The organism is Alteromonas sp. ABH4_456 (assembly GCF_056160645.1).
On sequence record NZ_JBSWXO010000007.1, the window covers coordinates 173014 to 230684 of the forward strand.

Here is a 57671-nt window from a genome sequence, read left to right on the forward strand (position 1 = left end):
TGATTATCTGCAATCTTATTGCCGTCTGCGCCATAAAAACCGGTATTAAACAGAGATACATCCGTACCGGTCACATTGATAATGTTGTAGCTGTCTGTATCAACGTTCAGATAAATGCTTTTGTTTGCTGCAGACAGGGTCGAGGCATCAATAGAGAACACGTTAAAATCGCTGTTGCCATCAAAGCTGATACTCCACACGTCTGTGCCGTTACCGGTTACCGTTGTGGTAGCATTGTCTGACAAAGCGCCCCACAACGAAGACGTGGTCAGCAGATCCTGATTGATACTGGTGAAATCAAAGGAGCTGTCATTATAAAAACTGTGTGTATTATTCGTTGCATTAACGCCATACAGGCCAACAGAACTGTCGATATCAATGGTGCCACCGGCAACAGCGTCACCATTGTAAATACGGGCATCCCGCATGGTGACGTTGCCGCCCACTGTAAGGGTGTTTTGTTGACCATTTTCCGGCAGTTCGAGACCAATACCATAGTGCTGCAGGTTTAAGTCGCCACCCACGGCCAGCGTACCCTCTACATCAGACTGAGTGCCTGTCATGTTTTCCATGATGTACGCGTTGAAATCAAAAGCTTCATTCAGATACACAGGCGCGGCACTGGCCAGCTGGCTGCCGAATAACAATCCGATGAAAAGATGTTTTAAACGTAAATGACGCATAAACGCTCCGCTAAGCTTGCCCGAATGCTTCCCTTTTGTGATTTCAGGCATGAATAAAGATAACGTAAAGATTGTATGTTAATTGGCCGGTCAACACCAGCAAAGGAAGGTATGTTGAACAATACTGATGCAAAAAACGCGGCATAAGCCGCGTTTTTAATTTGATAGAAAAGAAATACTGATGGTCAGGATTCTTTCACCAGAACAGATACCTTTTCAATACCTGCAATTTTAACCTGGTTCATTACTTCAACAACGATACCGTGTTCGGTATTTTCTTCTGCCTGAATTGCTGCAGAGTCAGTGTTGTTTTCTGCAAGGAACGTTTGCGCGTTCGCAACAACACGACGGATATCAACTTCACGACCACCCATTGTAATCACGCCATTCGCGTCAATACGGATAGACAGTGATTTGGAAGGCTTGTTGTTGTTTGCCTGGCTGTCATCAGGACGGTTTACGTCCAGACCTTTCTCTTTCACGAAAGAGGTGGTAACAATGAAGAAGATCAACATGATGAACACGATGTCCAACATGGGGGTCATGTCAATCTGAGCCTCGTCATCGGCACTGGTATGCTTTTTTCTTTTCATCTCGTAGTCATTCTTCTCTTTAAGTTCGAGCACCCTAGTATACTGTTTGTTATCAAAACTGGTAGCATTTTGTAATAAACAGACACCATTCTTAACACTTGTTGCTGGCTTTTTAGCCAAAATCACCGGTGAGTTATATTATTACGATGATTTTTTAGTCAGGGCCTTACCCAACTGGTAAAAATACAACATTAATGCATCATTAAGCTGTTTACGCAAATTACCATGAGGATAAATACCAAGTCTAGCCTCAGCAGACTTTTTTGTTCCCTGCACAAGAAACGCATTCTTCACGGGATGATCCTGGATACAAGCTTCGAATGCCCGCGCCGCCATCTCTTGTGGCATAGCATAGTAATACATTTTTAACGCGCGATCAGCCTCTATTGATCGCAAAAGATAATCATTCGGTGCTTTTTGATCGTTCAGGAACATAACCTGAAAACACTCGCAGAGCTTATCATTCAGGGGGTGAGCACGCATTGGCGCACTGTCCAGCCAGGCTTTGGAAGCAAATGATCCCGGCGGCAGATCGCTAAAAACGCGGGATGCAATGTAGTGATCGAAGGCATCAACCATTCGTGCGCAAGTGCGCCGCCACCGGCGTTCTTTGCCAGAGCCAGTTGCCGCTTAGCACTGTTATAGTGGGCGCTGGCGTGTTTCTGGCCGCCACTGCCAAACGCCAGCGATAATGTGCCGTTCAGCGAGATCACCTGTTCGTTTATTTGTAATATTTCGATCAGATCGTACAGGGCATCGAAGAACAAATTGGCAGCAAGCTGCTGTTCTTCAGCCGTGACCCATTTGCCAATGGTAATTGCAGAGAAATTAAATAACTTGCGGATGTCATTAAAGCTGACGTCCGCACCGTCGCGGTGGGATGGACCGTTGCGGTAGAACTCGCGGTGGAGTCTGCCTGAAGAGGCGTTAGCCGGCGAGTTCATCTAACAGCTGAAGGCACCAGGTGTTGATGCGCTCATCGGTTTGATCAAATTGATTTTCATCGTCGAGGCTAAGGCCGACGAATTGAGACTTATCTTCCGTCAGTCCCTTTGATTCGGCAAACTCATAGCCCTGATTGGGCCAGAAACCGATAAAGCGGCAACCTGACGGCTCAAGGGCTTCGTGCAGCATGCCCAGCGCATCCTGGAACCAGTCGGCATAGCCGAACTGATCACCCAATCCGAACAGGGCAACAGTTTTACCGGTAAGGTTCAGCTTGTGCACGTCTTCCCAACTGGATTCCCAGTCTTCCTGCAGCTCACCAAAGTCCCAGGTGGAGATGCCGAATATAAGAATGTCGAAAGCTTCTGCCTGTTGCAGCGCAGTATCTTTGATATTAAAAACGCTGACGACCTGCGCATCAAAAATACTGTTCAGCTGAGCCTGAATTTTTTCGGCTGCCATCTCGGTATAACAGGTGGTGGAACCATAAAACAAACCGATGGACAGGGCTTCATCGCTCATTCTTTTACCTCTATTCTTCTTTCCGGGGCGGGAATTCTACCGTATCCCCGTTACTGCACAACGCTTTGCAAATTACAGTGGTGTCATTCTTGTTTAAAACAAGCTGGCCGATTGCAGAGCGGTTCAACAAGGTTTTACCGTCGATGCCATCGGGAGAGCGCGATCTCACCGACATATTCCGGCGCCGTGTAAAAACGTTCAGCGGCGATTTATGACCATAAAACCAACGGTTTAATCTTTCCAGCCAGCGCAATAGTCCTTCAGGAAACGCATTTTTAATACCGCTGCAGGTAAACTGAGTGATATGGGGGCTGTTCCGGCGGAACCGCAGGCGCACATCATACACGAAAGAGTAGTGCACATCGCCGGACAAAATAATAAATTCCGGCGGCGTTTTATAATGGCGGAAAATATTCAGAATGACGTTTGCCGTGCCACGGTGGGCCATCCAGTTTTCTGCATCTACGGTGAGTGCTTTGCCAAAAAACGTAAATACTTTCTGGATGGCTTCAATCATCTTTACGCCGTAAATGGGGGCGGCAGACACCACTATCACCGCCTCCTTTCCAATTAATGCCTGCTGGAATTCGCAAAGTGCTTCCCAGTCCATCAACCCGGAAGGTTTATTCAGACTGGATTCAGAGCGCCACCGGCGGGTACGGGTATCCATCACATACACCGGCGGTGACGTCTCCAGAGTGTAGTGCCATTCTTCAAAATCCAGCAGCGTATCAATGAAAGCATCATGTTCATTCAGGCCGTCGGGAGTGAAAACGCCGGCAGCAGTTTCCAGAATGTCTGTAAACTTATCCGGCTGGTTACCCCAGCCCTGGCAAAGCCAGTAACCTATCAGTGCGTTGCCCACCATACGTTTTGACAGGGGGTGACCATACACTTCCTGCTCCCATCCTCGGGTCAGATTCCAGTCATCGGTCACGTCGTGATCATCGAATATCATGTAGACCGGCAGGTGTGCCAGAGAACTGCGCACTTCCGGCAAGGTGGCTGCGAAAGCCTGAATAACTGTCAGTTCCTGATTAAATTGAGCTTTGTAGGGTTCAGGGATGTGACTGTCTGAAAATTTGATGTCGCGCCACATCGCCGGCGACCACACCAGGATATACATGGCCATGATTTCTGAAAATGAAATCAAATGGTTTTTTGCATTTACTGAAGTAAACACCGGTTTTTTCTTGGCGCCGAAAAAGAGCTTCGACAGTGCCGTGTTCATGGCTATTTTGGGGAGGATTTCGTCCCGCTGATAGTAATTCAATGAGTGAGAGGTCAGTGCATCACTGTGGTCCACCACTGCGCCTTCAAGGGGCTCACCGAAAAGCCCCAGCGCAGTAATGACTTGCTGTATCGCCTGAAGCATTGGACCGGCGACATCGTCACTGTATACCTGATCGCCGGTCAACAGCAGCATGTCCGGCCGGCAGACACCACCTTTGAATTCCTCTTCAATTAATCCGTGAACACGGGTAAGCGCATCTTTTTCATCATGATGAGGTTTCCGGCAGGAGCCGTGTAACACGTTTGTCAGTGCCGGTTGCCAGTAAAAAGAAAGGGCTGATTGCCCTTCAAACAACACGGTCTGCTTTTCATTATCCCACTGACTTTGCTGTGATTGCGACGCAAAACGCAGTTCGTATTCGTTTAAACTGCCTGCGGTCAGTGGTGAAGCCAGGTGGGCTTCCAGCAAAGTAACGAAGGCCCGTTCACCGGCCTGTACGGTATGCTGAGCGCATTCTGTCTGCTGCTGATTACATATCAGTTGTGCATCAACCCGTTCACTGGTAACAAGCCAAAGTGTGAAGCCCTGTGAGTGGGTGTGCCTGAGAACCGGCCCCGCCACTACCAGTGGTAAAGATGACATGACGATGTAAAGCTCCTGTGTTTTGATGAGATTCGCAGGTGAGTTTCTTACAGTGATATACTCTTAAACGTTTTAAATTATTTCGCAATTCTTCAACGGGTTAAAGGAAAAGAATGAAACAAATTATTGGCCTGGCCGGTGTGGCGGTATTTGCACTGGGTGCATGCAGCGAAGCGCCGGAGCAAGTTGAAGTAGCCACGGCTTCCAAAGTCACGTCGCTGGAGGCTAAGGGCACGTGGATAAAAGATGAAAGCGGGAATGTAATGGCCGATCCGCAAACATCTGCCCTTACCGTGTGGGAAGGGAAACTGGTGTCCTTGTCTGATGCCAGTGCCGGCGCGGACATGCAGCGCCGGTTGCATTTTATTGACCCTCAAACTGCAACGGTAACCAGTGATGAAGAAAAAATGCGTATTGGCACCACTGTCAGACGCAGTTGTTTTTCAGGTTATCTGGCAGATGCGCCTGATCTTGAGGCGCTGGTCGCTGATCCCGCTCAGCCCGGCGTTTTCTATACCGTAACCGAAGATGCCACCCGTACCGGCGCATTGTCGGTAAGATGCCAGCAGCGTTATCAGAATACCGGTTCGACAGATTATCCGTCATTGCTGATACGGCTTGAGCGCCATGAGTTCGGCACCACAATGACAGGTGTCAGGCCACTGCAATTCCCGCTGTCTCTGAATGTGGGGGACTACCCCAACGACGGCATTGAGGGACTGGCAATAAGCGCAGATAACACCCTGTATCTCGGACTGGAAAAAGACGCAGCGGGACAGCCCCGTATCTTTTCATTAACCCTGGATGACGACTTCTGGGATACCACGGATTTTGTTCCGGTTGAGGATCCCGGACTTGCTGTGCCTGTTTTTGACAGCGGAAATCATCCTCTGAATGGTCTGGCATGGTATGACGGGGAAGGCGAACAGGGTTACTTGCTGGCTTCTGCGCGTAATGATAATGAATTGTGGGTGATCAGTACTGATCCTGAAAAAGAAACGAAACGCATCCCGTTACATTTCACCGCTCCGGCATCAGGTGATAACTGCAGTACGGAAGAGCGGATGGATAATGCATCCATAGAAGGTTTAACGGTTCTGGGAAACACACTTTATCTGGTAAACGATCCCTGGAAGGAAAACTATTTGAAAAATATAATTTGTGATTCAAATTCGGTAGCCTATCAAGCTATGGCTCCGCTACTTTTTTCTGTTCCCCTCGATCCAGCATGGTTCTAATAAGTTGATTGATTGCGCCCGGTTTTTCAGCTTGCGGTGTGTGGCCACAAGCTGAAAAGACATGAAGGGTTGCTGAAGGTGTATTTGACGATTGAAGCCTGCTGTGCAATTCGGGTATCACCATGTCTTCCCTGCCATGTACAAACCAGGTAACAGGCGGTGGACTGTTTAAAATCGATTGCGTGGTGCGGATCAGATGATTGCGTTGACCAAACACCGAGTTTATGACAGATACGAAGTGACGCAAGCCTTGCTGGGCTGGTTTGTGGTAGCTGTTTCGCCGAACAGCTTCGAGTATCAGCTTGTCAACCTTTTCTGCTTGATAGAAAATAGCTTTGCACTGATTTGTAAAAGCGACTCTGCCGGGTTGCGATAATAGTGCGCCGATTCCCGGCAATCCCATCAGGCGAAAAGGAAATGGTGTCGCATGTCCTAGTGTCGCACTATTCAGTAAGCCCAGTGAAAGCACTTTTTCCGGCATCATTTCGTATATCCTTGTAGCGACAGCCGCACCCAGAGAGTTACCCGCTAAGTGCACTGGCCCATCAGCAATTTGTTTCAGTAGCTGGCAGCCGAGTATAGCCAATACGTTTAAGTCTTCGTGACCATTGACTGGAGAAGAAAGGCCGTGTCCAGGATAGTCCCAGGCTATAATTCTGTAGTCTTGCGAGAGACTACAGAATTGGTTAGCCCAAATCTCAACGCTACTTCCTACACCACCACAGAGCAGGAGCAGAGGTTTGTTTTGAGTTTGTGTGTCCCAGTATCGGATGACGTATTGATCAAGCCGGATTGAGTGCTCTGGTGCAGAGAAATTAAATTCTGTCAGTGTCATTTACCGGCCCCGTTCCATAATATGACAGGCTTAATAGCAGCGCCGTTCTCTATATCTGCAATGGCCTTATTAATGTTTGTGTAGGAGTAAAAGGTAATGAGTTTGTCAAAGGGAAACGTGCCGTTTTCGTAGAGTTCGATTAGAGCTGGTATGAATGTTTCAGGCTGTGATTCCCCTTCCACGATGCCAATCAGATGACGGCCACCACTCATAAAGTGGGTTTCGTTCAACACAATTTCAGCATCCGGACCGGATGCCCCCAATATGCCGCAGGTGCCACGAGGGGCCAAACATTCTACGGCGGTTCGGATAACAGCGGGTATTCCAGTTGTATCCAGCGAAAAATCGGCACCGTGCCCGGTTATCGCTATCAACGAGTTAACGGTGTCGCCTTCAGACAATAATGTGTGTGTAGCCCCTAACTCTTTTGCTATGGCAAGCCTGGACGGGTTTTTATCGACCGCAATAATTGGATAAGCGCCTTGTATCTTTGCCGCCATTATTGCGGCAAGGCCTACTGAGCCGGTGCCAAAGACTATAAAGGATTTACCTTGAGCTACCTTCAACGCATTTATAACGGCACCGGCACCTGTCTGAAGTCCGCAAGCCAGCGGGCCCAGCATTTTCAGATCCGCAGTTTTACTGACTTTCACTACGTTGGTTTGCCTGCAAATGGCAGTGGAGGCAAACGAAGACTGACCAAAGAAATGACTGTGCACAGGGCCGTTTGCGTCTTTAAGAGCGGTGGTGCCGTCTTTCCGTGTAGCAAAGAAATTTTTCGGAAAAAATTCATGACAGTAACTTGGCATCTGTTCCTTGCAACTGGGACATGTTTCGCAGTGATCAAACGTCATTACCACGTGATCACCTACTTTTACTTTCGTTACTTTTTCCCCCACCTGCCTGACAATTCCAGCCCCTTCGTGGCCTAAGACAACTGGAAGGGGGGTAGGGAGCATTCCTGCACGTACTACCAGATCTGTATGGCATATTCCGGTTGCTACTAAGTCGACCATTACCTCGTCTGCGGCAGGCTGGGATAACGTTAAGGTTTCAAGCGTCAGAGGCTTGTTGTGTTCTCTGGCTACGGCTGCGGTTATTTTCATTATTTGAATCTCACTTTACTTAGAAAGGTTTTAGTTGAGCTTTGGGAGAGATGGTCTGCCACTGCCAGTGAGTATATAAATCCCAGTCTGCCGGGCCACAAACTGCAGAACCGTTTCCTGATGATTTGAATCCGCCAAAAGGGTTGCAACAATTGTCGTTTACAGTTTGATCATTGATATGGAGCAGACCAACTTCGAGTTGAGCGCCGATTTGCATAGCTCTTGTGAGGTCGTTGGAGATAACGGCGCCAGCAAGTCCGTAGTCACCACTGTTAGCCAGTTCAATAGCTTCCTCGTCAGTATCGTATGTGACGATATTTACAACCGGCCCGAAGATTTCTTCCTCAAAGCAGCGCATACCGGGCGAGACATCAGTGAGAACTGTCGGGGCGTAGAATAGACCTTCGTGATACCCCCCGCATTGCACAATCGCGCCGGCTTCGACAGAATCTTCGACAATTTTGCTGACTTTCTCTAATTGTTGCGCGCTAATCAGAGAGCCGATGGGGCATTGGCTGTCCAGGTCGCCGTAAGACAGTGTTTTCGCCCGTCCTACAATCTTAGCGATGACTTCTTTAGCAATTGAACGGTGAACTAATATTCGTCCTGAGGCCATACAAATTTGACCCTGATGTAAAAATGCCCCCCATGCGATGTTACTGGCAGCAATATCAATATCTGCGTCATCTAAAATAATAAGCGCGCTTTTTCCACCTAATTCCAATGACACTTTTTTCAGGTGTCTTCCACAAGTTTCTCCTACTAACCTGCCGGCATGCGTTGATCCGGTAAAGGCGATCATACCTACTTCATCTGATGTACAAAGTGCATTTCCAGCGTCTCCGTAACCTGGCAATACTTGATATGTTCCGGCTGGTAATCCAGCGTGCTCAAGTGCCAAAGCAAGTAAAAAACCACCTGAGAGCGGCGTGCGGGGATCTGGTTTCGATATTACGGCGTTTCCGGTGGCTAAAGCGGGAGCCACACTTCTTGTACTAAGTACCATCGGGAAATTAAATGGTGATATTACCCCTACAACGCCAATTGGTTTCCTCTTTGCGAAAGACAGCTTTCCTTCATCGTCAGGCAAGGTGATCCCGTGAGGTTGTAGAGCCATTCCTGCAGCAAGTTTTAAAAGTGTGATGCACTCCCGTACCTCGTGTTCGCCTTTGAATCTGGCACCACCTGTTTCTCTGGCCACAATCTCGCTAAATGATGTGAAATGTGTTTGCAGAAAATTTGCGGCTTTCAAAAAAACATCTGCTTTTTCTCTGGCAGCTATCATTGCCCACGCCATGCCTGCGCGGGATGCGTCTTTTGCTGCTCTACGGATATCCTCTTCGCCGGCGCTACCGACTTCTGTTAGCCACATCTGTTTGGCCGGTTCATCGACAGCGATAGTTTCTCGTCCATTTTTTGTCCATTTGCCAGTATATATACAGCTTTTCCAGGGTTGTTCTTTTAGCCATTGATTGACCACGGTTTCTTCCTCAATTTTCATAAATATCGCCATGGGTATTTCAAGTCATGTGCCAAAATACACATGTGGATAACATTTTATTTACGTTGGCGGTGATGGTAAGGGCTCGGTGGATAGTCTGGTCGGCTGGAAGACACGAATATATGACGGTTACTATCTGATAAGTGCTCTAATGATCAATTTTGTCCTAAGTGATTGCTCATTTGATCAATCAGGACGACTCATGCCCACGATACATGAGCTGAATGTAAGGTGATAGTGTAGAAAAGTACTATTTTTTTTAACATTTAAGTTCGATGAGTTACTCATTTTTGATGATGATAAAATCATACTTAATTATCTTTTTCTTTTAAAATAGCATTAAATATCAATGATATGTTTTTATCTTTCTTGGTTGGCTTTGTTTTTGCTTTGTTAGTTTTTTGAGTGCTAAATGTAAATTAAATGAAGACCCTGAGGAAAATAAAATGAAATTAAAAACCACCCCGCTCGTGCCGTTAAGATTAACTGCGCTCGCATCTACTTTGTGTATTGCAGTGACTAATCAAGCGAGTGCACAGGAGGATAATAAAGGCACTTTGGAAGTCATCAGTGTCACAGCCCAGAAAAGGGTAGAAAATGCACAAGAAGTTCCTATAGCAATTAGTGCTATTTCTGCAAATGGTATCCGCGATAATGATATTGGTAATGTAACTGAAGTGTCTGCTTTTATCCCCAACGTAGAGATGGACGCGACTTCGCCTTTTGCTGGTTCGTCGTCTGTTCTGAGTGCTTTTATTCGCGGGATCGGACAAAACGATTTTGCCTTTAATCTCGAACCGGGAGTGGGTCTCTATGTTGATGGTGTGTACTACGCCCGTACTCTTGGTGCCGTAGTTGATACTTTGAATCTTGAGCGAATTGAAGTATTGAAAGGCCCTCAGGGGACTTTATTTGGCAGGAACACTATTGGTGGTGCGCTTAACATAATATCAAGTCGTCCATCAGACGAATTTGCATTTAAATCGGAAGTGACTGTAGGCAGTTTTAACCGGCAAGATCTACGTGTGGCTGCCGATATTCCGCTTTCTGATGATTTACTGACTCAGGTCTCGTTTTCATCAAAACGAAGGGACGGTTACCAAAAGCGATTGAGATTTCCGGGCAGTGAAGCATTTGTAAACGACATCGGGCATTTCAACACTACTAAAAATCAGTTGACGTACGGAGATGCGGCGGGAGCTGAAAATGCAGTTAATGGTCGTATAAAAGCGGAATACATTGTATCAGACGATCTGACTTTAACATTTTCAGCTGATTATACCGATACCGATGAAAGCGCTGCCCCTTCGACACTGATTTCAGTCGACAATACAGCCAGCCTTGCTTCATTATATAATACATGTATAAGTCTGGATACAGCTACACTTGATGGTATTGGCTTAGGCGCAGTATGTGGAACACGGGCAACTATCGGAACGGCACTGGCAGGAGTAAATGCAGATGACGACCCGTCAAATAATCGTCTGCCCATCGATGATCGATATATCACGGGTGATCCGGATATTACCTATGCCGCGGGCAGTAATTTCTCAGAGCTTGAAGCTTGGGGAACTGCTCTTACCGCAGAATGGGATCTCAACGGTGATCTGGGATTGAAATCGATTACTGCGTACCGTTCATTGGCGTCCAGCTTCGGCGTTGACAATTCAGGTGGGCCGTTCACGATGGTCGACACATCATTTTACATGGAGCAGAGCCAGTTTTCCGAAGAACTGCAACTGACCGGTACCGCATTTAACGACAAAATGAAATGGGTGACAGGTCTATATTATTTTACAGAAGAAGGCACACTCGTTGACACGCCTGTATTTGCTGCTGGTTTGGTTCAGGTTTACGGACCGAATGACTTGCAGAACGAAGCAGTAGCCGGGTTTGCGCACATTAATTATGAAATTAATGACAGATGGGGAGCGACCTTCGGGATCCGTTACACCCGTGAAGATAAAGAATTTGAAGGAAAGCAACTCGAGCTTAACCAGTTTGGCATAAAGGTGGGTTTTCCGGCTAGCCTCTATCCTGATCAAGATGACCTGACGAGAGTTTATCCATTAGGGAAAAATACGTTGTCGTTTGATGATACCTCTATACATCTCGGTTTTGAATATCATATTACTAAAGACATAATGAGCTACGCGTCATATTCTCAAGGCTTTAAATCCGGCGGGTGGACAACACGACTAACAGTACCCGAGCCCGGGAATGTGCCACCTACCTTTGAACCTGAAGAAGCCGACAGCTATGAATTGGGCATCAAGTCACGATTTTGGGACGGAGCGGCACAGGTCAATGCTGCTGCGTTTTACACTGATTATGACAATATTCAAATCACAGTTAATCGCGGACTATCTCCTTTCTTTGAGAACGCAGCGAAAGGCGAAATCGGCGGTCTTGAAGTGGAAGGTCAGTTTATCGTCACGGAAAATTTGTATGTGAATGCATCACTAGGCTATATAGATGCAAAATACACCGAATTGGAAGAGGGAGCTGTAATAGACGGAGATGCCAAATTCGTGAATACACCAGAATTCTCCAGCAGCCTGGGAGTTCGCTACCATTATATGCTTGAATCAGGTGCTGAATGGGTATGGATGGCGGACTGGGCATTCAGAACGGAGACAGCGAATGTCACTGAGAACTCGCCGGGGACGAATCAGCCTGCATATCATCTTGCAAATGCATCTGTGAAGTATATTTCCGCCGAAGGAAACTGGGATGTGTCACTCCGTGGCGAAAATATTACGGATAATCGCGTTATCGTCACAGGTTTCAGAAACAACGATGTGGGCACTACGCAAGTTGTGTACAACGCGCCGCGTATGTGGTCTTTGAATTTCAGTTTCCGTTACTGAAATAAGCATCCAGCGGACCGTAAGTGATATGCGGTCCGCTTTTAGTGTAAATCCCCACTAATCCCGCTACTCTTAGTTTATCCAGTTGTATAAGAATTTCCGGTCATGAAAAGGTACGAAAAACAAATTCACAACAAAGTCTCTCTTGCGGGACTCGTTTCGAAGGATGGATCTGGGGCACTGCACGGTTCATCATCAAAACTGGATGAATCTACCAGCCCGACTATTGATGAGCTGACCGAATGTTTATTTTTTTCACCCGGAGACGGGCGAATTTGGATGAATGACCAGCGCATGATATTGCTCCACGGAAAGTCTTTCGGAGCTTTAAGACAACAAATAATTGATACGCTTGGTCTGGATGAAGCAAGGAAGCTGTTTATGCGGGTAGGGTATTTGTCAGGTGCGAGGGATGGTGAACTGGTTAAATCTCAGTGGCCTGAAGCCGATCCTGCTTCAATATTTGCCGCAGGTACTAACTTGCACTCGCTTGAAGGCGCCGTGAAAGTGGAGACAGTACATTTTGAATTTGACAAATCGGAAGGTCTTTATGATGGCGAGTTTGTTTGGCACAACAGCCTTGAGGCAGAGCAGCATCTCACTTCCTATGGAGTTAGTAGCCAGCCTGTTTGCTGGATGGAAATCGGCTATGCTATCGGCTATGTCAGTTGTCTTCTTGGTACATTGGTTATTTTCCGCGAGTCCGGATGCCTCGGTATGGGGCATACCCATTGCAAGTTAGTAGGGAAGAATGCCAATAAATGGCCAGAGGGGCAGCAAGATGTAGATTTTCTTGTGAAACACCGAAAGAAAAAGAAAGGTGAACCATATTCCGAAAAAAACAGTTTTCCAGTTGCTCATGATGAGAGTGAGGAGCAGGAGAGTATGGTCGGTGTTTCCCCTGCCTTTCTGACAGTCAGTCATGCGCTTAGCAAAGTGGCGCGAACAAACGCTACGGTTTTGTTAACTGGTGAATCTGGAGTGGGTAAAGAGCTCTTTGCGCAACAATTGCATTATTCCAGTAAACGGCACCGGTCCCCGTTTGTTGCTTTTAACTGTGCAGCTATTCCGGATAATCTTCTCGAAGCTGAATTGTTCGGTGTCGAAAAAGGTGCTTTTACAGGAGCAACACACAGCCGTGAAGGCCGGTTTGAACGGGCTGAAGGTGGGACTTTATTTCTCGATGAGCTGGGCACATTAAGCCTGTCCGGACAGAGCAAGTTACTCCGTGCTTTACAGGAGAAGGAGATCGAAAGAGTGGGCGGTACTAAACCTGTTTCTGTCGATGTCAGAGTTGTAGCTGCGACAAATTTGAATTTGTTAGATGCCGTTGAAAAGGGAGAATTCCGCGAAGATTTATATTACCGGTTAAATGTGTTTCCCATTGCTCTACCTCCTCTCAGGGAGAGGCGCGATGATATCCCACTGCTGGTCAATCATTTTTTCAAAAAATACTGCATCCTTCATGAAAAAAAACTATCCGGAATAACTCTCAGGGCCTCTCAAGCCTTACTAAACTATGATTTTCCGGGCAATATCAGAGAGCTGCAAAACATTGTTGAGCGCGGTGTCATATGGGCGGAAGACCACGATAGTGTCGATATACATCATATGTTTCACAAAGAGCCTTTACCTGAAAAATTTTTACTCTCAGTGAATGCACAGGGGCAGTTGGGTCAGCAATCAAATTATTCGTCAGAAAACATTTTAGAAAAAGTAGAAACTTTGCAATCCGGTGGCTTTTCCCTCGACTCTCTGGAGCGAACTTTGCTAAAAGAAGCGGTTTTACTGAACGATAATAATTTGTCCGCTGCGGCCCGAAAATTAGGTATCAGTCGTGCTCAGCTGGCCTACCGTATGAAAAAATACAATTTGGGTTAACGGAAAATTGCGCTCCTGAACGGAGCGCAAATTTAAGTCAGACAGATCTCTGTTTAGTTTTTCAATTCGCCACTGGCAGATTCGATGTGCGCTCTTACGAACCACTGGAACTGTTCCAGATCAGCCAGCTGACCGGTGATCATATCTTCTGATACAGGGTCCAGCTCTTCCAGTTCTTCAATAGCGTTACGGTGGTCGCCATTCACACCGTTGTACACGGCATCCAGCGCTACCAGGTGATCAGTGACCAGTGCCTTGCCAATCTTGTAGTCTTCCCATGAACGACCTTCAACAATCGCTTTAGGCGTACCGTGAGGTACTCCGCCAAGGGTAGCAATTCGTTCTGCAATGGTATCTGTCATACCGCGCACGGCATCGACCTGCGGGTCCAGCATTTCATGCACACCGATAAAATTCGGGCCAACCACGTTCCAGTGAATATGCTTCAGCGTAAGCTGTAAATCCAGCAGTGCCACCAGACGTTGTTCAAGCACAGCAACAGCTTTTTTCGCAGCGTCTTTTTTCATACCCGGTGCAGTAAATGCAGCAACATTACTCTTACTCATGATTTCTCCTGCTTTAGTCGTTTACGGCTGCAGACTCTCTGAGCGGGCAGCCTCTAAGTTAGTGAATTAGTAGCTGCAAACCACGTACCGGCTGTAACATTTTTCTCTTTTCGCCTTTTAGAAAGCGGGCTGCAGAGGATTTTTAACGGATTGCGACAGAGGCAAAATGGCTGGCGGGTAAGAAAAACATGCAGACATCTGTAAATTGTGCAAAAAAAGCAGCCCTGAAGGCTGCCTGATAAATGAATGAGCCGGGATGCAGAGTTAACGCAATCTGGCAGCAAACGTCTTTTTAAACTTAGCCAGCTTAGGTGCTACTACCATGGCGCAGTATTGATTCTGCGGATTATTTTTGAAGTAATTCTGGTGGTAGTCTTCTGCCGGATAGTAATTATTAACTTCTGTTACCTCAGTAACGACGGGGTCAGGCCAAATCTGATCGTCATTAATTTCCTGAATAATTTTCTGTGCCTCATCCCGCTGGCTTTCGGAATGATAAAAGATTGCGCTGCGATACTGCGGGCCAGTGTCGTTCCCCTGGCGGTCAACCTGCGTGGGATTATGCAAAGCAAAGAAAATTTCGAGGATTTCACGGTAAGAAATGCTGGCCGGATCAAATTCAACCCGCACGACTTCAGCATGCCCGGTATCTTTTTTACAGACGGCCTCATAGGAAGGATTTTCAACGTGTCCGCCGGCATATCCGGAAATAGCGCTTATTACGCCTTCCACACTGTTGAATGCCGATTCAATACACCAGAAGCATCCTCCGCCGAGTGTCGCAGTTTCTGTCGTTGCCATTATTAAAGCTCCTGTTATCAGATATCCTGTAATGTGGTTACGTTAGTCGCTGACTTCAACCTCAAGTTACGCTTTTTTAATCTCTGAATGATGTGCAACCGCGTACTATTATACAAGTAAAGTGGTACATCGGGCCGGCGGTGGTTCAGGCCCCGGTAAACGGAGAAATCATGAAAATCTTCTATGACAGTTACTGCCCCTTATGTTGTGCTGAAATGTCTCATATCAAAAAGCGTGATCAGCATGACAGGATCCAACTGGTAGATATTCAGGATCCTGCCTTTAGTGAACATTATCCCGGGCTGGACAGAGCACAACTGGATGCCAGAATTCACGTAGAGCTGGATAGCGGTGAAATGGTTACCGGACTGGACGCTACCCACGCAGCCTGGCAGGCTGTGGGGCGGGGCTGGCTATACGCGCCTCTTCGCTGGCCGGTGATCCGCATTGTTGCCGACATGGCCTACAACCTTTTTGCCAGAAACCGTTATACCATTTCCTATCTGCTTACCGGCCGCCGCCGGACCTGTAATGATGGCCAGTGCGGTTACAGGACGGACAAATAATATGGCGCATACTCACCTCATTATTGGCGCCGGCGGTGCTATCGGGCGGGCAGTGACAGAAGCACTGGCCGCCAGAGAGCCTCAAAGCCGTGTCTTTGCCGTCGCAAGGCAACACCAGCAGAGTTTTGAAGCCGGCAACGTGACAGCAATCACGCTGGAATCTGCAAATGAAGAAGCAGTAAACCAATGGACGGCTGAACAGAAAGCACGTGGCATCGTATTTTCGACAGTCATTTGTACCGCCGGGGTCCTGCATGGCGACGCAGGCGGCACGGAGGTGAGTCCTGAAAAGAAAATCGAAGACATCAGTGCGGATAAACTGCTGGCATACTTTTCGGTGAATGCTGTGGTACCGGCAATCTGGCTGAAAGCACTTGTGAATGTGCTGGATAAAGAGAGAAGTACCATTGCATGCTTAAGCGCCCGGGTGGGCAGTATCAGTGATAACAGGCTGGGCGGCTGGTATGGCTACCGGGCCTCAAAGGCGGCACTGAATATGATGCTGAAAACCGCCGCCGCAGAATTTTCCCGCCGGAGTAAGAATACGGTACTTATCAGCTATCATCCGGGCACAGTGGACAGTGCGTTGTCAGAACCATTTCAGGGCAACGTACCTGAGGGAAAACTCTTTACGCCTGCCTTTACTGCTTCACAGTTACTTGATTTCATTGACAAAGCGACGCCGGAAAATAATCCGCATTTCATCGACTGGGCGCATAAACCTGTTCCCTGGTAAGAGATCACTACACTGAGCCGGGCCGGAACAGGCCATTCCAGCGCTCAAATACGGGACATTCGGCAGGGACGCTGATACTATTCGCCCTTATATCCGCGTGAAAATGACAACGATATAACTGCCCAGGCACAGCTAAAAGTGCAGGTAGTGTGGGGAAGGTGACAGCCGGAATGACTTAGGGTAATCCGGTTGTCGCACGTGTGAACGACAATAATCTTCGTTGGAAGAATATAAAATCATCACCACCCGATTATAACAATAAGTGAAGAGGAAAGATGATATGAGCGGGGCGAGAGAACAGTTCGGATCGCGCATCGGATTCATTTTAGCCGCAGCCGGGTCTGCGGTAGGTATAGGTAACCTGGTCGGGTTTCCGGTGGGCGCTGCAAAAAATGGCGGTGGCGCTTTCTTGCTGATGTACGCCATTTTCGTTGTGGCTATCTGTTTGCCGGTAATGCTGGCAGAAATGTCAGTGGGCCGTCATGCCAGAAAAGATCCCTTAGGCGCATACCGGGGTTTGAGTAATAACGCCACGCACTGGAAGCTGGCCGGCTGGTTATCGATTATTACGCCGTTTATGATTGCCGTGTTTTATCTGGTGATCACGGTGTGGATATTCGGCTATCTGTACGAAATCATCACCGGTGATTTAGATATTCTGGCTAACCCGGATACCTTCGGCACCTTTATAAACAGCGAAAAAATCTTTGTTTACATGGCCGGTGTTGTGGCTGTGGTCTATCTGATCTTGCAGGGTGGTGTCAAAGAAGGTATCGAGAAAGCGGCCAAGCTGCTGATGCCAACATTGTTTATCATGCTGCTGTTGCTGGTGGGCTTCGTACTTATGCAGGACAACGCCATGAAAGGCGTAGAGTTCTACCTGGTGCCAGATTTTTCTAAAATCAATGCATCGGTCATTAACGGGGCGCTGTCTCAGGCATTCTTCTCCCTGTCACTGGGTATGGGGATCATGATCACCTACGGCAGCTATATCGATAAGCGTGCTGATGTGCCCGGGTCTGCAAGGCTGGTGGCTCTGACTGATACGGCTGTGGCGTTTACGGCGGGCCTGATGATTTTGCCGGCGATCTTCTCATTCGACCCGAATACCAATCCGGACGAACTCAGTGAGTCCTCAATCGGTATGATTTTCACGTTTTTGCCTAAGATATTCCTCGCTTTGCAGGACTCCATTGGCTATACCGGCGCTAGCATTGTGGCAGCGATTTTCTTCCTGCAGGTGTTTTTTGCAGCTATCACCTCACTGGTTTCGATTTTCGAAGTACCTGTGGCAGCGCTGATGGACGAGAAAGACATGGGGCGGAAGCCTGCACTGTTTGTACTGGGTGTTTTGATGGTTGTGCTTGCGGTGCTGTGTGCACTGTCGTTCGGTTACAACGCGTTTCTGACTGAGTTCGTCAGCTATGCCGGTGCGAAGAAATCGTTCTTTGATGTGGTGTATGACGTGTTTTACGACACCATTCTGCCGCTGAACGGCTTCTTAATTTGTATCTTCGTTATCTATCGCTGGAAGAAACATAACTTCAACAAGGCGCTGGATGAAGGTGCAGAGAACTACAAAGGCAGCTTCTTCGAGAAGTATGTTGATGTGTCAGTAGGCACTTTCATTCCGGTCATCCTGTTGCTGGTATTTATCAATACCGTGGCTGTAAAGTATTTCGGTCACAGCTTGTTCGGCTAATGATTCAAAGCATATCAAAGGGGCTGGCGTATTCCGGCGTCAGTCCCAGTGCTTCCCAGCAGTCTTTGCTGAGGATTTTCTTCCCGTCAGCAGCATTATTATGTTCAGCACTGAATTGCGGTGCAGGTAACGTCAGAGCCTCTGCTGCCCAACGGTAGTAGTCATCCCTGCGGGGATGCTCCAGACTGCAGAGTTGCATCAATGGGGGAAACGCTGAAGTACCGTCAACTTCCTTCAGAATACAAATCAGGGCTTTGACCACATCGGACACATGCACCAGGTTTACCGCCTGCTCGCCTTTATCCAGCGTTTTACCGGCCAGGAATTTTGCCGGATGACGGGAACCTCCCACCAGTCCGGCCAGACGAACCACATGAACGCGGGGATCCTGCCCGGCCAGTAAGAACCTTTCGATGTCGCAATGCACTTTGCCTGAATCTGTAGCCGGCGCTACAGGGGCGTTGACTGTCAGCTCTCCGTCAGCATTCCCGAACACAGAAGTGGTGCTGATGAAAATAAGCTTCTTTGCCCCTGCGTTCAGGAAGTCAGTCGCCAGAGCCGTCATTGCGCGGGTAAAGTCATCACCCACCGCTTTTTTTCGTCCCGGCGGAATATTCAGTATTACTGCGTTGTCAGCACTCTGTTTTATCAGTGATGTGGCATCATCACCCAGCGCGAACAACACCGGGGTCACGCCTTTTTCGCGCAGCGCGTCTGCCTTTTCCTGTGAACGGGTTGTACCGGTAATGGTTGCTTCAGGCAATGCATCAACCAGGAACTGACCCAGCCACCCACAGCCACACAGTGTGAGGTTAAGGGAGTGAATTGAGTTTGCAGATATATCAGACATAAAAAAGCCGGAAAACAAGTTTCCGGCAGTGTAGCACGATACGTTTTTTTACATCTTTAAATCAGAGTCACTGTTGATGGTCAGCACATTCAGGTTTTCGAGGCCCGGAATATGTTTTTGCATTTTAAGCTCGGCGTAATCGGCTTTTTTCAGCACTTCACACAGGGCGTCAGCGCGTTTTTCGATAGCCGCAGATTTTGCCTCAACACGCTGTTCGAAATCTTCTTCCCAGTTTTCCATGTGTTGTTCAAAGTTATCAAAGTCTTCGTCACCGCTTAGCATGGCCTTGCCGATAGCAATCAGCAGGCGACCGGTGGAATTGGCAATGATATTTTCTACTTGGTCTTCAAATTTGTTTTCCCAGCGTTCTGAAATCCAGCCATCTTCTTCGAAATCCTCACTGTTCATACGCACTTCACCGTCAGCATCATAAAAATGGCTGTCCATTTCAGTACGCAAACTGGCAAACATTTCATTTAAATCCGTCACGATGCCGTTGTCCTCTCCCAGCAGTTCACCGAAGGCTTCATTGATGGAGTTGCCGGCAAGTTCCAGTGCGTCGTAGGTAATTTCCAGTGTCATGGGAATTGCCGTTTCAATGTTGTGGTAATAGTCATTCACCCATTGTTGCTGCTCGCTGGTCAGTGACACTGAGCGGTTGTTTACAGTCATCTGGCCTGAACCATTAATCACCACATGCTCGTCGTTGGCCGTAAAGAGCGTCAGTACGCCTTTTTGCCAGTTAACATCGCCCTGCAAGTTCATATCGCAGTGCTCAGAGTCCATGCCTGCGAAGGCGGGTGAAGCACAGAGGGCAGCGGTCATTGTCAGGGCAGCTAAAGTTTTCATGTCTCTTCCTTTTTAAAATCTGTCGGTTGCGGCAGCTTGTCCGGCGGGTGATGTTCCGGTAAACAGCCTGAATGATTCAGTAACGTTTGTGCTGATATAGCAACCCTGAGGCCAACTTTAAAAATTATTAGTTATCAATGGTTTGCTTATGTTTTAAATGGAGTGAGATCGCATTCCCACTCTGTGGATTGGTGTAAATTCCGATAAAGTGGCGCAATTGACCAGGATCAAACAGACCTTGCACAGAGTGATGATTAATTACGCATTTTCAGGATTTTGTTGCATAATACAAGCAGACTGAAAACCTGCTCTTTGTCTTCTGTATGACAGGCAGGTTTAAAAATGAAAAGAACAGTGAAGGGTAATGTGATGAGTGAGTGGATAAGTGCTGTTGGTTTTGGCGCCGGCCTGATTGCTTTTGTACTGGGTATGTCCAGTATTATCATGGGATTCATGAGTGCTAAAGCCGGGGCGGAAGGTATGCAGGAGAAAATTGAATATGGTTTCTTCGGCGTGTCAGGCCTGGTAGTTTGCGTACTGATGGCATACGCCCTTTCCTGATGTTTCCGGCAGATTTACTCTGCGCCGGAAAATCCTTTCAGAAATTCCCATCGATTAAGGCTTGCCGGTGACGGCAAGCCTTAACTGTCTCTGCTATTGCGGACGGTCTCCCGCTGAACTTTCTTCTCCGTCCGCGTTAACCTTTGATTCCCTTTTGCCTTCATACACGGCTTCCGGGGCATCGTCATAGTGACTGGCCAGCATTAAATGGCTGTCCCGCTGGTAAGCCCGTAAATCGAACATGGGCAGCATTGCCATAATATGATCGAAGATATCTGCCTGTACTTTCTCATAGGCAACCCACTCTTTCTTCGCACTGAAGCAGTAAACTTCCAGTGGTAACCCCAGCTCGTTAGGGGGCATTTGTCTTACCATCAGAGTCAGTGACTGATTAATATTGGGGTGTTTCTGTAAATAGGCTTCCAGATATGCTCGGAAGGTACCGATATTGGTGAGACGGCGGCTGTTCAGCAGGTCCGACTCATCAATGGAATAGTCTTTGTGGTACGCCTGCAGTTCTTTTACTTTCTTATCGATATACTCTGAGATGTAGCGGATCTTACTAAAGCGGGCCATCATATTGCTGTCGCAAAGTTTGATGGAATGAATATCGATGTAAACCGAGCGCTTGATCCTGCGTCCTCCCGATTCCTGCATACCCCGCCAGTTCTTGACCGCTTCTGTTGTCAGTGAATAGCTGGGCAGCGTAGAAATGGTCTTGTCCCAGTTCTGCACTTTCACATTTGTCAGACCGATTTCCAGTATTTCTCCGTCCACCTCAAATTTGGTGATTTGGATCCAGTCTCCGGTGTTAAACATCCGGTTCGCTGCAATCTGAATACCTGCCACAAAGCCTAAAATGGTGTCACGGAAAATGAGTAACAGTACCGCGGCCAGTGCAGTCAGGCCTGACATGATCAGCAGCGGGTTCTTGTCGACAATCAGTGAAACACACAGCAACAATACGATGACTGAGAAGAATAGTTTGGCGACCTGAATGAAGCCGGTTATTGATGCCCGTTTGGCCAGATAAGATGCGTTATACACATCCTGAACCGTGTTCAGCAGGGCAAATAAGCCGATAAGCGCTGTAATCATCATGTACAGCATGGAGGTTTTTATCATGAACCCGTGTAACAGGTTTTCTTCATTGATAAGTACCGGCGTCAGCAGAAAAATCACAATGGCCGGAACAAGGTGCGTTAACCGCCGGAAGAAACCGTGATTCAGTAATGCGTCATCCCAGCTGTTTTTACTGCGTTTCACCAGCATGGCGATCTGCACTTTCAGCAGTATACGACTGACAATATAAAACACCGCTGCAACCAGCAGAATGCCGGAGATCGCAAGGGTGTTGTATAAAAGGGTATCTGTGGTGAGGTCCGGAAATATGTCTTTTACAGTGTGTACAAAGGTGTCTCTGATTGAAGATGCAATCTGCACGTTCAGGGCTCCAGTAACTGATTAATCCTGCTGTCTTTATTTGTCCACAACTCATTCAGCCAGTGCTGAAACCGGCTCCGGAATGAATCGTCGGCAAAGTAATCTCCCTGCGCTTCCACCGGTACAGTCAGTACGTTGACGTCTATAATGATGCGGGTCATCTGGCCGCTCAGCATGGACATCATCGGATGGGCTTCGTTATCAGGGTACAATAACGATATATCCAGCAGATTGGTAAAAAGATCGCCCATGGTAGCAAGTGTAAAGGCAATTCCCCCGGCTTTTGGTGGCAGCAAATGGGCAAACTGGCTTTTTCTGAGCTGGTGTTTCGCGCGGGTGAAGCGTGTACCCTCGACGAAATTGATGACCGTTGTGGGCGAGGTTTTATACTTCTCACAGGAGCGGCGGGTGGTTTCAATATCCTGCCCTTTTTTGTGAGGATATTTCTCCAGATAAGACCGCGAATACCGTTTCATAAACGGCATATCCAGTGCCCATGCGCCCAGACCGACGAAAGGAAGCCAAATCAGTTCCTGTTTAAGAAAGAACTTGGGCGGCGGAATACGTTTACGGGAAAAGTCGATAAGCAGAATGATATCGAGGTAACTTAAGTGATTAGCAATCAGCAGATACCAGTTCTCCACCGATAATATGCCGTCGATGCGGTAAATCACTTTTACCGGATTAAACAATTTGATCAGTAACACACTGATGCAACCAAAACACTGCATAGCAAAATGCATAAAGCCCATCAGCAAATGACGGATGGCTTGTACCGGAAGCACCAGCTTAAGCAGTCCGCAACTGATAATAATTGACGCCCAGAACCCCAGATTGATAATTTGCAACGGCGTGTGAATAACAAATATCAGGGGCGCCAGTAACTTTCTCATAGCGGAGCCTGTGTTGAGTTTAATGCAGCCAGGTGCTGGTCTTTCTGTTGCCAGCGTTCATTCAGCCATTGCTGAAAACGAGCTTTTTGCGCGGGATCAGTGAAGTAGGTGTCGTTGAAAAATCCGCCCTGCACAATATCTTTGATCGGCATTACCGACACATTTACGCGAATTTCTTTTACTTTACCGCACACGAAATCCCAGTAACTTGGTACGCCTGCAGGGTAGTCGATAGTGACATCGATCAGCTTGTGCAGTTGTTCGCCCATGGCGCTGAGTACGAAGGCAACACCACCGGCTTTCGGCTTGAGCAGGTGGGTAAAAGGCGAGGCTTGTCTGTCATGCTTACTTTTTGTAAAACGGGTGCCTTCTACAAAATTCATGATGCTTACCGGCTTCGACTTAAACTTCTCGCAGGCTTGACGGGTGGTTTCCATATCCTTGCCTTTAAGGTGCGGGTTTTTCGCCAGAAACGATTTGCTGTAGCGGCGCATAAACGGAAAATCCAGCGCCCACCAGGCCAGACCCAGTACCGGTACCCAGATAAGTTCCTGTTTCAGAAAGAATTTGAGAAACGGAATTTTACGGTTAAAAATTCGCTGCAATACCAGAATGTCGACCCAGGACTGATGATTGGCGATCACCAGATACCAGTCGTCAGGCGCCAGGCTGCTGATCCCGTTAACAGACCAGCGCGTGCGGCTGAGCAGACGCTGGTTGAGATTGTTCACGGTTATCCATGCTGTCGCACAGGCATCCAGAGGATAAGAAACAATTCGCCGCCACCACTGCACCGGTGGCAGTTTTAACAGGGATAGTATAAAAATAGGGATAAACCAGAAAACCGTATTGAAAAAATAGCCCAGCACTGACACAGTGCCACGCAAATGATAGCCAACAGCTTTAAGCATCGTCATTCACCTCTGAATTTTGGTGCTTAGTGTAAACGATGTTGATCTAAAATCCGATACACCCTATACCGGGAAATAAGGATTTACACGTAATTTGGCAGCACAATAGAGAAAAATATGGAATTAATCAGTGAAAATCGCGCATTTGGTGGACGTCATTGCCGCTACCGCCATGCTGCAAAAACAACAAATTGTGAAATGACCTTTGCGGTTTATCTGCCGCCTTTTGCCAGCGCAGAAAATCCCGTTCCGGTTTTATACTGGCTGTCAGGATTAACCTGTACTGATGAAAACTTCATGCAGAAAGCTGGCGCAATGAAGATGGCTGCTGAGCTGGGTATGGCGATTGTGGCACCGGACACCAGCCCCAGAGGAGATGATGTGCCTGACGATGCAGACAAAGCCTATGACATGGGTAAAGGGGCCGGCTTTTATGTTAATGCAACACAGGCACCCTGGAATGAACATTATCAGATGTATGACTATGTCACGCAGGAGTTACCCGCTCTGATTGAAGCAAACCTGCCGGTGACACGTGAGAAGGCCATCAGCGGGCATTCCATGGGCGGACATGGCGCACTGGTTATCGGCTTGCGTAATCCGCAGCAGTATGTGTCTGTGTCAGCGTTCAGTCCGATTGCGAATCCGTCAGATTGCCCCTGGGGCGAAAAGGCGCTGGGCGGCTATCTGGGTGACGATAAATCAGCATGGCAAGCTTATGATGCAGCCATTCTGCTTGCTGAGAAGCAACACTACATTCCGTTACTGGTGGAGCAGGGACGTGCCGATCAGTTTCTTGAAGAACAATTAAAGCCTCAGGCTTTGATTAATGCAGCTCAGAAGAGTGATACGCAACTGACGCTGAATATGCATGAAGGCTATGACCACAGCTATTTCTTCATCGCGTCTTTTATCGAAGAACACCTGCAATTTCATGCCAGCCATTTGGGCATAGGCGGGTTATAAAGAGGTATAATCAGCTCTTCGCAGCAGGCAGATCAGCCGGCTGCGAAGCGCTTTTCAATCTCTTCTACCGGTAAGGGATGGTCGAATAAATAGCCCTGACCGGACACGCACTGTTCATCAAGCAGGAAGTGTTGTTGTTCGCCGGTTTCCACACCTTCAGCCACCACCTGCAAATTCAGATTACCGGCAAGCCCTAAAATGGCTTTGATTATCGCCCGGTCGCCTTCACTGGTCATGGCATCCTGGATAAATGAGCGGTCAATTTTCAGCTCATCCAGAGGCAACTGTTTTAAGTAAACTAGCGAACTGAATCCTGTACCAAAATCGTCAATCGATATGGTAACACCCATATTCCGCAACGTTTTCAGCACCGCTGCAACAGTATTTAAATTGTTGATGAACGAGGTTTCAGTAATCTCGATGGCCAGGTTAGATGCTGAAATACCGTGTCTTTTAATCGCTGCCTGAATGTTGCCGGTGAAATCCTGCGATATGATCTGGCGGCCGGAAATATTCATGGCAATACGCACATCAGGCACATAGCGAATCATTCGTCTGGCCGTGCTGCACACTTTATCCAGCAACCATTCACCAAAGGGGAAAATAAGCTCAGAACGTTCCGCCAGCGAAATGAATACATCCGGCGGCACATATTCATCGTTTCTCTTCCAGCGGGCGAGGGCTTCATACTTGAGCTGCTTGCCGGAAGATAAGTCGACAATAGGCTGAAGGTAAATATCCAGCGTATCTTCTGCAATCGCTCTGGCAAACGCGGCTTCCATTTCGGCCAGTTCAACCTGTTTTTGCTTGTGCATGGGGTGGAACAGTGTGACTTTATTTTTACCTGCGTATTTGGCAAATTGCAGAGCGTAGCCGGCGTTCTGCATCAAACCTTCGGGTGATTTGGCATGTTCAGGGAACGTCGCCATGCCAATGTTGGTGGATAAGGTGGTTTGAATACTGCCTAAAGACAGGTAGGTGTGTTCGAGAACACCGGTTATGCCTCTGGCGATATCGTACAACGCAGTCTCATTACCTGCGCTCACCGGTGTCATCACCGCAAATTCGTTGCCGCCAATTCTGGCCAGACGGCCCTCTTCACCAACAAAGCCGTGTAAACGCTTTGCCACACTCTTTAAAATATCGTCGCCGGAGCGGTAGCCCAGGCTTTCATTGACCTTTCTGAATTCACAGATATCAATGACAAACAGGCCAAAGTTTTCGTCCTTCTCGACCCAGGCTGTCATTTCTTTTTTCAATGCCTGACGGGAAAGGGTTTGAGTGAGTGAATCTTTGTCCAGCTGCACCGGACTGTACTGACTGGTGTGCTGGATATGTGACATGTCGGTCAGCAAAAATACCCAGTGAGAAACGTGAATATGCTGCATCACAGGGGCGATGGTAAGTTGCAGCCACCGGCCACCATCAGGAGAGTTCATCCAGAATACTTCGCCGCGCCAGGCGGTTTGTCTTTCTTCCAGCGTCGATAAAAACATCTCATCCAGCTGAACATCTTTTATCAGTTGCAACAAACGGTGAACACAGACATCTGCATTTTGTGCACGGAAAAACTGCCGTGCCACGCCATTATCCAGAAACAGTTGTTTGTTGGCGTCCAGTATCACCACGCCTGTACTGAGATGGTGAATTGTCTGGCGTATGGCCTGCTGCTGGCCCTTACATTCCCGCGCTTCTTTCAGCGCTTTCTGTAATTTTTCAGTAAGGTAATCCTGCTGGCTGATCACCGCATGGTGGGTCAGCAGTAATTCTCTGGCAGATTGCAGGGATTGCTGGCGGTAGGCAAATTCTTTATTGACGTTCTTGATGGCCAGGAATCGTCCGCCTTTTCCATCGTTGATAGCGATAGCCTCAAGGCGCAGGGATTCATGTTCTGTGGTTTCGGTCCAGAAGCCTGAAGTCAGATTTGCTGGAAGGGAAGTTGCCCAGCAATCGCCGGCGTCAATAAGAAAATCTTCGAGAAACAGACTGCGAACGGATTCAATATCCAGTGACAGTTCATTGACCTTCACAAGGTCGGTTACCCAATGCACCGTTGGTGTGAGGCAATTCAGCTCATCACGCTCATTCAGCTCAAATATTGCACAGTCCGTGATGCCAAGTGCATTGAGGTGGAAAATGTCCATATCTACACCGTAAGTTCCGCTAACTCCTGAAAGAGTCGCTCAACATTTTCGCCGGTTTTGGCGCTGGTTTTAATGGCGGCACTGAACAAATTCTCCCGTTCAGCGACTTCGTCTTCACTCCAGTACCATTCACTGGGAAGGTCTGCTTTATTGACGACAAAAAAGGCCGGCGTATCAGGAAATTCTGCCCGCGCCGACTCATAAATATCCATACCTTCAAGCAACGACTGGGAGCGGGTCTGGTCAACCACAATGACAAAGGCTGCGGCACCACGCAGGTAGCGTGGATTAAAACCACAATAGCGGTCAACGCCTTCAATATCCCAGATAAGAAGCTGGGCCGTTTTATCGCCCGCGGAGACTTCTTTTTTGTCGATTTTTACGCCGATAGTTGTGAGATATTTCTCTGAAAAAATGCCATCGACGAACTGTCTTACCAGGCTGGTTTTACCCACTCCGGTCGGGCCTAGCAGACAGATCTTTTTTTGTATCACTGACGGTTACCTTCTTCTGATCCTGTTTTCTTCCCTTTACCAGCCTCTGCAGGTGTTAACAGAGCATGAAAGAATACCATCCGGCTATTACTGCCGCGGGCTAAATCCAGTTGTCCCAAACCTTTGGTGTGCAGCACAGAGTGTTCCACGCCCGCTTCAGTCAGAGCTTGCTTCACTGACTGGGCACGTGATTCACTCAATAGCATATTTTTGACTGATGTACCCGAATTATCGCTGCCACCGAGAATAAATACACTGAGGGTTTGCCCTGAACGTTCAGCGATATTTTGCAGGTTAATGATGGTTTCGGCAATATCGCCAATAGTCGCATCATTCGCTTTTGACCACCGGGTCTGGTTCATATCAAAGAACAGCGTGTAACCTGACAGTGTAGTTGCCAGAGACCCGGCCAGAGCATTCAATGCTAACGCGTCATTAACGGGAGTATTTTCTTCCAGAACGACTTTGGTGGTATCGGGGAATACGGTTTCAATGCCCGCAATGCTGTGCAGAGCGCGGAGGAATTGTTGCCAGTCACTGCTGCTGATCGTGCCGGACAGTGCCGGCTGTTCATTGTCGGTGAACGTCAGTGCAGGAAAACGCGAGGCCAGCTGTTGTATTTTCACCGGGATAAGACGGTCATCTTTTGACTCAAACGGCGTTTCTTTAATATCGACAACGGAAGAGTCAATGTCGAGCCCTGCAAGCCATTGCGCGACCCCGGTGGCAGCCGGATCTCTTAATACTGAGAGAATAATCTGATTACCGTCTGTTTGTGTGTTCAGCATCACAATGCCGGCCGGAGGCTCACTCTTAGCGATGGTGGATGACGTGATGGCAAGGTCGATGCGTAAAAATGCCAGATAGCCGGCAACAACCAATAGTCCGGCGAGAATAAATGCACCGGCACCGGCCCGTTTTTTCTTTTCCTGCGTCGTTTTTTGCTCACTGATCAGGCATTCCTGCAGCATGGCATCGCTGGTGGCGAACGGACCGTTGTCGCCCTGGTATTTTTGCAGTGGTGACTGATAAAAGCGATGAAACTCTTCCAGAGTGTCCTGCAGTTTATGTCGCATGCGTGGCGACACATGGCCGCTGACAGCAGCGACAAGAATCACCTGGGGACCGACCTTAATAAGCAGGGTAAAATCGTCGGTTTTAATTTCTCCCAGCTCGGTTTCTTCTGCCTGATTATCCTGACTGAATGCATCAGCGACAAAATCGCTGATAGCAACCAGCATGGAAGAAATCAGGTCACCGTCTTTCGCATTTCCCGGATGACTGGTGACACTATTTAACAGGGTGCCGGTTTCACGGTGAATAGCCAGAACCTGATGCACCTGATATTGATAAATTTGCGAAGCAACATAATCAGAATAGGGGACACCTGAGCGCCACGCTTTAAAGCGCCACTTCACACTTTTAGCTGAAAAGCTGTGTTCAATAAGGGTGTTTGTACGCTCAATGAATTCGATGAGAAACGCTGATACGGCTTTTCTGATCAGCGAGCCGACAAGAGGGTAGAGTGCGCCGACAATTTTATCACTGTTAGCCTCCACTGAGCGGTGCAGTGATTTTTCGATCAGGGGGACCAGCACTTTGTTCACTGAACCATCCTGACTCTCACGCTCATTCAGTGCTTCAGATACCACATCAGACACCATGCCTTTTGCATTGCGTCTGACAATATTTTCTACGAATTTTTCATCCCCACCAATGATTAACGACCTGACGTCGTCCATTGTGTGCGCATCCTCATCCGTTGGCGGCACAAAATTGCTCATGGGCGTCAGGGTTGATCAGTGGCAAGATTCGAGGCCATGGTAGACAGCAGGCTTGCCAGGGTTTTGCGGTCGGTTTTGCTGGAAGACAATTCTTCGGTCACTTGCTGCAAACGCTCTAACAGCGCTTCGTGACGTTTGTTGAACAAGGTTTCCATGGCATCCATTTCTTTGGATAGCTTGCTTTCCAGTTTACTGGTGTCGTCCTGCGCGGCGGCTTCAGCCATCTCAAGCTCAGATTTCAGCGTATCGTGAAGGCCTTTCAGGTTTTCCTGGGCTTGCTGGTGTTGCGAATTGTCGGCTGAGAGTTGTTCAGACAGTGCAGCAAACTGTGTTTCAATGGTTTTATTCAGCGAAGCCACATGATTTTCCAGTTTTTGATTCAATGCTGAAAAACTACTTTCCAGTTTTTCATCCAGTGATGCGAGTTGCTGCTGAAAATCCCGGCTGGACTGGCCGAACAAAATTTCACGGAGCTGACCTAATTCTGATTTGTCAGCTGTTGATGCCTGAGGTGCATCATTATTCTTATCTTTTGCCATTTGTCCGCTCCTCCTGACAGTGCGGCGTCCTTACCTGGTACAAATGTACCCTGAAAGAAAAACCTGATCCAGCAGCATCGCCCACCGGTAGCAATATATTGGTCTAATGGATAAGTTTGAGACGGTCAGACGACGTCAATATTGGCGGCTGAGTGCAATCCAGGCGGCTTTGTGTTCGCTGACCGCCTTATTGATAGCGCCGGACATCGTCATAAAATGCCGCATTTTCATTTTCTTAAGCAGAACAACTGAATAGTCTGCAGGAAGTCCTGCGGCGGCAAGAAAAGCATTCAGCCAGTCGGGATGCGACGATTGTTGCGGTTCATCCATTTTATTGAGTAAAACATAAGCGCTGATCGCCAGTTGCTCACGGGCATGGCGGATTTGATAGACAGCAAATCCGTTTACCGCAACCAGCAGGGTGATTATTACCATGTTAAGAGGTGAAAAAAGCGTGCTGAGATTGGGGTAGGCGCTACGGTAAGGCACATACAAATCATCAAAATTCAGCCAGGTATAACCGAACACTACCGCCAGAGTCAGTAACGTAAATAGCTGAACCCATATCAGCCGGTACTGACAGCGGGACTTACGGCTTAATGCATTTTCCAGTTCCGAAGGTTGTTGTCTGATTGTGCTCACTCCAGCAACGGCCCGGTTGAATTGCGGACGACGAGTTCGGAAGGTGAAAGGGGTAATTCCCGTTTCGCCTGGTGACGGATGATCTGTTCAATCAGTATAGTCGCCGCATTGTAGCCAAGTTCGGCAACAGGTTGCTTAATGGTGGTAAGCGGCGGCCACAGGTTAAGGGCTGCAGGGTCGTCATCGAAACCCACCACACTCAGATCATACGGGATACGCAATTTCAGCTGGGAGGCAATCCGGTACACCACGGCCGCAGAAGCGTCGTTGGCGGTAAAAATAGCGGTGGGGCGGTTTTCTTGACACAGTAATTTCCGGCAGGCCTGTTCCAACGTGTTCTCACCGTATACAAACTGTGCAACCCAGTCCGGATTTTCTTCGATGCCGTATTTTGTCAGCGCCTGTTGATAGCCCTCGTAACGCCATTTACCGGCTGCGTGGCCTACCAGGTAGTTGAGAAAGCCGATTTTGCTGTGGCCCAGGTTAATCAGGTGTTCCACAGCCAGTTGCGCTCCTTCTACCTCATCACTGTGCAGGCAATACGAGGATGTATCGTCCAGAGAAGCGATTTTTACAATAGGCGTGCCCGTTTCTTCCAGTGCTGCGATAACAGCCTGATCTTCACACAAAGGTGGTACGACAATAAATCCGTCAACATTGGAGCGTTCAACCATGTGCCGCAAGGTAGTGGTAATTTCACCTGCGGGATTTTCTGATGCAAAAGGGCGTATCAATAAATCGTAACCCAGTTTGTCACAGGCTTTTATCGCGCCATTCAGAATAAGACTGCCGTAGAAGTTGGTAGGATAATCGATATAAAGTACACCAATCAGATAAGACTGATTGGTTCTTAACCTGCGGGCATTCAGGTTAGGAATATAATCTAATTTTTTGATCGCGGTGGTAACGGCATCACGGGTTTCTTTGCGCACTCCGGGTTCGTTATTCAACACCCGGGAGACCGTTTTCTTTGAAACACCGGCGGCTTTTGCCACATCACCAATTGTCGCTTTACTCATCTTTTGCACTTCCGCGTGTAGGGTACGGGATGCCCCGGAAACAATGCGCCCGACCACTTTTCTTATTGTTCTGAGCAATTGTAAGCGCATTCAGGGCAAAATTTAACGCTTTTCTTCATCAGACGATAGTAGGGCATGTACTCATCGTAATATGCTACCCCGTACCAGATAGCATCCTGCTTAAGGGTTTCAGGTACATCAGCCTGTGCGGCAGGAATGACCAGCAAACATGCCAGCAGTAAGATGCGGTTTAACATGAACTCTCCCTATTTCTTGCTTCCGGTATTAGCCGGGAGTTGAATGTCTATCGATGTCATAATTCTTTAAAGAAATTTACAATCGTATTTTTTAAAGAATGAATGTGAATGTAAAATACTGCATAATCTGCGATGTATAAGCGTCTTGGCGCGATATGTTGTTATTTATTGCACACAAATAATGTTTAATTCAATCGTTTTTGGTTAAAAAAATGTTATTTTCAATGTTGACATCGATGTCTGTTTTGGTGGTATTTTATTCAGGGCAACGACTCGGGAAATGCTCACTGCCTGCGGATATCGGGCGCAGTACAGCAGTGATTTCAACCGGCAAAGTGTTATGGGTAGTCAAACTGCCGGTCAGCGTTCCTGCCGTTGCTCAATCAAACAACCGTTACAGGATTGAGGGACACACAATGAAACCACAACAATTAAACAAAATAACACTTGGCTTAGTTATCGCCGGCGGCTTATTCCATTCCCAGGTGTTTGCACAGCAAGCGCCGGCAGCCGCAGAGGAAGAGCCTGAATACGAACAAATCATGGTTACAGCGAACCGTACCGCTACTGCCGCAGAAAAAACGCCGGTAGCGTTGTCGGTATTAGGCACGCAACAACTGCGTGATCAGGGGATAACCAACCCTACACAGCTCGCAGAAACGGTTCCGAACGTTTCTATTGACCGGACCAACGGACTTCAAATTACTATCCGTGGTGTTACCAGTACGGATAACACCGAGAAGGGAGATCCTTCTGCAGCATTTATGCTTGACGGCATTTACATTGCCAGACCTCAGGCGCAGGAAGTGTCGTTCTTCGATATAGATCGCGTAGAAGTACTGCGTGGTCCGCAGGGCACGCTTTACGGACGAAACACCACTGCCGGTCTCGTAAATGTTATTTCGGCCAAACCCCATGAGTTTTTTGAGGCCTCTGCAGATATGACGCTGGGTAATTACAATACCCGCCAGTTCACCGGCATTGTGAATATGCCGGTAAACGACAGCGTGTCTTTCCGTGCTGCAGTGAATATCGATCAACGCGACAACTATGTCGAATACGAAGCATTTGATGGTACTGAGGCTGTCGATATCTCCGATTTCAAAGATAACCGGTCAATCCGTCTGTCAGGGTTGTTCAACTTCACCGAAGATATGACCTTGCTGGTTCGCGGTGATTACTCGCAGATGAAAGGCAACAATATGGCATCTGTACCGGTACACAATTTTTTTGAAACACCCTTCACCGACCCGTCGACGACAGAAACCGGCGAGGGCGTATCGCCTGTCTATGTAAACCGCGGCACAGATAATCAGCAAACACTGGCTGCCGGATACTTCCCTGATGTGTATGCAGATAACTCTACCTGGGGTGTGATGGGGGATTTCACCTGGCTGTTAAACGATGCGCTGACCTTCAACTATCTTGGCAGCTACCGCGAGTTTGACCGTGACGAAATGTTACCTCTATTGCTGGGTGGCGATTCGGCAAGCAAAACCGATTACTGGGTTGACGGGCCTTTCTCAGGTACTTATGAGCAGCAGTCTCACGAATTCCGTATAGCGTATAACAGCGACAAGTGGCTGGCGCAGGCGGGTTTGTATTATTTTGAAGAACAGTCCGGGATCCGTCTCGACATTATCGGTTTGATCAACCCGACACCGGGTGAAGACGGCTATATTTTCGGCTTTCCGCAAAACCCTACCAAAGCCGATTCGCTGGGCTTTTTCAGTCAGGCGACTTACAACGTGTCTGATGACTTACGCCTGACTGCCGGTATCCGCACAACGAAGGATCAAAAGTCCCGTGCCGGTGCCACGATTTTCCACAAAAACCTTGGCGAAGCGCTGAACTTCCAGGCCAGCGACGACAATCCGCTACCTGATTCGCTTAATTACGCAGACCGTGAGTATTCAAAAACTACCTGGAAGCTTGGCGTAGATTACGACATCAGTGATGCCACCATGCTCTACGGCAGTATTGCCACAGGCTACAAAGCCGGCGGATTTAATGACGGCTGTGTGGAAGGCGCAACAGGTTGTAACAGTCCGCTGCCTGAAGCCGCAGTCTACTATGACCCGGAAACGCTGACGTCTACAGAGCTGGGTATCAAAACCCGCGTGCTGAACAACAAGATGACTATTAATGCCAACGTGTTTAGTTACGACTATCAGGATCTGCAGCTTTCGCAGTTAAGTTATGTATGTGGCGGCCCTTGTCAGGTAACCACTAATGCGGCAGAAGCCACCATCAACGGTGCCGAACTGGATACTTTCTATCGTCCGGATGTAAATCACCGTTTTAATGCAGCAGTGACATTACTTGATGCTTCTTATGATGAGTGGATTTTAGATGAGGAAGCCGGTGTGAGCTTCGCCGGCGAACGTTTGTCGCGCTCTCCTGAATGGACCGTTACTGCCGGTTATCAGTACACCATGGAAATGCAAAGCGGTGGTGAGCTGAGTTTCGCTCTGAACAGCCGCTGGAGTGCAGAGTATGAAATATTAAGCAGTGCACTGCGCGCGAATTTCCGCCAGCCCGGCTTTACCAAAACAGACCTGACCATGACATACAACAGTCCTGACAGAGACTGGTATGCACAGGCTTTTGTCAAGAATCTTGAAAACAACATTACTTTGTCAAACGTTGGCCCGAGCGGCGATTTCAACACAGGAACAGCAACCTTTGCTGATCCCCGTCTTGTTGGTGTCCGCTTCGGGTACAAGTTTCAGTAATGGCTAACCGGGGGCTGTTCCGCAGCTCCCTTTTTTAACCATGAGTGAGTGAAATGAAGATAAATCTGAAGAAAACTGTGCTGGCATGTGCAATTGCGGCTTTAGCAGGTTGTGCAAATGAGCAACCTGCAGACTCTACGTCAACAACGGCAGCATTCCGTGATTTAAATGGTAACGGTCAGAAGGACATCTATGAAAATGCCAGTCTGCCCGTTGAACAGCGTGTGGCTGATTTGATCAGCAGGCTGACGCTGGATCAGAAAATCCGGCTGGTTACCGGCACGGGCTTCAGAGTAGACAATATTGGCGGATCGGAAAAAGTGCCCGGCGCTGCCGGTTCAACGTTCGCCATCGATGAATTAGGTATTCCCGCACTGGTACTGGCTGACGGGCCTGCCGGTGTGCGTATTTCTCCCGAGCGTGAAGGGGATGAAAATAAGTACTACGCCACTGCATTTCCTATTGCAACTCTGCTGGCTTCCAGCTGGGACAAAGAGCTGCTGAACGCCGTTGGCACGGCCATGGGTGAGGAAGTTAAAGAATATGGCATTGACCTGTTTCTCGCACCGGGAATGAACATTCACTATAACCCGCTGGGTGGCCGGAACTTTGAATATTATTCTGAAGATCCGTATCTGAGCGGCAATATGGCTGCCTCGATTGTGAATGGTATTGAGTCGAATGGTGTAGGTGCAACCATCAAGCACTTTGTGGCGAACAGTGGAGAAACCAGCCGGATGTGGATGGATTCCCACGTCAATGAACGTGCATTACGCGAAATTTATCTGCGTGGATTTGAGATCGCTGTTGAGCAGGCGCAGCCATGGGCAATCATGACGTCCTACAACAAATTGAATGGCGTCTATACCTCTCAGGACGAAAAGCTGCTGACAGATATTTTGCGCGGAGAGTGGGGCTTCGAAGGCCTGGTTATGACTGACTGGTTCGCCGGTGATAACGCTGCAGCGCAAATGCAGGCGGGCAATGATTTGATTATGCCCGGCATGCCGGATCAGCGTGAAAACATTAAACAGGCGGTGGAAAGTGGCAAGCTTGAAGAAGCCGTGCTTGATCGCAACCTCAGCAAAATCTTTACTGTAATGCTGTCGTCTCCCACCTTTAATGAATATGAGTACAGCAATAAGCCTGATCTGAAAGCGCATGCTGAAGTGGCCCGCCGTGCTGCTGCAGAAGGGGTTATTCTGCTTAAAAATGAGCAGGCAACCTTACCGCTTACCGGTGCTCAGAATGTAGCCGCATTCGGTAACACGTCTTATGCCTTTATCGCCGGCGGCACGGGCAGCGGCGATGTGAACGAAGCGTATACCGTATCGCTGGTGGAAGGGCTGGCAAACAGCTCTCTGAAAGTAGATGCAGCATTACAGGCAGACTACGAAGCCTTCATGAAAGCGGAAGACGCCAAACGTCCGCCGAAGAAAAATTTCTTCGAGTTGCAACCTCCGTTACCGGAATACACGCCGTCTGATGCACAGATTGCCAGCATGGCAGAGTCAAACGACGTGGCGCTTATCACCATTGGCCGGAATTCCGGTGAGTTCCAGGACCGTATCGTTGATAACGATTTTGACCTGAATGCGACTGAACAGGATTTGATAAACCGTGTTTCCGCTGCGTTTCATGCTAAAGGCAAGAAAGTGGTTGTCGCGCTGAATATCGGAAACGTTATTGAAACGGCCAGCTGGCGTGACAAGGCCGACGCGATTGTGTTGCCCTGGCAGGGCGGTCAGGAAGCCGGTAATGCACTGGCTGATGTGCTCACCGGTAAAGTCAATCCGTCAGGTAAACTGGCAACGACCTTTCCGGTTAAATATGCCGACCTGGCATCAGCCAGCACATTTCCGGGCTCCCCCACATCTGAAGACGACGTGAAAGACCCTTACATTGGTCTGTTCGTGGGTAAAGAGTCACAACTCGACTATAACGACGGCATTTATGTCGGCTACCGCTATTACGATGCATTCAATGTGAAACCGGCTTATGCCTTCGGTTACGGCTTATCTTACACCGGTTTTGACTATGGCGATGCCGTTGTGAAGGCCGGAAAGAACGCTGGTGATTTCACCGTTTCCGTGACCATCACTAATTCAGGAAAAGTAGCAGGGAAGGAAGCGGTTCAGCTTTATATCTCTGCGCCGGGCAGTGAAAAACCGGTCAAAGAGCTCAAGGGATTTGAGAAAACAAACGAGCTTGCACCGGGACAGTCGCAAACCCTTGAGTTTGCAATAACACCTAAGCTGTTGGCTTCATTTAATGAAGCACAACGGGCATGGGTGGCCGATGCGGGTGAATACAATATCCACGTTGGCGCTGCCTCTGACAATATTCAGTCTGGTGCCAGTTATTCCCTTGACTCGCCTGTAGTGGCTGAAAAAGTGAGTGTAGCGATGAATCCTGCACCACGGTTGAGGGAGCTGTCTGTACAGTAACCTCTTGCAGGAAGTGATGCCCTTCTTCCTGCAACCTCAAAGCCACCCTGCGGGGTGGCTTTTCTTTTTTACAGCGATGTATCAGGCGTTTGGGCGAGCAAACCGGTCTGGTAGTAGATTCCCAGTACAATCCGCTTAATTTCTATTTCTGCTTTCACCGCGTTAAGACGTGCTGATATTGCCTGTGATTCACGGCTGTTTAGTAAGAACAGGTCACTGTCCCCCATCTCAAACCGTTTCTGTTCCTGACTGAACAGCTTTTCCGTTAATACCGCCTGCTGCTGTTGCAGTTCAGCCATGGTTTTGCCGTACTGCAGTGCCTGTAAACCTACTGCCATATCCCGTTCAAGTGCATCCTGTGTGGTCTGAACCACGGCTTCAATTTCACGCAACTTTAACGAAGCCTTTGCCTCATCAGCCTTCGCCTGGCGACGGCCCAGCGGCATGGAAAATTGCAGGCCGACTTTTGTTTCTGTACCGGTCAGGTTCTCCGGCCCGCTGCCGATATCCCGCGCCAGCTTTGCTTCAATATCCAGCGTGGGTAAGAGCGCGTTCTTTGCCAGTCGCAGCTTGTTTTTCGCCAACTGCATTTCTGCCTGCAAACTGGTGAGAGCAGGGTGCTGTGCAATCAAGCTCTGCAGCAACGCGGGCTTAACCGCAGCACTCATCCAGGGCCACTGAATATCCCCAGGGACAGTATTCAGGGCTGCTGTGCTGACCGGACGAAATTGCGCATCGCGGTAATAATAAGCCAGCTTCTCTCTCGCCTGTGCGGCCTTCCTTCTGGCATCTTGTAAAGCCAGATTACGCTGCATCACCGTGACCTCAAATTCTGTCTGGGTGATGCGCGCAAGATCTCCTTCTTCAACCCGGGTATTGATGGCGTTTCCACGGGTCTCGGTGGTCTTCACCAGGGCTGCGTATATCTGCTCATTCAGATGACTTTCGTACCAGTCCAGATAAGCCGATAAGCCGTTGTAAACCAGTTCATTCAGGGCCAGGGCGGCTTCTGCATCCCATTGAGACATACTTACTCTGGCATCTTCGATGGCCATCCGTTTTTTATCCGTCTCCCGGTTTTGCAGCAATGACATGGCAAAACCGATACTGGCCTCACCACCGGTCAGCGTTTCATAGTAACGCTCGTAATAGGGGAAGGTACCGTTACCGATACGGTATTCGGCTTTCACCTTAGCATTGGCGGTTCCCAGCGGATTGACAACCCGCTGAGACAGATAGTCACCGCTGTAGTAACCACTGGTGCGGAGGGCTGTATCCTGCTCGAGTTGCACATCAAATGCCGCTTCAGCGTAAGCCAGCTCCTGCCGGCGCTGACCACCTTTGGCTTCAAGCTCAAGCAGCTTAGGATGATTGTGCAGAATAGACTGCAGTACTGTCTCTGCCGTCGGTGGTGGTTGTTGCGCCTGAGCGTTCAGGCACAGCAGCAGAAAACTGGCAGTAAAAAAAGAAAAATACCTCAACATGCATACTTACCGTGGTGTTTGTTCTGTATCTGACCTGACATTTTCAGGCGGGAAGTTATTCAGCTGTCGCCAGAGTTCGTAGCCAATACTGACTTCTTCCAGCAAGATCCAGGCATTGACCCGGCTGTCCAGACGGGCAAAGGTTTCTTCCGGCCAGGGCTTTTCCTGCGGATCCTGTTCAATCCATACATTAAACAGCCCGTTGCGGTCTGCCACCGGTTCAACAATCGCCACTCTGCCACCGAATGTACCTATTGATGTGCCCGGCCAGCCGCTGAACTGGAAGATTGGCCAGCCTTCAAATTGCAAACGCACCTTCCGGCCTGTTGTGACCAGCGGTGCATTCAGTCCGTTTACTTTCACCCTTACCATGCGCTCGACACCGTCAGGAATAAAATACCCGAGTACTGCGCCCGCACTGACCAGCGTGGATAAACCACCGGAGTGCAACTGGGTCACAGTACCATCCTGAGGTGCGTACTTGGTCTGAGTAGATTGCCTTGCCAGCGACGAGTTCAGCGAGTTCCGGCTTTGCTCAGACTGAGCGGCTGTCGCCAGTCTTTCCTGTAACGTATTTTCCGCCACTTCAATGTCGCGGACCGAAACCAGACCTTCTTTGTTTAACCGTTTCTGACGATCCAGGTTTATGCGGGCATTTTCCACAGCCATCAGGTCTGCATCCAGTTTCAGCTCCGCGGCTTTTACCTGGGCCTGAAGGCGTTCAACCAGCGCTTTATCTGTGTCGACCAGGGTTACAATGGGATCGCCTTCTTTTACTTTTTGTCCTTCCCTTACGTGCCAGGTTTTTATTTGCCCGGGGACCAGTGCGGATATGGGTTGAGCGCGGTCAGCCGGATTAAGCGTGCTTACAGTTCCCGTACCGTAAGCCGTTTGTTGCCAGGGCGCAAAGTACAATATTGCGGCGGTGACTGCGATAAGAAGAAAGAGCATATACGCCACTTTTCTGTACCAGGTCGGCACAGTCTGTTGCGAAAGCGTCTTCATTTTACTCATGAATTCCTGCTGATCAGAGTAATTCATCACAATTCCTCCTTGTCAGCGAGCACATCATGGGAAAGCAACTGTGAATCACCATTTAACACAATGGTGGCATCAAAGACTTCCTGAATCGGACTGCTGGTAAAGTACATCACCGTGACCGGCTGGGTATCGAGGTATTTCAGAATTTTATATCTGTATGCTTCAGGAATGGCATCAAAGTGCTGGTTCAGCACAATTACCCCCGGTTTCGACAACAGGGCGGCAGCCAGTTTCAATAACAAAAACTCCATGGGCTGAAGGGGATGGCCCAACTGCGACAGACTGGTTTGCAAGTCGTCTTCCAGTCTCGCCAGTGTCGGCTCCAGTTGCAGTTCGCGAAAGATTTCCCGAATCGCTTTTTCGGAAGCATCCGGCGCATCCATGCGCAAATATTCAAGAATTGAACACTCAATAATGAGAGAGCGGTCAACAATGGCAATGGCCTGACGCAGCTCGCTGGTCTGGTAATCCGTTAATGCAAGGCCTCCCAGTTCTACCCAGCCAGACTCCGGCGTTTCATAACGTTTAAGTACCGTCATCAGTTTTCGTTGTTGCCATGCCTGCCCGGTGACGACGTAGTATTTTCCGTTTTCCCGCAAGGCCATATCAATTTCCACAGACTCGTTTTGCTGAACCAGCACAGTCTGACGGAAGTGGAGATCGTTACGGGTAAAGGTTTCGTTATCGGAAGACTGTACATCTTCCTGAGGAATATTCAGTGCGGCATTGAGCTTCTCTGCCGCACCATACAATTCATAATACAGGTTCAGGTATACACTGAACCGTGAAATACCAAGAAACACCGCAGACATGATCAGTTCGGCTGCAACAAGCTGACCGACAGATAATTGCTCCTGCACAACCAGTACACCACCCAGTCCCAGAAGGGCGGAGCTGGCCAGCGCATAGACAATCAGGAAGAGTACGGTCTGGGAAAAGGTAAAAGTGAAATGTCCGGCGTGACAATTCACATAACGACTGATGATGGCCTCCGTTTTCTCAGCAGCATGGTCAAGATGCCGGCTGGATTTGAAAAATACGTGAGCAGAGGAAATTTCGCTGAGCCATTTTGCGGTGGCATATTTAGAATCAGACAAGTCGATGGCTGTATTTTTCGCAGGCGTACTCAACATCCGCCAGATAAAGTACATAGAAATGATAATCACCACATTAAAGACAAACAAAAACGGGTGATAGAAAGAAACCAGTGTGATACCTACCAGCATCTGAAGCAGAAGTGCGAAACCGTCTACCATCAGTGATGGCATATTTTTCTGAAAGGTCATTACCTCAAAAAAACGATGAGTTATCGTGCTGTTTTTCCGGCCTTCAAAAAACTGATGAGGAGCCTGAATGGTTTTCAGTACAAGATCGGCAGTCAGCCGGCTATAGATCCGGCGCTCATAATATTCCATAACCCGTGTTCTCAGGGCACTGAATAATCCGTACAGCAGCAGGGTACAGAACAGGATTGTACTGATCACCAGAACCGCGCTGACTGAAGCGGTATAAACCACGGTGTTGATAAGGGTTTGTACTGCAAACGGTACGGCGAGGGTCAGTAAACCAATCATCAGGCCATATGCGATAGCCAGGTAAAAAAAGCCTGCTTCCGGCTTTAAAATATCAAACAGAAGCGTTTTGGTGCGGCGTAAGTCTTTTGTTGCTGCCATGGTGCTCTCAGAGGCTAAAAAGGAAAACGTCGGGTGTCACAGAATTTAACTAAATCTATGTTTCATATCAATGTAATAAGTCTTTATAAATAATCGGTGTGACTATCAGAAGTAACAATACGTGATTTCCCGTTAATTTGTTCTTTAAAAGCGGCTAAAAAAGACAAAAAAGCCCGGCGAGCCGGGCGTGATTAACCGTTAATCGCAGGCGTTTATTCCTGAGGTTTGCCGCTACGGTATTTGTCGAACCAGGCCAGAATGTTACCCACTTTCTGGATCAGGCGTGAAGGACGGGAAGCGATACCGTGAGACGCCCCCGGTAACCTGACCATCGCAGAGTCTACACCTTGCAGGCGCAGTGCCTGATAGAACTGCTCTGATTCACTGATTGGCGTACGGTAGTCTGATTCACCGGTAAGCAGCATCGTGGGAGTTTTCACATTGCCCACCAGAGACAACGGTGAATGTGCCCATAAATGGTCAAAGGCTTCCCAGGGTTTGCCCGGCATCCAGTACTGAGTGAAATACGGATACGCGTCAGCAGTCAGGCCGAAACTGATCCAGTTGATCACCGGCTTGGCCACCACGGCTGCAGCAAAGCGATCGGTTTTTCCTACTGACCACGCTGTGAGTACACCGCCGCCGGAGCCACCGGTGATGAAGAGGTTCTTTTCATCAATAAAACCTTTTGCAATTGCAGCATCGGTGACATCCATCAGATCGGTAAAGTCGTCAGACGGGTAGTCGTGATGAATCAGGTTGCCGAACTCTGCACCGTAAGACGAACTTCCACGGGGATTCGACCACACAACAACGTAACCCTGTGCTGCCATGAGCTGGATTTCCATTGAGAAGTGCGGGCCGTAAGCAGCGTGGGGGCCACCGTGAATTTCCAGGATCAGTGGATAAGATTTGCTTTTATCGAAATCCGGAGGCAATGCAATCCAGGCATCAATATCACGGCCATCAGCAGATGACTTCACCGGTAATGCCTCTACCTGCGCAAGCTTCAGATGTCCCAGCGCATCATCGTTCAGATTAGTCAGGGTAGTGATTTTTTTCTTCTTAAGCAGTGCCAGATCCGCCGGTTTTAGCGGGTCATCCTGAGTAAACGCCAGCTCTCCGTTGGATGAAACAGCAAATTCCCCTGACGTATAAGGTCTGCCCAGGGACTGACCGCCGGTGGTGGCATCGAAACGGGTAACATCACCTTTCAGACTGACACTGGCCAGGCGGGTTTCGCCGTGATCAAGATAAGAGAAATACAGTGACTTGCTGTTATCTGCCCATTCGACCTGCTGAACTGAGCGGTCAAGAGAGCCCGTCAGACGGCTCAGTTTTCCGCTTTCCAGATTCAAAACTACAATGTCGCTGAACTGGTAAGCTTTTTTATTATCATTAATTTGTTTGAAGGCCAGATATTTGCCGTCGGGGCTGAGCATGGGAGACTCTTCCGGTCCGGCCATATCTGTAACCGCTGTGACGTCAGCAGACTGAATATCAACGCGGTATATGTCGCTGTCAAAAGGAGACAATTCATAGTCTTCTGAACGGTTGGCAGAAAAATAGATCCCCGAGTTGTCGGGGGTGAATGCCAGACGACCGTCATTAGGATAATTGCCCGTCGTCAGCTGGCGGGGCGTACCGCCGGATACCGGCAGAATATAAATCTGATTGAATCCGTCCGGTAAATATCCCTTGCCGTCAGCACGGTATCCTGTTTTCTGAATGATGCTGGCGGCGGGCGCCCAGTCTGCACCTTTGGGTTTTTCTGGCATAGCAGTAAACAGCGGTTTGGTTTTTACCGGTGTGAACATAGTAAACGCCAGATGTTTGCTGTCATGGGACCAGGTAAGGTTTCCGGGGGCCTTTGATACTTCTGTGAGTCTGGCCTGCTGGCCGGAGTCGAGATAGCGCACATAAAGCTGATTGCTGCCATCTTCATCCGAAAGATAAGCCAGCATGGTGCCGTCAGGGGACAATGTAACCTGACGCACATTCGCGCTGCCGGCAATCACCGGACGATGCCTTTTACCGTCCGTGCTGACCTCCCACAGTGTGCTGTGTGTGCGGTCCTTCATAATATCCATAGCACGGCGTTCGTAGTAAACTGACTTACCGTCTTTACTGAAAAACGGCGATGCGGCGTATTCAAGATTGAAGGTGTCTTTATATTGCAGTGTGTCGGGCAGTTGCGCTGCATGTGCAGTAAAAGTCAACGCCGAAACCAGACCGCCTGCAAGGGCGAGTGGCCGAATGAGCATAGTGAGTTCCTTGTCGTTCTTATGATTATACCGGCAACGGTACAAGCCTTAAGCTCGTTGACTGCCGGGCTAATGAAAACATACAGCATCACGCCGGTCAGCGGATACCGTTCGTCTTGTTTCTGTTTGATTTCGTCTGGAGGTGTTAAGTCAACTGCCGGCAAGCAGGGTCGTAAAAGCGATCGGTTTTAATACCGCACACGTTAAAATTTAAAATGGTTAACTGGCAGAGTCCATATGGATAAATCCTTAATAAGTCGTTATCCGGCACTTCGTTTTCTACTTTGTGCCGCTTTTGTATTTCTGGTGTCGGGTTGTGCATCTAATAAACCGCAAATCAACATGGACGAAGCACAGAACTTTTCTGCTATCCGCACTTTTTCTGTTGAACCGCCGCTGAACACTGTGAACCCCACCATAGAGAATTATCTGCGTACCACTATTACTGATGTGATGACCGCAAAGGGACTGACACCGGCAAGCCCGGATGAAGCTGACGTCAAAGTCGCGTTTCTGCCTTCCACAGCCAGAAAGGAGGATGGTAAGTCAGTAAGTTTCGGATTGGGAACCGGTTCGTTTGGCCGTTCAGGCGGAATATCCCTGGGCAGTATTTTTACTGTGCCTGTAGGTGAACAGGTGTCTGTTTATCAGAATTTGCAGATTGATGTGATTAAAGACGGGCAATTTATTTACAGCGCCACCGGCAGCGCCGAACTGGAGAAAAGTGACAGTATTTCTATTCAGCAATCCCTGACTGAACTTGTAGGTGAACTGCTGGCCAGTTATCCCGTAAACCAGTAAGTGGTGGTGATGCTGAATGCACTTGAAATTGCGGTGACTGCCCCTTGGTAAACCGTGTCTCAGCCCCACTTTTGAATACTTCAATTACCGGTAAATTAAGGATACTGCTATGAGCCGACATTTCGAACAGGCTGACGGATTGTGTGAACGCAAAGATCCCGCAACTGACGGATTTGTATTTAATCAGACTATGTTGCGCATTGCGGATCCGGTCCGTTCGCTGGACTTTTATACCCGCGTTATGGGTATGACTTTACTCAAAAAGCTCGATTTCCCCGACATGGAGTTTAGTCTGTACTTCCTGACCCACGGAGAAGACTTCTCTGATATCAGCGAGGATGACACCAGACGCACAGCACAAACTTTCGGTCGTCCGGCCATGCTCGAACTGACACACAACTGGGGCGACACCGCCGGAGAAACCACTTATCACAATGGTAACAGCGATCCCCGCGGCTTTGGTCATATAGGCTTTCACGTACCTGATCTGGAGGCTGCCTGCGAGCGTTTTGAGTCACTGGGTGTTGCGTTTCAGAAGCGGTTGTCTGACGGAAAGATGAACAATATCGCGTTCATTAAAGATCCGGACGGATACTGGATTGAAATTTTCGACGCTGAGCGGGTCGCTAAAGGTTGATGTAAAGCACTTTGCCGCATTTCAGGCGCGCCGGGCAGTAATGCACCGGCGCGTTTTTTGTTTCTAAACCCCGGTTTTTAAAATTCAGGCAGCTTCAGATTGTTTCGCTGCAGGGGCGGACAGAATCCCCTTTTTTATAAACCAGACTTCCAGCGGCAAAGTGGCCAGCGGCGGAATAGCAGCAAGAATAGCCAGGATACTGTGCCACGTGCTCCAGCGAAGGCGGACCGCTGCAACAATGGCAACCACAAAATAAATCAGAAAGGCGATACCGTGGAGACGGCCGAATAACCAGACACCCAGGTCGGTGACTTCAAGATTGTATTTGAAGTACATACCGGTGATCAGACCGAACCAGGTAAATGCTTCAATGCGCGCTGCGATAATAAAGATTTTTTCCATGTCAGTGGCGGGACTCTGTAAATGAATAACATGCAGTTTACCTGCACCGGGCATGAAGTGAAAGGTTGAGAATAATTCTTATTTAAGAAAGTTGAAATGAAAGAGGTCGCAACCGCGACCTCTCAATTCATGATAGAGGGGGAATTATTGCGGCTCTGCCGGTGCTTCAACTTCTTTACCTTCGCCACGTTTTTTACGGTCGCCTCTGTCAAACTTGTCACCACCTCGTTTGTCACCACGGGGTCCGCGCATGCCTTTATGTGGTCTGTGCATCATATCCTGCAGCATCTGTGTTTTCTGTTCTTCTGTGAATACAGCCCAGAATTCATCACGTAATGCTTTCTGCTTTTCTTTCAGCGCTTCAAGTTTTGCTTCCTGATCAGCCGTTAACTCGACATCTTTCATCATTCTGTGCATTTGCGGCGGTACCAGCGGGGGATCCATTTTCTCCATTCGCTCAGTTTTTGCTGCTGCGTCGGTTGCTGCTAACGCGAAGCCTGTTACACCCGCACCAATGAAAAGAGCGGCAACGCCTACAATGCTTAATTTTTTAATCGAACGTTTCATAAAGTTCTCCTGAAAATCTGCTACCTCACAATGAGGACGAATACATACTATCGCGCTGAATGTCACGTAACGTTAAGAAGTGCAAATCTGGTGTGAACATATGAAAAGTCAGGCATTATTGACCCCGTATTAAGCAAGTTGACATAGCATTGACAGACGACGTATTGACATGAGCATTCTATTAATCGAAGACGATAAAGGGCTGGCAGAGTTACTCACTGAGTTTCTCGGGATGTCCGGCTACGACGTGACTCACTGTGCTGATGGCGAGTCTGGTCTTGCGGAAGCTCTGGCCCGCAGCGATATCGAGCTGGTTTTGCTGGATGTAATGCTGCCCGGCCTCAACGGGCTGGACGTACTTAAAGCCATCCGCCAGAAAAGTGAATTACCGGTGCTCATGCTGACAGCACGGGGGGACGACCTTGATAAAGTACTCGGGCTGGAACTGGGTGCTGACGATTATCTGGCGAAACCGTTTAACGACCGCGAATTACTGGCACGTATCCGGGCAATTATCCGTCGTACCGGCGATAAAGCCGCAACAGACGAACCGGCCAGTTTGTCGAAAAAGTCTGTTATCCCGATTGGCGATATCAGCATTGATGTGCAGAAAATGGTGGTGACCTGTCAGTCGCAAGTGTTGGATCTCACCGGCAGCGAATATGCATTACTGAAGCATCTGTGCTTGCAGCCCGGAGAACTCATCACTAAAGAAGAGCTCTCCGAGGCGTGTCTGGGACGACGCCTGCAGGCCTTCGACCGCAGTATCGACACCCACATCAGTAACCTGCGTAAAAAGCTCACTGCCGCAAATTCACTGGTAGACATTAAAAGTCAGCGCGGGCGCGGTTACGGGATTTTTGCCTGATGACCGGTGCTGTCCGCAATTTTAATCTGAAAGTACTGGGCTGGTTCTGGCTTACTCTGCTGGTGTGTATTCTGTCCATTGCAATACCGGCGTTTATCCTGCAGGAAATCAATGAAAACGAGCCCCTGTCCGGCAGGGACAGTCGTTTGCTGAATAATGTGGCACAGAGAATTGATGCCATTCTTCTCAGCCGCCCGGCAGATCCTCATGGTATCCCCCGGCAACTGGAACAACTGGAAACCCGCGCATCTTATCAATGGCTCATTGTTGATAAACAGCTTAACGTGGTCCAAAGCAGTATGCCTTTGCGGCGCTCCCTCACCGAAGAATTCAACAGCAAGCGCTTCTGGTATTTCATTCAAAAAGAACAGCAAAGGGAAATTAATCTGGAGTGGACCCGGCTAGTAGGTCCGGTCTCTCTGACCGCCAGGCCAGATTGGAAACTGGTGTTGTGGCGTCCGGAACGACCACGGCCTCTGGATGTTTTCAGAGCCGTACCGTGGTGGCTGATGCTGGGTATTTTTATGGTAGTGACCAGCTTGATGAGCTGGTTACTGGTACGTTCTATTGCCCGTCCGCTGAACCGGTTGGGTGACGCATTCACTGCGGTGGGGCAGGGGCAGTTGAATCACCGCATCGAATACAGTCAGTCTGTGGAAAAAGGCGGCCGTCGAAGCGGGGAATCACCTTTTACCCGCTTGTTTGCCCAGTTCAATGATATGACCGGTAAAATAGCAGCGCTCATTCAGAATCAGAAACGCCAGAGCGCCGACATTTCTCATGAGTTACGCACCCCGCTTACCCGCCTGCAAATGACACTGGCACTGGTACGCCGAAAATGCGGGGACCCCTCGTTGATCCCGCTTCTGGAACGGGCAGAAAAAGAAAATGAGCTGCTCAACCTGCATATTCAGCGTTTATCCGATCTCACCACCATGGAATCCCGGGCTATCTCGCAGGGCAAAGCAGACATTACTGTAAAAGCATTACTGGATGACTTGTGCGAAGATGCTGCATTCGAGGCGCAACAACTGGGGATCACGTGGCAACATGCTCTTGCAGACGGCACGCTCAGTATTTACGAGGAGCCCTTTCTCACTGCCATCGAGAATGTGGTGCGAAACGCATTTAAGTATGCAAACTCTTCCGTTTCCCTGGCTTGTACTGTTGCCGGTAGTCAACTGACTATCGTAATCGAAGATGACGGGCCGGGTGTGGAACCGGCAGATTTATCAAAACTGACCAATGCGTTCTACCGCACTGACAGCGCCCGTAACAGCGACACCGGCGGCTTGGGTCTTGGCCTCGCTATTGCTGCAGAAGCTGTTCGTCTGAACGACGGCGATATGTCATTCAGCTTGTCAGATAAAGGTGGTTTGCAGGTGAATATGCAGTTCCGGCTGACACAGAAACCTTAACTGTTTACTGCTAATATTTGCGGTCCGGGTAGAGGTTTTATTGCCGTCCTCTGTTAAACTTGCCGCTGTTTTTACCGGACCGTTTCTCTATGCTTCCTTTTATTCTGCTGCTCATTGCTACCATGTTGTGGGGTAGCTCTTTCATTGCGCTGAAAATCGCGTTTGCCGAATACTCACCTATGTGGGTCATTTTTCTGCGTATGGTGGTGGCGAGTATTTGTTTCCTGCTGATGTGGAAGGGCCTGAGCCGCTTTACTTATCAGAAAGGCGACTGGAAGTTACTGCTGCTGATGTCTGCTGCAGAGCCTTGCTTATATTTCGTTTTTGAAGCCATGGCACTACAGTACACCTCGGCTGCACAAGCCGGTATGGTCACAGCGGTTTTACCGCCTGTGGCGGCAGCACTGGCGTTTATCTTTTTAAAGGAACGCATGACTATCACGGCTCAGGCAGGTTTTGTTACCGCTTTTGCCGGTTTAGTCTGGCTTAGCTGGGCGGCTGAAGAAAATGTTCATGCCAGTAATCCTGTGCTGGGCAATACCCTTGAGCTGGCTGCTATGGCATGTTCTGCGGTGTACTGTGTTTGTGTGAAGAAACTGTCCACCCGCTACTCTCCGCTGGTACTGACGTCCTTACAGGCGTTCTCCGGTGCCATATTCTTTATGCCGCTGGCATTCAGTCAGGATGTGCCGCCATTACATGCCGGCCCGGCGCTTTACGCTATTGTTTTCCTTGGCGTATGCGTGACCTTAGGCGCCTATCTGCTGTATAACATTGCCATTACCAAAATGGATTTAAGCAAGGCCACCATTTTCAGTAACCTCATCCCCGTTTATACCATCGGTTTTGCTTACTGGTTGCTGGACGAAACCCTCACGCAAACCCAACTAATGGCCTGTGGCCTTATTCTCAGTGGTGTGGTGCTGGGGCAATCTAAACGCAGAAAGAAAACGGTTATGCCGGCTGATCGGGCTTTTGAATCGTAAGTTTCTCCGGATTGTCATCATATCCGGTTTGTTCACGGGGGGCGATTCTGTGTTAAAATCACAGTCATCCGGCCCATGCGAAGGTTCTCCGTGAGAACCTGAGAGTTAGCAAAGGCCTTATTGATGGTTTGGAGTGCAGGACCGCTGAAAAACCAGTTCTATATTCGTTAAAAGATTACAGGTTTTTCTATGCTATCTACCCACCGCCGGTTTTCGATTGCACCTATGTTGGACTGGACTGATCAACATTGCCGCTACTTCCTGCGTCAGATCTCAAAACACAGCTTGCTGTACACCGAGATGGTCACTACCGGCGCGTTGATTTACGGTAAAGGCGATTATCTGGCTTTTAACGAAGAAGAACATCCGGTGGCGCTGCAGCTGGGCGGGTGTGATCCCACCGATATGGCACGGTGTTCTGAAATGGCACAGGAACGTGGCTATGATGAGGTCAATATTAACGTAGGCTGTCCGTCTGACCGGGTTAAGAACGGTGCGTTCGGCGCGTGCCTGATGGCGCAACCTGAAGTGGTGGCAGATTGCGTAAAAGCCATGCAGGCGGCAGTGGACATCCCGGTTACCGTAAAATGCCGTATTGGCATAGATGACATGGACGAGTACGAAGGCTTTGCCCGTTTTGTTGACATTGTGGCTGATGCTGGATGCGACACCTTTATTGTGCACGCTCGTAAGGCCTGGCTACAGGGGTTGAGCCCCAAGGAAAACCGTGAAATTCCCCCACTGAATTACCCGCGTGTTTATCAGTTGAAAGAAACACGCCCTGATTTGAACATCAGCATTAATGGCGGTGTAAAAACACTGGACGATACCCTCGAACATTTGAATAAAGTTGATGGTGTGATGATGGGGCGGGAAGCCTATTCAAATCCCTATTTGCTTTCGTCGGTCGATAAGCTGGTTTTTGGTGATGATGCACAAGTGAAATCCCGCAGAGAGATTGTTCACATCATGCAGCAGTACATTGAACGTCAAACCGATGAGTGGTTTAAACCCTGGCACGTTGCCCGCCATATGCTGGGTTTGTATCAGGGGCAAGCTGGCGGGCGTATCTGGCGTCGTTACTTAAGCCAGAATGGCACCGGTAAAGAGCGTGACCCTAATCTTCTGATGAATTCGCTGGAGCAGGTAGAGCAGGCGCAGGCCAACGCGAAAGCCTTTAACGATTCCCGTGTTACGGAATAGTAGTACTAAATGGTTTTAAAAAACGGCGCGTAAATGGTCGCGAAGGTATCCTTCGGTCGGGGCCTGAAATGACCTTTTACAATGCCGGCCCGTTTTATCCGGTCGATGCGGAATACACGGGTGGCATCCCTTAAATGATCCCAGGCGATGATGTACCAGATTGGCCAGTTCAGCAGAACGTAGTGGATTTCAATAACCCGCCTGGTCATGTCGCTGCTTTCAGCCTGATAGTCGATTTCCAGTAAGTGACGACCAAGGAACCCTTCTGCTATTTCTTCCGACATGTCAGGCGCCGGTGCGCCATAATGCGTCGCAATATTAGCTGCTGCGTTGTTTCCCACCATAATTCTTTTGCGGATATCACTGACTACATGGCGCTGCTTTTGCGGAAACGCCTGAAACAGCTTTTGTTTGATGTGTTTTAAATTTCCTGTGAGCAATGGCGACTGAAGGTTCTCCATAATGGCCAGCGCGAGGATAAGTTCAATGACTTCACGGTGAGTCAGATTCAGCCTGTCTATGCCCCAGCGGCCAGACAGCCGTATACCGCCGCCCCGTCCGCGGTCAGATTCCACCGGGTAACCGGCATCCCTGAGTTCAGACAGTTCCCGCATAAGCGTGCGCTGACTTATCCCCAACTGTTCCCGTAAGTCTGCGGTTTTCCAGTATTCCTCAGACTGCAATAAGCCAATTAAGCGGCTCCGCCTGTCTGTCCGGTTTGTGAAGCTTTTATTCGTCATATTTTTAATATGCCATTTAACGGCACAATTATCCATACACTTTCCGGTATGGCGAGTGCGGGGCCTTCAGGCCGCGTAATGAGGCCAGAGTTTGGTAGCCGTTTAATCACATTATAGGGAAGGTAAATCATGAAACATTTTTATAATTCAAGAAGCAGAAGTGCCATAACCGACTGGATGCTTGCAGAGCTGGGCGTTAAGCACGAGCGGGTTTGTATTGATTTTGGCATACAGAATTCGCAACTGGATGAGCTGCACCGTATCAATCCGATGAAGAAACTGCCTGTACTGGTTGATGGCGATACTGTTGTTACAGAAGCCGCTGCTATTTGCGCTTACCTGGCGGATAAATATCCGCAGAAGGATATGGCGCCGGTTGCCGGGTCTGCTGAACGCGGATTGTATTATCGGATCCTGTTTATTTCAGGCAGCGCTATTGAACCGGCGTTTACGCTGGCCGCTGCAAATATTGAGTATCCCGATGCTTCAATGGCCGGCTGGGGTGACATGCCGAGGATCATCGATACAATCGAAGCATTAACGCCAGATTCTGACTGGGCAACCGGTGAGCAATTTACTGCGGCTGATGTGATCTTTGGCGGTTTGCTGGACTTTGCATCTAAAGTGGGGTGGTTTACTCCGTCTCTTAAGGTACAAGCTTATATCTCCCGTTTGCGGCAGCGCCCGGCATATTTAAAAAGCCATCCTGACATGCTTCAGAATATGGCCGGTAAGCGAATCGCTTAACTCCGGTTTCCAGCAATAAGCCCTGGTGACAGAGATATTGAATCTCTGTCAGAACGGGTAGCGGAATAGACCAACGTAGGTGGTTTATTTCGCTAACTTGTAGTGTTGTTCGTTTTTTGAGCTTTCCGGTTTTTTCGATGATCAGTTTAATTCCATATAAATCAATAGCATAAAAAATTTTTAGAGGTTGGCACGTCTCTCGCTATCTCTCAGGTAACTTGTCGTCGCAGTGAGTACGGCTTTATTTAAAACATTACCAGAGGGAAACACCATGAAAGCGAAAACACTATTAACCAGCCTTGTATTAACTGCTGCGATGTTAAGTTCACAGGCGATGGCGCAGGAAAGTGCTGTTAAATCGTTCCTCGGCCGCATGATTGATCAGGCCGTGTCTATGGCGGGCGAAGAAATCAGTAACGGCGTACGCCAGTCTGTTGCAAACGCATCGTATAATTTCAGTTTGCCGGATGAAACAAAGACAGGTTCAGTGAGTGTGACTGATCTTGCTGCAAGCGGGACACAATCAAAATCTGAACACGCTGAATCTGAAGAAGAGTAAGCTTATGGCTTGCTGTAAGATGCGAATTCAGCATCAAACATTATCAGTGCGAAGTTGCAGGCAATCTTAAACGGTTGCCTGTTTTTTTATGTGCAATTGAAAATCGAAATTTGAAGATCGTCATTTTAACCAATCTGGCTGGTCAAAATGACTAAATATTTATATACGACCGTGCCGAGCACCTCTCCAATCCTTCGCGGAATAGTAAAATCTCATTTAAAACAACATCTTAAATATCTGGCACGGGCATTGTAATAACTATTGTGTAACCGAACAAACAAGACAGTTAAAGGAGAAACACAATGGGTATGTTTTCAAGAATGTCAGATATCGTACAGGCGAACATCAATGCCATGTTAGATAAGGCGGAAGATCCTGAGAAGGTCATTCGCCTGATCATTCAGGAAATGGAAGAAACGCTGGTGGAAATGCGCTCCGTGGCAGCGAAGTATCTGGCTGAAGAAAAGTATCTCGATCGTCAGGCTGAAAAGCTTCAGAAGGATGTTGACGGCTGGATGGCAAAAGCTGAGCTGGCGATGGATAAAGGCAAGGATGATCTGGCGCGGGCAGCGCTGGTACAGAAAAACGCTTTCAGCGACAAGCTGGCAGCCATTGAATCTCAAAAAGTGCAGTTAACTGAAATGTTAAGCGGTATTCAGGAAGACACCGGTCGTCTGCACGCAAAACTGGCTGAAGCCCGTCAGAAGCAAAAGAGTCTGGTGGCAAGAAAACAGAATGCCGGCGTGCGTCTGAAAGCCCGCAGTGTTACTCACAGCGAGCAAATTGAATCGGCAATGGCGCGTTTCGACAGCTACGAACAGCGTATTGAACACCTGGAAGCGCAGGTTGATGCCTATGATGTCACCGATGGCAGCGGGCAGTCTCTGGAAGCTCAGTTTAAAGCGCTGGAGACCAGCGATGCCATAGATGCTGAACTGGCGGCCATGAAGAAAAAACGCGCAGCCTGAAAGATAACTGAAATTGATACGGCTATGCGCCGGGTGGCGCGTACCGGCCATACAGGAGAATATGATGAAATTTCCGCAAACTGATAAACGAATCTACCGCGATACCGGCACCGGCGTGATAAGTGGCGTCTGTGCAGGCCTGGCAAAATACCTTGATGTGGATGCGACCTGGGTAAGAGTTGCCGCTGTTGCCGGATTGATCCTGTTTCATGTGCCGGTATTAATAGCTTATATCGCAGCAACATTTCTGTTACCAAGGTGGGCGTAATGAAAAATGCATTTATGGCTGTCATCATTGCACTGATCCTTGTTTACGCCTTTGGCAATCTGTTTAATGACTGGTGGGGTATTCATTTGATGATGGGTGACGATATGTTGTCGCCGTTAGAAAATTTTGCCGCAGCATCGGCGGTGGGTCTGGTGTTTGTTGCAATCGGGTTCATTGTCGCACTGAGTGTGTTCGGGACGCTGGCACTGGCTGTCTTTGCCTGTGTAGCAGCAATGCTGGTGACGGGGCTGAGTGCACTATGGCCGGTGTTACTGGTGGCAGCCGTCATCTGGCTGTTCCGCCGTCCCCGTCAATCCCGAACGGTGTATCCGAATCATTAAGTGATGGAAAAGCGAAGTAAATTAAGGCGAAAATTGGCCGTCATGATGCTAAAGTGCAGGTACATGGTAATAAATGGGCGTTTACAACGCCCATTTTGTCATTAGAAAAGGATATTAACGTTGAGCATTAAACAATACTTAAACACCAAAACGATCTCAGCAACCGTGCTGATCCTGTTTTTACTCTTTTGGTTAATTGGCGTGTATTGGAGTGTCGAGCCTGACACATTTGATGTAAGACAGTCTGTCGCTGCAACGGCAGAAAACCCCACTCAAACTGAAGTGCCCGGATACACTGTAACGACCACGTTGATTCTGGTAACTGAACATATGCTGGATAAGCCGGGCGGATATCTGTCAAATGATGTTATGCCCCCCGGCCTCTTTTTAGACAACATGCCTGCCTGGGAATACGGGGCGCTGGAAATGATCCGTGATTTGTCGTTGTCCATGCGTAAGGATTTTAGCCGTTCTCAGTCCCAGTCTATTGAAAGCCCGAATCTGACAAAAGCACAGCCGGAATTTAACGTAAACAGCCGGAGCTGGGCGTTACCGTCTGCAGAGTCATCTTACCGTAGCGGTATCAAGGCATTAAAAGCCTACAGAGCAGAACTGGTAGACCCGACCCGCGGCGACGGTCAGTTCTATACCCGCGCCGATAACCTGCGGGACTGGTTGAAACAAGTTGAAAAACGTCTGGGTTCTTACTCACAGCGTCTGAGCGCCAGTGTAGGTTCGTCGCGGATGAATACAGACCTTGCCGGTGATAAAAATGCCAGACAATCTACCCCGACAGTGAATGAAAAAGTGGTGAAAACCAGCTGGTGGAAGCTGGACGATAATTTCTATGAGGCCCGCGGTGCTACCTGGGCAATGCTACACTTCTTAAAAGCGGTAGAAATTGAGTTTGCGGATGTACTGGAAGACAAAAACGCGCTGGTCAGTTTGCGTCAAATTATCCGTGAACTGGAAGCTACACAACAAACAGTGTGGAGTCCGATGATTTTAAACGGGGATGGTTTCGGTATGATGGCGAACCATTCACTGGTAATGGCGAATTATATTTCCCGTGCTAATGCAGCACTAATCGAACTGACTGAACTTCTCAATCAAGGATAATTCATGAAAAAATGCATTATGGCAGTAGCAACCGCTGCAGCTTTATCTGCATCGCCTGTAATGGCAGACACACTGGCCGGTCTTTATCTCGGTGGTCAGGGATGGCACACAAGTACGTCAGGCGGCTTCGCTGATGACGGCACATTTTCCAATGATAGTACGATGGCTGACTTCAACTTTGACAGTCAGGCAAACTCTTCCTTATATATCGCTGTTGAACATCCGGTGCCGTTTTTGCCAAACGTGAAGGTGAACTACACTACGCTGGACTCAGATGGCACCACTGCGCTGCAAACCAGTTTCACCTTTGATGGCGACTTGTACACCACCGGCAGTGATATTTATACGCAGGTAGAAATGTCCACCACCGATCTGACACTGTATTACGAGCTGTTTGACAACGACCTGGTCAGTTTTGATTTGGGTCTGACAGGCAAATACATCGACGGTACATTGTTTGTCAATGATGCTGATACACAGACCAGCGGCGAGCTGCCTTTTTCCGGTGTTATCCCCATGGCTTATTCACGGGTTGCTGTAGGCCTGCCGTTTACCGGTCTGGGCGCTTATGCCGAAGGGAATTATCTGTCGGTTGGCGATCATACCTTCAGTGATTATCAGATTGCGCTGACGTATTCCTTTATTGAAAGCCTGGCAGTAGACATGACGATTCAGGCTGGTTACCGGAATGTGGAAGTGGATCTGGATGATCTTGACGGTGCCTATGCTGATATGAGCTGGGATGGTCCGTTTGCGGGTATTGAAATCCACTTCTAATCCCGCTGACCGGCTGGTCAGATAAAACCGCCGGACTAATCTGCGATTGTAAAACTGCCGTAAGCATTGCTTGCGGCAGTTGTCTTTTAGAGGGTGATCACATTTCAAGAGTGCTTTTTAAAAACTTTAGAGCATAAAAAAGTGTGATTTATTCTTTTCTCTTCTCAAAAAAAGTCGATACCTTTACGCTATCTCAATAAGGCTTATGAGTTATGTCAGCGAATTCGAATCAAAATCAGGCACCCGGTGCGGTGCTCAATGAGCAACAATGGAATGCGATTACGCAGGCCATTGCAGGCTTAAACCGTGATCAGCTTACCTGGGTAAGTGGTTACGCAGCAGGAATGGCAGCCGCGCAGGGTGGTGCTGTTGCACCTCAGTTAGCAGCGCCGGCAGCGGGCAATGCCCCGGTGCTCACCATTCTCTATGGCTCGCAAACGGGTAATGCAAAAGGTGTTGCCCAGCAGTTTCAGGCGCAGGCCGAAGCGGCAGGGTATACCAGTAAACTGATTAGCATGGCTGATTACAAGCCCCGTCAGATCAAAGCTGAAACCCACGTGGCTGTTTTTGTCAGCACACATGGTGAAGGTGATGCCCCTGATGATGCAGTGGAATTCCACGAATTTCTGGGTGGCAAAAAGGCACCTAAGCTGGATGGTCTGAAATATGCGGTATTGGGTCTGGGTGACAGCAGCTACGAGTTCTTCTGTCAGACAGGCAAAGACTTTGATGAGCGATTAGGCAAGCTTGGCGGTTCGGCTGTTGTTGCACGTCAGGACTGTGATGTTGATTACGAAGAGTCAGCAAAGAGCTGGGGTGAGCAATTAATTGCTGCGTTGAAAGACGACTTCGCCGGTGCACCGGCAGGCGCTGCGGTTGCTGTTCAGTCAGGTTCGGCAGTAGCTGGTAGTGCGGAGCAGACCTATACCAAGAAGGCACCGTTTGCGGCTACGCTTATCGAGTCGCAAAAAATTACCGGCCGCGATTCTGTTAAAGATATCCGTCATGTTGAAATCAGCCTGGAAGATTCCGGTATTCAGTACCGTGCTGGTGACGCGCTGGGCGTGTGGTTTAAAAACGCTCCGGCACTGGTTGAAGAGATGTTATCGCTCACCGGCTTAAGCGGCAGTGAAGAAGTGAAAGTGGCAGATGCTACAACGACTATCGCAGATGCCCTCGCCGGGAAGCTGGAACTGACGCTGAGTTATCCGACTTTCGTCAAGGCGTATCAGCAGGCTACCGGCTCTGATGCTCTGGCTGCGCTGATTGAAGATCCTGCTCAGTTACGGACCTATCTGGCTGAGCGTCAGATCATCGATATCGTACGGGAACACCCCGCAAAAATTGATGCGCAGGCACTGGCTGATGCATTACGTCCGCTGACGCCCCGTTTATATTCCATTGCTTCCAGTCAGGATGAAGTGGAAGACGAAGTGCATCTGACCATCGCTCATGTTGATTATGAAGCCTTTGGCAAACGCCATCAGGGCGGCGCATCCGGCTTCCTGTGTGAACGTCTGGAAGAAGGCGCAGAAGTGGAAGTGTACATTGAGAAAAATGACAACTTCCGTTTGCCAGAAAACCCGGATACGCCAGTTATTATGGTTGGGCCGGGCACCGGTATTGCGCCGTTCCGTGCCTTTATGCAAGAGCGTGACGCACAAGGTGCAGACGGTAAGAACTGGTTGTTCTTCGGTAATCCTAATTTTACTCAGGATTTCCTCTATCAGGTTGAGTGGCAGGGCTACGTGAAATCGGGTCTGGTTGACAAGATCACACTGGCATTCTCCCGCGACCAGAAAGAAAAGATTTATGTGCAACACCGTCTGATCGAAAACGGTAAAGACGTATTC

The 57671-nt window shown here is 48.7% G+C and carries 52 protein-coding genes and 1 pseudogene (2 of these 53 only partly in view); 24 read left to right on the plus strand and 29 right to left on the minus strand.

The genetic code is table 11. The features are described from left to right. The 5 genes and pseudogenes from ACXAG2_RS12700 to ACXAG2_RS12720 form a co-directional block, all read right to left on the minus strand. Positions 1-683, minus strand: partial view of a choice-of-anchor A family protein gene (locus tag ACXAG2_RS12700; RefSeq protein ID WP_474867503.1) — the 5' portion only. Its footprint begins 322 nt before the window's first position; only the first 683 of its 1005 coding nucleotides appear in the window; its start codon is at positions 681-683; its stop codon lies off the left edge, out of view. A 185-nt stretch (positions 684-868) separates the two neighbouring features. Beyond that, on the minus strand, positions 869-1276 hold the full coding sequence (locus ACXAG2_RS12705) for an ExbD/TolR family protein (protein WP_119503483.1): 408 nt from the start codon (positions 1274-1276) through the stop codon (positions 869-871). Positions 1277-1417: 141 nt separating this feature from the next. Next, positions 1418-2220 (minus strand): annotated as a pseudogene (locus ACXAG2_RS12710) (CLCA_X family protein). Beyond that, the gene (gene fldB, locus ACXAG2_RS12715) at positions 2204-2743 is read right to left on the minus strand and encodes a flavodoxin FldB (protein WP_474867506.1); all 540 of its coding nucleotides are present in this window, start codon (positions 2741-2743) and stop codon (positions 2204-2206) included. The pseudogene ACXAG2_RS12710 and the gene fldB overlap by 17 nt, the downstream one beginning before the upstream one ends. Positions 2744-2753: 10 nt before the next feature. Beyond that, on the minus strand, positions 2754-4619 hold the full coding sequence (locus tag ACXAG2_RS12720; RefSeq protein WP_474867509.1) for a metallophosphoesterase family protein: 1866 nt from the start codon (positions 4617-4619) through the stop codon (positions 2754-2756). A 113-nt stretch (positions 4620-4732) separates the two neighbouring features. On the opposite strand from ACXAG2_RS12720, the gene ACXAG2_RS12725 reads away from it, so the two are divergent. Continuing rightward, complete coding sequence (locus tag ACXAG2_RS12725) at positions 4733-5857, plus strand: hypothetical protein (RefSeq protein WP_474846106.1); 1125 nt, start codon at positions 4733-4735, stop codon at positions 5855-5857. Here the strand turns inward: ACXAG2_RS12725 and ACXAG2_RS12730 are convergent. Genes ACXAG2_RS12730 through ACXAG2_RS12740 form a run of 3 tightly spaced genes read right to left on the minus strand, consistent with a single transcriptional unit; the run spans position 5808 to position 9299 of the window. Then, positions 5808-6692 carry an alpha/beta fold hydrolase gene (locus tag ACXAG2_RS12730; protein ID WP_474846104.1) on the minus strand — a complete coding sequence of 295 codons (885 nt, stop codon included), beginning with the start codon at positions 6690-6692 and terminating at the stop codon, positions 5808-5810. The two genes, ACXAG2_RS12725 and ACXAG2_RS12730, sit on opposite strands and share 50 nt — an antisense overlap. After that, positions 6689-7798: an NAD(P)-dependent alcohol dehydrogenase gene (locus tag ACXAG2_RS12735; protein ID WP_474846102.1), complete on the minus strand. Its 1110-nt coding sequence runs from the start codon at positions 7796-7798 to the stop codon at positions 6689-6691. Before ACXAG2_RS12735 ends, ACXAG2_RS12730 begins: the two co-directional genes overlap by 4 nt. Positions 7799-7817: 19 nt before the next feature. Then, positions 7818-9299, minus strand: coding sequence for a benzaldehyde dehydrogenase (locus ACXAG2_RS12740; RefSeq protein WP_474867512.1), 1482 nt, complete (start codon positions 9297-9299; stop codon positions 7818-7820). 446 nt (positions 9300-9745) lie between these two features. Between ACXAG2_RS12740 and ACXAG2_RS12745 the strand changes: the two genes are divergently transcribed. Together ACXAG2_RS12745 and ACXAG2_RS12750 are read left to right on the plus strand one after the other, a co-directional pair. Next, on the plus strand, positions 9746-12169 hold the full coding sequence (locus ACXAG2_RS12745; RefSeq protein WP_474867514.1) for a TonB-dependent receptor: 2424 nt from the start codon (positions 9746-9748) through the stop codon (positions 12167-12169). 105 nt (positions 12170-12274) lie between these two features. Then, the gene (locus tag ACXAG2_RS12750; protein ID WP_474846096.1) at positions 12275-14050 is read left to right on the plus strand and encodes a sigma 54-interacting transcriptional regulator; all 1776 of its coding nucleotides are present in this window, start codon (positions 12275-12277) and stop codon (positions 14048-14050) included. A gap of 53 nt (positions 14051-14103) precedes the next feature. On the opposite strand, the gene dps is transcribed toward ACXAG2_RS12750, so the two are convergent. Both dps and msrA read right to left on the minus strand, forming a co-directional pair. Next, positions 14104-14616, minus strand: coding sequence for a DNA starvation/stationary phase protection protein Dps (dps, locus tag ACXAG2_RS12755; protein WP_474867517.1), 513 nt, complete (start codon positions 14614-14616; stop codon positions 14104-14106). 264 nt (positions 14617-14880) lie between these two features. After that, a complete protein-coding gene (msrA, locus tag ACXAG2_RS12760) occupies positions 14881-15417 on the minus strand; it encodes a peptide-methionine (S)-S-oxide reductase MsrA (RefSeq protein WP_119502545.1) in 537 nt (178 codons plus the stop codon). A gap of 170 nt (positions 15418-15587) precedes the next feature. Here msrA and ACXAG2_RS12765 point away from each other — a divergent pair, with 170 nt between their 5' ends. The 3 genes from ACXAG2_RS12765 to ACXAG2_RS12775 all read left to right on the plus strand — a co-directional run bounded on the left by ACXAG2_RS12765 (position 15588) and on the right by ACXAG2_RS12775 (position 18421). Further along, positions 15588-15983 carry a thiol-disulfide oxidoreductase DCC family protein gene (locus ACXAG2_RS12765; RefSeq protein ID WP_474867520.1) on the plus strand — a complete coding sequence of 132 codons (396 nt, stop codon included), beginning with the start codon at positions 15588-15590 and terminating at the stop codon, positions 15981-15983. Between the two features lies 1 nt (position 15984). Beyond that, entirely contained in the window at positions 15985-16719 is a 735-nt protein-coding gene (locus tag ACXAG2_RS12770) for an SDR family NAD(P)-dependent oxidoreductase (RefSeq protein WP_474867523.1), read from the plus strand. A gap of 280 nt (positions 16720-16999) precedes the next feature. Further along, a complete protein-coding gene (locus tag ACXAG2_RS12775; protein WP_474867525.1) occupies positions 17000-18421 on the plus strand; it encodes a sodium-dependent transporter in 1422 nt (473 codons plus the stop codon). A 4-nt stretch (positions 18422-18425) separates the two neighbouring features. Here ACXAG2_RS12775 and ACXAG2_RS12780 read toward each other — a convergent pair whose 3' ends face one another. Continuing rightward, positions 18426-19271, minus strand: a complete 846-nt coding sequence (locus ACXAG2_RS12780; RefSeq protein WP_474867527.1) for an NAD-dependent epimerase/dehydratase family protein — start codon at positions 19269-19271, stop codon at positions 18426-18428. A gap of 48 nt (positions 19272-19319) precedes the next feature. Then, positions 19320-20120 (minus strand): DUF2884 family protein, encoded by an 801-nt coding sequence (locus tag ACXAG2_RS12785; RefSeq protein ID WP_474867530.1) that lies wholly within the window; start codon positions 20118-20120, stop codon positions 19320-19322. A 369-nt stretch (positions 20121-20489) separates the two neighbouring features. Between ACXAG2_RS12785 and ACXAG2_RS12790 the strand changes: the two genes are divergently transcribed. Then, the gene (locus ACXAG2_RS12790) at positions 20490-20681 is read left to right on the plus strand and encodes a hypothetical protein (RefSeq protein WP_119503482.1); all 192 of its coding nucleotides are present in this window, start codon (positions 20490-20492) and stop codon (positions 20679-20681) included. A 93-nt stretch (positions 20682-20774) separates the two neighbouring features. Here ACXAG2_RS12790 and ACXAG2_RS12795 read toward each other — a convergent pair whose 3' ends face one another. The 3 genes from ACXAG2_RS12795 to ACXAG2_RS12805 are packed head-to-tail and all read right to left on the minus strand — an operon-like array spanning position 20775 to position 23928. Beyond that, complete coding sequence (locus ACXAG2_RS12795) at positions 20775-22124, minus strand: mechanosensitive ion channel family protein (RefSeq protein ID WP_474867533.1); 1350 nt, start codon at positions 22122-22124, stop codon at positions 20775-20777. Positions 22125-22126: 2 nt separating this feature from the next. After that, the gene (locus ACXAG2_RS12800) at positions 22127-23017 is read right to left on the minus strand and encodes an acyltransferase (RefSeq protein WP_474867536.1); all 891 of its coding nucleotides are present in this window, start codon (positions 23015-23017) and stop codon (positions 22127-22129) included. Beyond that, positions 23014-23928 (minus strand): acyltransferase, encoded by a 915-nt coding sequence (locus tag ACXAG2_RS12805; RefSeq protein WP_303574866.1) that lies wholly within the window; start codon positions 23926-23928, stop codon positions 23014-23016. The genes ACXAG2_RS12800 and ACXAG2_RS12805 overlap by 4 nt, the downstream gene beginning before the upstream one ends. 117 nt (positions 23929-24045) lie before the next feature. On the opposite strand from ACXAG2_RS12805, the gene fghA reads away from it, so the two are divergent. Next, entirely contained in the window at positions 24046-24894 is an 849-nt protein-coding gene (fghA, locus tag ACXAG2_RS12810) for an S-formylglutathione hydrolase (RefSeq protein WP_474846075.1), read from the plus strand. 32 nt (positions 24895-24926) lie between these two features. Here the strand turns inward: fghA and ACXAG2_RS12815 are convergent, their stop codons facing one another. The 7 genes from ACXAG2_RS12815 to ACXAG2_RS12845 form a co-directional block, all read right to left on the minus strand. Continuing rightward, positions 24927-27038 (minus strand): putative bifunctional diguanylate cyclase/phosphodiesterase, encoded by a 2112-nt coding sequence (locus ACXAG2_RS12815; RefSeq protein ID WP_474867538.1) that lies wholly within the window; start codon positions 27036-27038, stop codon positions 24927-24929. Between the two features lie 2 nt (positions 27039-27040). Then, complete coding sequence (locus ACXAG2_RS12820; protein ID WP_474846071.1) at positions 27041-27532, minus strand: Rab family GTPase; 492 nt, start codon at positions 27530-27532, stop codon at positions 27041-27043. Beyond that, positions 27529-29316 carry an OmpA family protein gene (locus tag ACXAG2_RS12825; protein ID WP_474867541.1) on the minus strand — a complete coding sequence of 596 codons (1788 nt, stop codon included), beginning with the start codon at positions 29314-29316 and terminating at the stop codon, positions 27529-27531. Before ACXAG2_RS12825 ends, ACXAG2_RS12820 begins: the two co-directional genes overlap by 4 nt. Positions 29317-29321: 5 nt before the next feature. Then, a complete protein-coding gene (locus ACXAG2_RS12830) occupies positions 29322-29855 on the minus strand; it encodes a hypothetical protein (protein ID WP_474852577.1) in 534 nt (177 codons plus the stop codon). Positions 29856-29990: 135 nt separating this feature from the next. Beyond that, on the minus strand, positions 29991-30497 hold the full coding sequence (locus ACXAG2_RS12835; RefSeq protein WP_474867543.1) for a hypothetical protein: 507 nt from the start codon (positions 30495-30497) through the stop codon (positions 29991-29993). Then, positions 30494-31516, minus strand: coding sequence for a LacI family DNA-binding transcriptional regulator (locus ACXAG2_RS12840; RefSeq protein ID WP_474867546.1), 1023 nt, complete (start codon positions 31514-31516; stop codon positions 30494-30496). The genes ACXAG2_RS12835 and ACXAG2_RS12840 overlap by 4 nt, the downstream gene beginning before the upstream one ends. A gap of 62 nt (positions 31517-31578) precedes the next feature. Further along, positions 31579-31773, minus strand: a complete 195-nt coding sequence (locus tag ACXAG2_RS12845) for a hypothetical protein (protein WP_474846061.1) — start codon at positions 31771-31773, stop codon at positions 31579-31581. Positions 31774-32189: 416 nt separating this feature from the next. Here ACXAG2_RS12845 and ACXAG2_RS12850 point away from each other — a divergent pair, with 416 nt between their 5' ends. Together ACXAG2_RS12850 and ACXAG2_RS12855 are read left to right on the plus strand one after the other, a co-directional pair. Further along, positions 32190-34508, plus strand: a complete 2319-nt coding sequence (locus tag ACXAG2_RS12850) for a TonB-dependent receptor (protein ID WP_474867548.1) — start codon at positions 32190-32192, stop codon at positions 34506-34508. Between the two features lie 53 nt (positions 34509-34561). Then, on the plus strand, positions 34562-36955 hold the full coding sequence (locus ACXAG2_RS12855; RefSeq protein WP_474852572.1) for a glycoside hydrolase family 3 N-terminal domain-containing protein: 2394 nt from the start codon (positions 34562-34564) through the stop codon (positions 36953-36955). Between the two features lie 68 nt (positions 36956-37023). On the opposite strand, the gene ACXAG2_RS12860 is transcribed toward ACXAG2_RS12855, so the two are convergent. The 4 genes from ACXAG2_RS12860 to ACXAG2_RS12875 all read right to left on the minus strand — a co-directional run bounded on the left by ACXAG2_RS12860 (position 37024) and on the right by ACXAG2_RS12875 (position 43417). Then, entirely contained in the window at positions 37024-38439 is a 1416-nt protein-coding gene (locus tag ACXAG2_RS12860) for a TolC family protein (protein ID WP_474867551.1), read from the minus strand. 6 nt (positions 38440-38445) lie between these two features. Continuing rightward, positions 38446-39480 carry an efflux RND transporter periplasmic adaptor subunit gene (locus ACXAG2_RS12865; protein ID WP_474852568.1) on the minus strand — a complete coding sequence of 345 codons (1035 nt, stop codon included), beginning with the start codon at positions 39478-39480 and terminating at the stop codon, positions 38446-38448. After that, positions 39480-41153, minus strand: coding sequence for an ABC transporter transmembrane domain-containing protein (locus ACXAG2_RS12870; RefSeq protein ID WP_474846051.1), 1674 nt, complete (start codon positions 41151-41153; stop codon positions 39480-39482). Before ACXAG2_RS12870 ends, ACXAG2_RS12865 begins: the two co-directional genes overlap by 1 nt. 212 nt (positions 41154-41365) lie before the next feature. Continuing rightward, the gene (locus tag ACXAG2_RS12875; protein WP_474867554.1) at positions 41366-43417 is read right to left on the minus strand and encodes a S9 family peptidase; all 2052 of its coding nucleotides are present in this window, start codon (positions 43415-43417) and stop codon (positions 41366-41368) included. A 237-nt stretch (positions 43418-43654) separates the two neighbouring features. Here ACXAG2_RS12875 and ACXAG2_RS12880 point away from each other — a divergent pair, with 237 nt between their 5' ends. Together ACXAG2_RS12880 and gloA are read left to right on the plus strand one after the other, a co-directional pair. Further along, positions 43655-44218, plus strand: coding sequence for a DUF4136 domain-containing protein (locus tag ACXAG2_RS12880; protein WP_474867557.1), 564 nt, complete (start codon positions 43655-43657; stop codon positions 44216-44218). A 109-nt stretch (positions 44219-44327) separates the two neighbouring features. Next, positions 44328-44855 (plus strand): lactoylglutathione lyase, encoded by a 528-nt coding sequence (gene gloA, locus ACXAG2_RS12885; RefSeq protein ID WP_474852562.1) that lies wholly within the window; start codon positions 44328-44330, stop codon positions 44853-44855. Positions 44856-44939: 84 nt separating this feature from the next. Here gloA and ACXAG2_RS12890 read toward each other — a convergent pair whose 3' ends face one another. Together ACXAG2_RS12890 and ACXAG2_RS12895 are read right to left on the minus strand one after the other, a co-directional pair. Next, on the minus strand, positions 44940-45257 hold the full coding sequence (locus ACXAG2_RS12890; protein WP_474867560.1) for a DUF3817 domain-containing protein: 318 nt from the start codon (positions 45255-45257) through the stop codon (positions 44940-44942). Positions 45258-45401: 144 nt separating this feature from the next. Next, the gene (locus ACXAG2_RS12895) at positions 45402-45824 is read right to left on the minus strand and encodes a hypothetical protein (RefSeq protein WP_474867563.1); all 423 of its coding nucleotides are present in this window, start codon (positions 45822-45824) and stop codon (positions 45402-45404) included. A gap of 169 nt (positions 45825-45993) precedes the next feature. On the opposite strand from ACXAG2_RS12895, the gene ACXAG2_RS12900 reads away from it, so the two are divergent. From ACXAG2_RS12900 to dusA, 4 genes are all read left to right on the plus strand, one after another. Then, a complete protein-coding gene (locus ACXAG2_RS12900) occupies positions 45994-46692 on the plus strand; it encodes a response regulator transcription factor (RefSeq protein WP_119502519.1) in 699 nt (232 codons plus the stop codon). Next, positions 46692-48110 (plus strand): ATP-binding protein, encoded by a 1419-nt coding sequence (locus tag ACXAG2_RS12905; RefSeq protein WP_474867566.1) that lies wholly within the window; start codon positions 46692-46694, stop codon positions 48108-48110. Before ACXAG2_RS12900 ends, ACXAG2_RS12905 begins: the two co-directional genes overlap by 1 nt. 89 nt (positions 48111-48199) lie before the next feature. Continuing rightward, positions 48200-49096: a DMT family transporter gene (locus ACXAG2_RS12910; RefSeq protein WP_474867568.1), complete on the plus strand. Its 897-nt coding sequence runs from the start codon at positions 48200-48202 to the stop codon at positions 49094-49096. A 189-nt stretch (positions 49097-49285) separates the two neighbouring features. Further along, positions 49286-50299, plus strand: coding sequence for a tRNA dihydrouridine(20/20a) synthase DusA (dusA, locus tag ACXAG2_RS12915; RefSeq protein WP_474867571.1), 1014 nt, complete (start codon positions 49286-49288; stop codon positions 50297-50299). A gap of 5 nt (positions 50300-50304) precedes the next feature. On the opposite strand, the gene ACXAG2_RS12920 is transcribed toward dusA, so the two are convergent. After that, entirely contained in the window at positions 50305-51075 is a 771-nt protein-coding gene (locus ACXAG2_RS12920) for a helix-turn-helix transcriptional regulator (RefSeq protein WP_474867574.1), read from the minus strand. A gap of 93 nt (positions 51076-51168) precedes the next feature. On the opposite strand from ACXAG2_RS12920, the gene ACXAG2_RS12925 reads away from it, so the two are divergent. From ACXAG2_RS12925 to ACXAG2_RS12960, 8 genes are all read left to right on the plus strand, one after another. Continuing rightward, entirely contained in the window at positions 51169-51786 is a 618-nt protein-coding gene (locus ACXAG2_RS12925) for a glutathione S-transferase family protein (protein ID WP_474867576.1), read from the plus strand. Positions 51787-52057: 271 nt separating this feature from the next. Next, positions 52058-52345 (plus strand): hypothetical protein, encoded by a 288-nt coding sequence (locus ACXAG2_RS12930; protein ID WP_474867578.1) that lies wholly within the window; start codon positions 52058-52060, stop codon positions 52343-52345. Positions 52346-52647: 302 nt separating this feature from the next. Next, the gene (pspA, locus tag ACXAG2_RS12935) at positions 52648-53313 is read left to right on the plus strand and encodes a phage shock protein PspA (protein ID WP_474867581.1); all 666 of its coding nucleotides are present in this window, start codon (positions 52648-52650) and stop codon (positions 53311-53313) included. A gap of 64 nt (positions 53314-53377) precedes the next feature. After that, complete coding sequence (locus ACXAG2_RS12940; protein ID WP_474867623.1) at positions 53378-53581, plus strand: PspC domain-containing protein; 204 nt, start codon at positions 53378-53380, stop codon at positions 53579-53581. Next, entirely contained in the window at positions 53581-53922 is a 342-nt protein-coding gene (locus tag ACXAG2_RS12945) for a hypothetical protein (protein WP_474867584.1), read from the plus strand. The genes ACXAG2_RS12940 and ACXAG2_RS12945 overlap by 1 nt, the downstream gene beginning before the upstream one ends. Before the next feature lie 126 nt (positions 53923-54048). Further along, positions 54049-55041 (plus strand): DUF2333 family protein, encoded by a 993-nt coding sequence (locus tag ACXAG2_RS12950; protein WP_474867625.1) that lies wholly within the window; start codon positions 54049-54051, stop codon positions 55039-55041. Between the two features lie 3 nt (positions 55042-55044). Then, complete coding sequence (locus tag ACXAG2_RS12955) at positions 55045-55818, plus strand: TIGR04219 family outer membrane beta-barrel protein (RefSeq protein WP_474867586.1); 774 nt, start codon at positions 55045-55047, stop codon at positions 55816-55818. Between the two features lie 212 nt (positions 55819-56030). After that, positions 56031-57671: the 5' portion of an assimilatory sulfite reductase (NADPH) flavoprotein subunit gene (locus ACXAG2_RS12960; protein ID WP_474867588.1), read on the plus strand. The gene runs 180 nt beyond the window's last position; only the first 1641 of its 1821 coding nucleotides appear in the window; it begins with the start codon at positions 56031-56033; its stop codon lies beyond the right edge, outside the window.

Coding starts and splice junctions, on each gene's coding strand:
- ACXAG2_RS12705 (WP_119503483.1), bottom strand. CDS start 1,276: ATGAAAAGAAAAAAGCATACCAGTGCCGATGACGAGGCTCAGATTGAC.
- fldB (WP_474867506.1), bottom strand. CDS start 2,743: ATGAGCGATGAAGCCCTGTCCATCGGTTTGTTTTATGGTTCCACCACC.
- ACXAG2_RS12720 (WP_474867509.1), bottom strand. CDS start 4,619: ATGTCATCTTTACCACTGGTAGTGGCGGGGCCGGTTCTCAGGCACACC.
- ACXAG2_RS12725 (WP_474846106.1), top strand. CDS start 4,733: ATGAAACAAATTATTGGCCTGGCCGGTGTGGCGGTATTTGCACTGGGT.
- ACXAG2_RS12730 (WP_474846104.1), bottom strand. CDS start 6,692: ATGACACTGACAGAATTTAATTTCTCTGCACCAGAGCACTCAATCCGG.
- ACXAG2_RS12735 (WP_474846102.1), bottom strand. CDS start 7,798: ATGAAAATAACCGCAGCCGTAGCCAGAGAACACAACAAGCCTCTGACG.
- ACXAG2_RS12740 (WP_474867512.1), bottom strand. CDS start 9,299: ATGAAAATTGAGGAAGAAACCGTGGTCAATCAATGGCTAAAAGAACAA.
- ACXAG2_RS12745 (WP_474867514.1), top strand. CDS start 9,746: ATGAAATTAAAAACCACCCCGCTCGTGCCGTTAAGATTAACTGCGCTC.
- ACXAG2_RS12750 (WP_474846096.1), top strand. CDS start 12,275: ATGAAAAGGTACGAAAAACAAATTCACAACAAAGTCTCTCTTGCGGGA.
- dps (WP_474867517.1), bottom strand. CDS start 14,616: ATGAGTAAGAGTAATGTTGCTGCATTTACTGCACCGGGTATGAAAAAA.
- msrA (WP_119502545.1), bottom strand. CDS start 15,417: ATGGCAACGACAGAAACTGCGACACTCGGCGGAGGATGCTTCTGGTGT.
- ACXAG2_RS12765 (WP_474867520.1), top strand. CDS start 15,588: ATGAAAATCTTCTATGACAGTTACTGCCCCTTATGTTGTGCTGAAATG.
- ACXAG2_RS12770 (WP_474867523.1), top strand. CDS start 15,985: ATGGCGCATACTCACCTCATTATTGGCGCCGGCGGTGCTATCGGGCGG.
- ACXAG2_RS12775 (WP_474867525.1), top strand. CDS start 17,000: ATGAGCGGGGCGAGAGAACAGTTCGGATCGCGCATCGGATTCATTTTA.
- ACXAG2_RS12780 (WP_474867527.1), bottom strand. CDS start 19,271: ATGTCTGATATATCTGCAAACTCAATTCACTCCCTTAACCTCACACTG.
- ACXAG2_RS12785 (WP_474867530.1), bottom strand. CDS start 20,120: ATGAAAACTTTAGCTGCCCTGACAATGACCGCTGCCCTCTGTGCTTCA.
- ACXAG2_RS12790 (WP_119503482.1), top strand. CDS start 20,490: ATGAGTGAGTGGATAAGTGCTGTTGGTTTTGGCGCCGGCCTGATTGCT.
- ACXAG2_RS12800 (WP_474867536.1), bottom strand. CDS start 23,017: ATGAGAAAGTTACTGGCGCCCCTGATATTTGTTATTCACACGCCGTTG.
- ACXAG2_RS12805 (WP_303574866.1), bottom strand. CDS start 23,928: ATGCTTAAAGCTGTTGGCTATCATTTGCGTGGCACTGTGTCAGTGCTG.
- fghA (WP_474846075.1), top strand. CDS start 24,046: ATGGAATTAATCAGTGAAAATCGCGCATTTGGTGGACGTCATTGCCGC.
- ACXAG2_RS12815 (WP_474867538.1), bottom strand. CDS start 27,038: ATGGACATTTTCCACCTCAATGCACTTGGCATCACGGACTGTGCAATA.
- ACXAG2_RS12825 (WP_474867541.1), bottom strand. CDS start 29,316: ATGAGCAATTTTGTGCCGCCAACGGATGAGGATGCGCACACAATGGAC.
- ACXAG2_RS12830 (WP_474852577.1), bottom strand. CDS start 29,855: ATGGCAAAAGATAAGAATAATGATGCACCTCAGGCATCAACAGCTGAC.
- ACXAG2_RS12840 (WP_474867546.1), bottom strand. CDS start 31,516: ATGAGTAAAGCGACAATTGGTGATGTGGCAAAAGCCGCCGGTGTTTCA.
- ACXAG2_RS12845 (WP_474846061.1), bottom strand. CDS start 31,773: ATGTTAAACCGCATCTTACTGCTGGCATGTTTGCTGGTCATTCCTGCC.
- ACXAG2_RS12850 (WP_474867548.1), top strand. CDS start 32,190: ATGAAACCACAACAATTAAACAAAATAACACTTGGCTTAGTTATCGCC.
- ACXAG2_RS12855 (WP_474852572.1), top strand. CDS start 34,562: ATGAAGATAAATCTGAAGAAAACTGTGCTGGCATGTGCAATTGCGGCT.
- ACXAG2_RS12860 (WP_474867551.1), bottom strand. CDS start 38,439: ATGTTGAGGTATTTTTCTTTTTTTACTGCCAGTTTTCTGCTGCTGTGC.
- ACXAG2_RS12865 (WP_474852568.1), bottom strand. CDS start 39,480: ATGAATTACTCTGATCAGCAGGAATTCATGAGTAAAATGAAGACGCTT.
- ACXAG2_RS12870 (WP_474846051.1), bottom strand. CDS start 41,153: ATGGCAGCAACAAAAGACTTACGCCGCACCAAAACGCTTCTGTTTGAT.
- ACXAG2_RS12875 (WP_474867554.1), bottom strand. CDS start 43,417: ATGCTCATTCGGCCACTCGCCCTTGCAGGCGGTCTGGTTTCGGCGTTG.
- ACXAG2_RS12880 (WP_474867557.1), top strand. CDS start 43,655: ATGGATAAATCCTTAATAAGTCGTTATCCGGCACTTCGTTTTCTACTT.
- gloA (WP_474852562.1), top strand. CDS start 44,328: ATGAGCCGACATTTCGAACAGGCTGACGGATTGTGTGAACGCAAAGAT.
- ACXAG2_RS12890 (WP_474867560.1), bottom strand. CDS start 45,257: ATGGAAAAAATCTTTATTATCGCAGCGCGCATTGAAGCATTTACCTGG.
- ACXAG2_RS12895 (WP_474867563.1), bottom strand. CDS start 45,824: ATGAAACGTTCGATTAAAAAATTAAGCATTGTAGGCGTTGCCGCTCTT.
- ACXAG2_RS12900 (WP_119502519.1), top strand. CDS start 45,994: ATGAGCATTCTATTAATCGAAGACGATAAAGGGCTGGCAGAGTTACTC.
- ACXAG2_RS12905 (WP_474867566.1), top strand. CDS start 46,692: ATGACCGGTGCTGTCCGCAATTTTAATCTGAAAGTACTGGGCTGGTTC.
- ACXAG2_RS12910 (WP_474867568.1), top strand. CDS start 48,200: ATGCTTCCTTTTATTCTGCTGCTCATTGCTACCATGTTGTGGGGTAGC.
- dusA (WP_474867571.1), top strand. CDS start 49,286: ATGCTATCTACCCACCGCCGGTTTTCGATTGCACCTATGTTGGACTGG.
- ACXAG2_RS12920 (WP_474867574.1), bottom strand. CDS start 51,075: ATGGATAATTGTGCCGTTAAATGGCATATTAAAAATATGACGAATAAA.
- ACXAG2_RS12925 (WP_474867576.1), top strand. CDS start 51,169: ATGAAACATTTTTATAATTCAAGAAGCAGAAGTGCCATAACCGACTGG.
- ACXAG2_RS12930 (WP_474867578.1), top strand. CDS start 52,058: ATGAAAGCGAAAACACTATTAACCAGCCTTGTATTAACTGCTGCGATG.
- pspA (WP_474867581.1), top strand. CDS start 52,648: ATGGGTATGTTTTCAAGAATGTCAGATATCGTACAGGCGAACATCAAT.
- ACXAG2_RS12940 (WP_474867623.1), top strand. CDS start 53,378: ATGAAATTTCCGCAAACTGATAAACGAATCTACCGCGATACCGGCACC.
- ACXAG2_RS12945 (WP_474867584.1), top strand. CDS start 53,581: ATGAAAAATGCATTTATGGCTGTCATCATTGCACTGATCCTTGTTTAC.
- ACXAG2_RS12955 (WP_474867586.1), top strand. CDS start 55,045: ATGAAAAAATGCATTATGGCAGTAGCAACCGCTGCAGCTTTATCTGCA.